The 56,739-nt window shown below is 72.4% G+C and carries 53 protein-coding genes and 1 riboswitch (2 of these 54 running past the window's edge); of the genes, 40 read left to right on the top strand and 13 right to left on the bottom strand.

The genetic code is table 11. From position 1 onward, the window contains the following. From carA to J0911_RS14155, 19 genes are all read left to right on the top strand, one after another. Positions 1 to 214, top strand: partial view of a glutamine-hydrolyzing carbamoyl-phosphate synthase small subunit gene (gene carA, locus J0911_RS14065; RefSeq protein WP_207276093.1) — the 3' portion only. The gene continues 1,151 nt to the left of window position 1, outside the view; the window shows 214 of its 1,365 coding nt (coding positions 1,152–1,365); the start codon falls outside the window, past its left edge; it ends in the stop codon at positions 212 to 214. Beyond that, positions 214 to 3,660, top strand: a complete 3,447-nt coding sequence (gene carB, locus J0911_RS14070; RefSeq protein WP_207276094.1) for a carbamoyl-phosphate synthase large subunit — start codon at positions 214 to 216, stop codon at positions 3,658 to 3,660. Before carA ends, carB begins: the two co-directional genes overlap by 1 nt. Continuing rightward, positions 3,657 to 4,592 (top strand): orotidine-5'-phosphate decarboxylase, encoded by a 936-nt coding sequence (gene pyrF, locus J0911_RS14075; RefSeq protein WP_207276095.1) that lies wholly within the window; start codon positions 3,657 to 3,659, stop codon positions 4,590 to 4,592. Before carB ends, pyrF begins: the two co-directional genes overlap by 4 nt. 363 nt (positions 4,593 to 4,955) lie before the next feature. Next, positions 4,956 to 5,267, top strand: a complete 312-nt coding sequence (gene mihF / locus J0911_RS14080; RefSeq protein ID WP_123814648.1) for an integration host factor, actinobacterial type — start codon at positions 4,956 to 4,958, stop codon at positions 5,265 to 5,267. 1 nt (position 5,268) lies between these two features. Continuing rightward, positions 5,269 to 5,940: a guanylate kinase gene (gene gmk, locus J0911_RS14085; RefSeq protein WP_207276817.1), complete on the top strand. Its 672-nt coding sequence runs from the start codon at positions 5,269 to 5,271 to the stop codon at positions 5,938 to 5,940. Positions 5,941 to 6,134: 194 nt separating this feature from the next. Then, the gene (rpoZ, locus tag J0911_RS14090; protein ID WP_123814646.1) at positions 6,135 to 6,464 is read left to right on the top strand and encodes a DNA-directed RNA polymerase subunit omega; all 330 of its coding nucleotides are present in this window, start codon (positions 6,135 to 6,137) and stop codon (positions 6,462 to 6,464) included. A gap of 53 nt (positions 6,465 to 6,517) precedes the next feature. After that, entirely contained in the window at positions 6,518 to 7,804 is a 1,287-nt protein-coding gene (gene coaBC, locus J0911_RS14095; RefSeq protein ID WP_207276096.1) for a bifunctional phosphopantothenoylcysteine decarboxylase/phosphopantothenate--cysteine ligase CoaBC, read from the top strand. A 121-nt stretch (positions 7,805 to 7,925) separates the two neighbouring features. Beyond that, positions 7,926 to 9,140 (top strand): methionine adenosyltransferase, encoded by a 1,215-nt coding sequence (metK, locus tag J0911_RS14100; protein WP_207276097.1) that lies wholly within the window; start codon positions 7,926 to 7,928, stop codon positions 9,138 to 9,140. A gap of 106 nt (positions 9,141 to 9,246) precedes the next feature. Continuing rightward, entirely contained in the window at positions 9,247 to 11,529 is a 2,283-nt protein-coding gene (locus J0911_RS14105; protein WP_372434883.1) for a primosomal protein N', read from the top strand. Continuing rightward, positions 11,526 to 12,221, top strand: coding sequence for an HAD family hydrolase (locus tag J0911_RS14110; protein WP_307865091.1), 696 nt, complete (start codon positions 11,526 to 11,528; stop codon positions 12,219 to 12,221). Before J0911_RS14105 ends, J0911_RS14110 begins: the two co-directional genes overlap by 4 nt. A 75-nt stretch (positions 12,222 to 12,296) precedes the next feature. After that, entirely contained in the window at positions 12,297 to 13,262 is a 966-nt protein-coding gene (gene fmt, locus J0911_RS14115) for a methionyl-tRNA formyltransferase (protein ID WP_207276098.1), read from the top strand. After that, positions 13,259 to 14,980, top strand: a complete 1,722-nt coding sequence (locus tag J0911_RS14120; protein ID WP_307865092.1) for an RsmB/NOP family class I SAM-dependent RNA methyltransferase — start codon at positions 13,259 to 13,261, stop codon at positions 14,978 to 14,980. Before fmt ends, J0911_RS14120 begins: the two co-directional genes overlap by 4 nt. A gap of 79 nt (positions 14,981 to 15,059) precedes the next feature. Next, positions 15,060 to 15,722, top strand: a complete 663-nt coding sequence (gene rpe / locus J0911_RS14125) for a ribulose-phosphate 3-epimerase (protein WP_207276099.1) — start codon at positions 15,060 to 15,062, stop codon at positions 15,720 to 15,722. Positions 15,723 to 15,807: 85 nt separating this feature from the next. Then, positions 15,808 to 15,943, top strand: a riboswitch (FMN riboswitch). Between the two features lie 146 nt (positions 15,944 to 16,089). Then, positions 16,090 to 16,863 carry a riboflavin synthase gene (locus J0911_RS14130; RefSeq protein ID WP_207276100.1) on the top strand — a complete coding sequence of 258 codons (774 nt, stop codon included), beginning with the start codon at positions 16,090 to 16,092 and terminating at the stop codon, positions 16,861 to 16,863. Continuing rightward, the gene (gene ribA, locus J0911_RS14135) at positions 16,860 to 18,308 is read left to right on the top strand and encodes a GTP cyclohydrolase II (protein WP_207276101.1); all 1,449 of its coding nucleotides are present in this window, start codon (positions 16,860 to 16,862) and stop codon (positions 18,306 to 18,308) included. Before J0911_RS14130 ends, ribA begins: the two co-directional genes overlap by 4 nt. Continuing rightward, the gene (ribH, locus tag J0911_RS14140) at positions 18,305 to 18,826 is read left to right on the top strand and encodes a 6,7-dimethyl-8-ribityllumazine synthase (RefSeq protein ID WP_207276102.1); all 522 of its coding nucleotides are present in this window, start codon (positions 18,305 to 18,307) and stop codon (positions 18,824 to 18,826) included. Before ribA ends, ribH begins: the two co-directional genes overlap by 4 nt. A gap of 16 nt (positions 18,827 to 18,842) precedes the next feature. After that, complete coding sequence (locus J0911_RS14145; protein WP_207276103.1) at positions 18,843 to 19,106, top strand: phosphoribosyl-ATP diphosphatase; 264 nt, start codon at positions 18,843 to 18,845, stop codon at positions 19,104 to 19,106. A gap of 98 nt (positions 19,107 to 19,204) precedes the next feature. After that, positions 19,205 to 20,053 carry an ATP phosphoribosyltransferase gene (gene hisG, locus J0911_RS14150; RefSeq protein ID WP_207276104.1) on the top strand — a complete coding sequence of 283 codons (849 nt, stop codon included), beginning with the start codon at positions 19,205 to 19,207 and terminating at the stop codon, positions 20,051 to 20,053. A gap of 11 nt (positions 20,054 to 20,064) precedes the next feature. Continuing rightward, a complete protein-coding gene (locus J0911_RS14155) occupies positions 20,065 to 20,607 on the top strand; it encodes a PH domain-containing protein (protein ID WP_307865093.1) in 543 nt (180 codons plus the stop codon). On the opposite strand, the gene J0911_RS14160 is transcribed toward J0911_RS14155, so the two are convergent. After that, positions 20,549 to 22,570: a DEAD/DEAH box helicase gene (locus tag J0911_RS14160; RefSeq protein ID WP_207276105.1), complete on the bottom strand. Its 2,022-nt coding sequence runs from the start codon at positions 22,568 to 22,570 to the stop codon at positions 20,549 to 20,551. The two genes, J0911_RS14155 and J0911_RS14160, sit on opposite strands and share 59 nt — an antisense overlap. Before the next feature lie 354 nt (positions 22,571 to 22,924). Between J0911_RS14160 and clsA the strand changes: the two genes are divergently transcribed. The 8 genes from clsA to J0911_RS14200 all read left to right on the top strand — a co-directional run bounded on the left by clsA (position 22,925) and on the right by J0911_RS14200 (position 28,698). Continuing rightward, positions 22,925 to 23,497 (top strand): cardiolipin synthase ClsA, encoded by a 573-nt coding sequence (gene clsA, locus J0911_RS14165; RefSeq protein WP_307865094.1) that lies wholly within the window; start codon positions 22,925 to 22,927, stop codon positions 23,495 to 23,497. Next, on the top strand, positions 23,494 to 24,384 hold the full coding sequence (locus J0911_RS14170) for a DUF881 domain-containing protein (RefSeq protein WP_207276107.1): 891 nt from the start codon (positions 23,494 to 23,496) through the stop codon (positions 24,382 to 24,384). The genes clsA and J0911_RS14170 overlap by 4 nt, the downstream gene beginning before the upstream one ends. Further along, the gene (locus J0911_RS14175; RefSeq protein ID WP_207276108.1) at positions 24,381 to 24,713 is read left to right on the top strand and encodes a small basic family protein; all 333 of its coding nucleotides are present in this window, start codon (positions 24,381 to 24,383) and stop codon (positions 24,711 to 24,713) included. The genes J0911_RS14170 and J0911_RS14175 overlap by 4 nt, the downstream gene beginning before the upstream one ends. A gap of 2 nt (positions 24,714 to 24,715) precedes the next feature. Further along, positions 24,716 to 26,062, top strand: coding sequence for a DUF881 domain-containing protein (locus tag J0911_RS14180; RefSeq protein ID WP_207276109.1), 1,347 nt, complete (start codon positions 24,716 to 24,718; stop codon positions 26,060 to 26,062). A gap of 132 nt (positions 26,063 to 26,194) precedes the next feature. Further along, positions 26,195 to 26,683 (top strand): FHA domain-containing protein, encoded by a 489-nt coding sequence (locus tag J0911_RS14185; RefSeq protein WP_207276110.1) that lies wholly within the window; start codon positions 26,195 to 26,197, stop codon positions 26,681 to 26,683. Then, on the top strand, positions 26,680 to 27,435 hold the full coding sequence (gene ftsR, locus J0911_RS14190; RefSeq protein WP_307865095.1) for a transcriptional regulator FtsR: 756 nt from the start codon (positions 26,680 to 26,682) through the stop codon (positions 27,433 to 27,435). The genes J0911_RS14185 and ftsR overlap by 4 nt, the downstream gene beginning before the upstream one ends. A gap of 39 nt (positions 27,436 to 27,474) precedes the next feature. Continuing rightward, entirely contained in the window at positions 27,475 to 27,954 is a 480-nt protein-coding gene (locus J0911_RS14195; RefSeq protein ID WP_207276823.1) for a bifunctional nuclease family protein, read from the top strand. Positions 27,955 to 28,074: 120 nt separating this feature from the next. Then, entirely contained in the window at positions 28,075 to 28,698 is a 624-nt protein-coding gene (locus J0911_RS14200; RefSeq protein WP_207276111.1) for a MerR family transcriptional regulator, read from the top strand. A 22-nt stretch (positions 28,699 to 28,720) separates the two neighbouring features. Here J0911_RS14200 and J0911_RS14205 read toward each other — a convergent pair whose 3' ends face one another. Beyond that, positions 28,721 to 30,001 carry a phospholipase D-like domain-containing protein gene (locus tag J0911_RS14205; protein ID WP_307865096.1) on the bottom strand — a complete coding sequence of 427 codons (1,281 nt, stop codon included), beginning with the start codon at positions 29,999 to 30,001 and terminating at the stop codon, positions 28,721 to 28,723. Positions 30,002 to 30,166: 165 nt separating this feature from the next. Further along, positions 30,167 to 31,195: a tyrosine-type recombinase/integrase gene (locus tag J0911_RS14210; protein WP_207276112.1), complete on the bottom strand. Its 1,029-nt coding sequence runs from the start codon at positions 31,193 to 31,195 to the stop codon at positions 30,167 to 30,169. A 191-nt stretch (positions 31,196 to 31,386) separates the two neighbouring features. Here J0911_RS14210 and J0911_RS14215 point away from each other — a divergent pair, with 191 nt between their 5' ends. Together J0911_RS14215 and J0911_RS14220 are read left to right on the top strand one after the other, a co-directional pair. Further along, entirely contained in the window at positions 31,387 to 32,499 is a 1,113-nt protein-coding gene (locus tag J0911_RS14215) for an alcohol dehydrogenase family protein (RefSeq protein ID WP_242636749.1), read from the top strand. After that, positions 32,486 to 33,619 carry a proline racemase family protein gene (locus J0911_RS14220; protein WP_207276113.1) on the top strand — a complete coding sequence of 378 codons (1,134 nt, stop codon included), beginning with the start codon at positions 32,486 to 32,488 and terminating at the stop codon, positions 33,617 to 33,619. The genes J0911_RS14215 and J0911_RS14220 overlap by 14 nt, the downstream gene beginning before the upstream one ends. A 538-nt stretch (positions 33,620 to 34,157) precedes the next feature. Here J0911_RS14220 and J0911_RS14225 read toward each other — a convergent pair. The 3 genes from J0911_RS14225 to J0911_RS14235 form a co-directional block, all read right to left on the bottom strand. Continuing rightward, positions 34,158 to 36,593: an ATP-binding cassette domain-containing protein gene (locus tag J0911_RS14225; protein WP_207276114.1), complete on the bottom strand. Its 2,436-nt coding sequence runs from the start codon at positions 36,591 to 36,593 to the stop codon at positions 34,158 to 34,160. Between the two features lie 77 nt (positions 36,594 to 36,670). Further along, positions 36,671 to 37,081: a VOC family protein gene (locus J0911_RS14230; protein ID WP_207276115.1), complete on the bottom strand. Its 411-nt coding sequence runs from the start codon at positions 37,079 to 37,081 to the stop codon at positions 36,671 to 36,673. Between the two features lie 10 nt (positions 37,082 to 37,091). Then, entirely contained in the window at positions 37,092 to 37,571 is a 480-nt protein-coding gene (locus tag J0911_RS14235; RefSeq protein WP_207276116.1) for a helix-turn-helix transcriptional regulator, read from the bottom strand. Between the two features lie 131 nt (positions 37,572 to 37,702). Here J0911_RS14235 and J0911_RS14240 point away from each other — a divergent pair, with 131 nt between their 5' ends. The 3 genes from J0911_RS14240 to J0911_RS14250 all read left to right on the top strand — a co-directional run bounded on the left by J0911_RS14240 (position 37,703) and on the right by J0911_RS14250 (position 40,231). Next, positions 37,703 to 38,362, top strand: a complete 660-nt coding sequence (locus J0911_RS14240) for an ABC transporter permease (RefSeq protein WP_207276117.1) — start codon at positions 37,703 to 37,705, stop codon at positions 38,360 to 38,362. Between the two features lie 19 nt (positions 38,363 to 38,381). Further along, entirely contained in the window at positions 38,382 to 39,407 is a 1,026-nt protein-coding gene (locus tag J0911_RS14245; protein ID WP_207276118.1) for an ABC transporter ATP-binding protein, read from the top strand. Positions 39,408 to 39,475: 68 nt separating this feature from the next. Further along, positions 39,476 to 40,231, top strand: coding sequence for an ABC transporter permease (locus J0911_RS14250; RefSeq protein ID WP_207276119.1), 756 nt, complete (start codon positions 39,476 to 39,478; stop codon positions 40,229 to 40,231). Positions 40,232 to 40,360: 129 nt separating this feature from the next. Here the strand turns inward: J0911_RS14250 and J0911_RS14255 are convergent, their stop codons facing one another. Continuing rightward, positions 40,361 to 41,308, bottom strand: a complete 948-nt coding sequence (locus tag J0911_RS14255; RefSeq protein WP_207276120.1) for a glycine betaine ABC transporter substrate-binding protein — start codon at positions 41,306 to 41,308, stop codon at positions 40,361 to 40,363. Positions 41,309 to 41,684: 376 nt separating this feature from the next. On the opposite strand from J0911_RS14255, the gene J0911_RS14260 reads away from it, so the two are divergent. Beyond that, complete coding sequence (locus J0911_RS14260) at positions 41,685 to 41,891, top strand: hypothetical protein (protein ID WP_207276121.1); 207 nt, start codon at positions 41,685 to 41,687, stop codon at positions 41,889 to 41,891. A 91-nt stretch (positions 41,892 to 41,982) separates the two neighbouring features. Here the strand turns inward: J0911_RS14260 and J0911_RS14265 are convergent, their stop codons facing one another. Beyond that, positions 41,983 to 42,348: a hypothetical protein gene (locus tag J0911_RS14265; RefSeq protein ID WP_207276122.1), complete on the bottom strand. Its 366-nt coding sequence runs from the start codon at positions 42,346 to 42,348 to the stop codon at positions 41,983 to 41,985. A 304-nt stretch (positions 42,349 to 42,652) separates the two neighbouring features. Between J0911_RS14265 and J0911_RS14270 the strand changes: the two genes are divergently transcribed. After that, a complete protein-coding gene (locus J0911_RS14270; RefSeq protein ID WP_207276123.1) occupies positions 42,653 to 43,822 on the top strand; it encodes an Lsr2 family protein in 1,170 nt (389 codons plus the stop codon). A gap of 10 nt (positions 43,823 to 43,832) precedes the next feature. Here J0911_RS14270 and galE read toward each other — a convergent pair whose 3' ends face one another. Continuing rightward, positions 43,833 to 44,855 carry a UDP-glucose 4-epimerase GalE gene (galE, locus tag J0911_RS14275; RefSeq protein ID WP_207276124.1) on the bottom strand — a complete coding sequence of 341 codons (1,023 nt, stop codon included), beginning with the start codon at positions 44,853 to 44,855 and terminating at the stop codon, positions 43,833 to 43,835. A 243-nt stretch (positions 44,856 to 45,098) separates the two neighbouring features. Here galE and J0911_RS14280 point away from each other — a divergent pair, with 243 nt between their 5' ends. Together J0911_RS14280 and J0911_RS20510 are read left to right on the top strand one after the other, a co-directional pair. Further along, entirely contained in the window at positions 45,099 to 46,481 is a 1,383-nt protein-coding gene (locus J0911_RS14280; protein WP_207276125.1) for an NAD-dependent malic enzyme, read from the top strand. A gap of 84 nt (positions 46,482 to 46,565) precedes the next feature. Then, complete coding sequence (locus tag J0911_RS20510; protein ID WP_242636750.1) at positions 46,566 to 48,131, top strand: tyrosine-type recombinase/integrase; 1,566 nt, start codon at positions 46,566 to 46,568, stop codon at positions 48,129 to 48,131. A gap of 178 nt (positions 48,132 to 48,309) precedes the next feature. Here the strand turns inward: J0911_RS20510 and J0911_RS14290 are convergent, their stop codons facing one another. Continuing rightward, positions 48,310 to 49,410: a ribonuclease Z gene (locus J0911_RS14290; RefSeq protein ID WP_207276827.1), complete on the bottom strand. Its 1,101-nt coding sequence runs from the start codon at positions 49,408 to 49,410 to the stop codon at positions 48,310 to 48,312. Between the two features lie 37 nt (positions 49,411 to 49,447). On the opposite strand from J0911_RS14290, the gene J0911_RS14295 reads away from it, so the two are divergent. The 3 genes from J0911_RS14295 to J0911_RS20515 all read left to right on the top strand — a co-directional run bounded on the left by J0911_RS14295 (position 49,448) and on the right by J0911_RS20515 (position 52,660). Beyond that, on the top strand, positions 49,448 to 50,128 hold the full coding sequence (locus J0911_RS14295; RefSeq protein WP_207276126.1) for a TOPRIM nucleotidyl transferase/hydrolase domain-containing protein: 681 nt from the start codon (positions 49,448 to 49,450) through the stop codon (positions 50,126 to 50,128). Between the two features lie 256 nt (positions 50,129 to 50,384). Beyond that, positions 50,385 to 51,410: a DNA-binding protein gene (locus J0911_RS14300; RefSeq protein ID WP_207276127.1), complete on the top strand. Its 1,026-nt coding sequence runs from the start codon at positions 50,385 to 50,387 to the stop codon at positions 51,408 to 51,410. 11 nt (positions 51,411 to 51,421) lie between these two features. Further along, complete coding sequence (locus J0911_RS20515) at positions 51,422 to 52,660, top strand: CehA/McbA family metallohydrolase (protein WP_207276128.1); 1,239 nt, start codon at positions 51,422 to 51,424, stop codon at positions 52,658 to 52,660. 25 nt (positions 52,661 to 52,685) lie between these two features. Here J0911_RS20515 and J0911_RS14310 read toward each other — a convergent pair whose 3' ends face one another. Further along, positions 52,686 to 53,324, bottom strand: a complete 639-nt coding sequence (locus J0911_RS14310) for an FMN reductase (RefSeq protein ID WP_207276129.1) — start codon at positions 53,322 to 53,324, stop codon at positions 52,686 to 52,688. After that, complete coding sequence (locus J0911_RS14315; RefSeq protein WP_207276130.1) at positions 53,321 to 54,478, bottom strand: LLM class flavin-dependent oxidoreductase; 1,158 nt, start codon at positions 54,476 to 54,478, stop codon at positions 53,321 to 53,323. The genes J0911_RS14310 and J0911_RS14315 overlap by 4 nt, the downstream gene beginning before the upstream one ends. 290 nt (positions 54,479 to 54,768) lie before the next feature. On the opposite strand from J0911_RS14315, the gene J0911_RS14320 reads away from it, so the two are divergent. After that, complete coding sequence (locus tag J0911_RS14320; RefSeq protein WP_123814580.1) at positions 54,769 to 55,113, top strand: RNA polymerase-binding protein RbpA; 345 nt, start codon at positions 54,769 to 54,771, stop codon at positions 55,111 to 55,113. A 143-nt stretch (positions 55,114 to 55,256) separates the two neighbouring features. On the opposite strand, the gene lnt is transcribed toward J0911_RS14320, so the two are convergent. Then, positions 55,257 to 56,739, bottom strand: partial view of an apolipoprotein N-acyltransferase gene (gene lnt / locus J0911_RS14325; RefSeq protein ID WP_207276131.1) — the 3' portion only. 227 nt of this gene lie beyond the right edge of the window; 1,483 of the gene's 1,710 nt are visible here — the last part of the coding sequence; its start codon lies beyond the right edge, outside the window — the gene reads right to left on this strand; the stop codon is at positions 55,257 to 55,259.

Raw genomic sequence — 56,739 nt, forward strand, 5'->3', positions numbered from 1 at the left:
CCTGCCGGCTTTCTCGGTGCAGTACCACCCGGAGGCGGCGGCGGGTCCGCATGACGCGGCGTACCTGTTCGATCGGTTCGTCGGGTTGCTGACGGATCCGGGGGCGTGGCCGCCACGGCTGGCCTCGCCCGGCGGGCCGGTGCCGGACGGTGGGGCCGTGCCGGTTGCCGCCGCTGATGAGACTGCTGCTGTCGAGACTGAGGAGAAGCACTGATGGCCCGCCGGAACGACATCTCTTCGGTCCTGGTGATCGGGTCGGGCCCGATCGTGATCGGTCAGGCGTGCGAGTTCGACTACTCGGGTACCCAGGCGTGCCGGGTGCTGAAGGAGGAGGGCCTGCGGGTCGTCCTGGTGAACTCGAACCCGGCCACGATCATGACGGACCCCGAGTTCGCGGACGCGACGTACGTGGAGCCGATCACGACGGAGGTACTGACCTCGATCATCGCGAAGGAGCGTCCCGACGCGCTGCTGCCGACGCTGGGCGGTCAGACGGCGCTGAACGCGGCCATCGCGCTCGACGAGGCCGGGGTGCTGGCGGAGTACGGCGTGGAGCTGATCGGCGCGAACATCGCCGCGATCCAGAAGGGTGAGGATCGGGAGCAGTTCAAGCGGGTCGTGGAGCGGTGCGGGGGTGAGTCCGCGCGCAGCGAGATCGTGCACTCGGTCGAGGAGGCGCTGCGGGCGGCCGACACGCTCGGGTACCCGATGGTGGTGCGTCCTTCGTTCACGATGGGTGGCCTGGGTTCCGGGCTGGCGTACGACGAGGAGGACCTGCGCCGGATCGTCGGGCAGGGGCTGCACTACTCGCCGACCACGGAGGTGCTCCTGGAGGAGTCGATCCTCGGGTGGAAGGAGTACGAGCTGGAGCTGATGCGCGACAAGGACGACAACGTCGTGGTGGTCTGCTCGATCGAGAACGTCGACGCCGTGGGTGTGCACACGGGTGACTCGGTGACGGTGGCGCCGGCGATGACGCTGACCGACCGGGAGTACCAGAAGCTGCGGGACATCGGTATCGCGGTGATCCGGGAGGTGGGGGTCGACACCGGCGGCTGCAACATCCAGTACGCCGTGGACCCGGCCACGGGGCGCGTGATCGTCATCGAGATGAACCCGCGCGTGTCGCGGTCCAGTGCGCTGGCGTCGAAGGCGACGGGGTTCCCGATCGCGAAGATCGCCGCGAAGCTCGCGGTGGGGTACACGCTGGACGAGATCCCGAACGACATCACGCGGGTCACGCCCGCGTCGTTCGAGCCGACGCTCGACTACGTGGTGGTCAAGGTGCCGCGGTTCGCGTTCGAGAAGTTCCCCGCCGCCGACGACACGCTGACCACGACCATGAAGTCGGTGGGCGAGGCGATGGCGCTGGGCCGCAACTTCACCGAGGCCCTCGGCAAGGCGTTGCGGTCGATCGACAAGGGCGGGGTGACGTTCCACTGGGACGGCGCCGCGCCGTCGGGCGCGCGGTTGGAGGCGCTGCTGAAGGAGATCGAGCGGCCCACGGAGTCGCGGCTCGTGCAGGTGCAGCAGGTGCTGCGCGCGGCGGCGGAGCCGGGCGGGACCGCGGCGGGTGACCTGATCGACCGGGTGCATGCCGCCAGCGGCATCGACCCCTGGTTCCTGGACCAGATCCTCCTGGTCAACGAGCAGGCCGCGGCCGTGGCCGCGAGCGCCACGCTGACGGCGGACGTGGTGCGGGAGGCGAAGCGGCACGGGTTGTCGGATGCCCAGATCGCGCGGCTGCGGAACATGGGGCCGGCTGGTGAGGCGACGGTGCGGGAGGTGCGGCACGCGCTGGGGGTGCGGCCGGTGTACAAGACGGTGGACACGTGCGCGGCGGAGTTCGCGGCGGCGACGCCGTACCACTACTCGTCCTACGACCAGGAGTCGGAGGTGGCGCCGCGGGAGCGGGAGGCGGTCATCATCCTGGGGTCGGGTCCGAACCGGATCGGGCAGGGGATCGAGTTCGACTACTCGTGCGTGCACGCGACGTTGGCGCTGGCCGAGGCGGGGTACGAGACGGTGATGGTGAACTGCAACCCGGAGACGGTGTCGACGGACTACGACACGTCGGACCGGTTGTACTTCGAGCCGCTGACGTTCGAGGACGTGCTGGAGGTGTATCAGGCGGAGGCCGCGGCGGGTCCGGTCAAGGGGATCATCGTGCAGCTGGGCGGGCAGACGCCGCTGGGTCTGGCGCAGCGGCTGGCCGATGCGGGGCTGCCGATCCTGGGTACGAGCCCGGAGGCGATCGACGCGGCCGAGGATCGTGGTGTGTTCGGGCAGGTGCTGCACGATGCGGGTCTGCCGGCACCGGCGTTCGGTACGGCGCGCACGCTGGGGCAGGCGCGGGAGGTCGCCGACCGGATCGGTTATCCGGTGCTCGTGCGTCCTTCCTACGTGCTGGGTGGGCGGGGCATGGAGATCGTGTACTCCGACGGTCAGCTGACCGAGTACGTGGAACGCGCGTTGGTGGAGGCGACCCGGGTGGGTGTGCCCGGTACGTTGCCGGCGCCGTTGCTGATCGACCGGTTCCTGGACGATGCGATGGAGATCGACGTCGACGCGCTGTACGACGGTGAGGAGTTGTTCCTCGGCGGGGTGATGGAGCACATCGAGGAGGCCGGGATCCATTCGGGTGACTCGGCGTGCGTGCTGCCGCCGGTGTCGCTGTCGGAGGTGGAGATCGAGCGGATCCGTCGTTCGACCGAGGCGATCGCCCGGGGTGTGGGCGTGCGCGGGCTGTTGAACGTGCAGTATGCGCTGGTGTCGGATGTGCTGTACGTGCTGGAGGCCAATCCGCGGGCGTCGCGCACGGTGCCGTTCGTGTCCAAGGCGACGGGTACCGCGCTGGCGAAGGCGGCCGCGCGGGTGATGGTGGGGGAGAGCATCGCGGGGCTGCGCGCGCAGGGGCTGCTGCCGGCCGAGGGCGATGGTGGCACGCTGGACCTGGAGGCGCCGCTGGCGGTGAAGGAGGCGGTGCTGCCGTTCAAGCGGTTCCGTACCGGTGCGGGGATCGTGGTGGACACGGTGCTGGGTCCGGAGATGCGTTCCACCGGTGAGGTGATGGGTTTCGACAAGGACTTCCCGCACGCGTTCGCGAAGTCCCAGGCGGCTGCCTACGGGGGGTTGCCGACGTCGGGCACCGTGTTCGTGTCGGTGGCCGACCGGGACAAGCGGCACGTGGTGTTCCCGGTCAAGAGGTTGGCCGAGATCGGGTTCACGGTGCTGGCCACGGCGGGTACCGCGACGGTGCTGCGGCGTAACGGTATCGAGGCGCAGGTGGTGCGCAAGTACTCGGCGGGGAAGGGGCCGCAGGGGGAGCCGACGATCGTGGACCTCATTCTCGACGGGCAGGTCGACCTGGTGGTCAACTCACCGTCCGGGCAGGGTGCGCGCGCGGACGGCTACGAGATCCGTGCGGCCACGACGGCGGCCGACCGGCCCATCGTCACGACGGTGGACCAGCTGGCCGCGGCGGTCCAGGGCATCGAGGCGGTGCGTGGTGGCCCGTTCGCGGTCGGCAGCCTGCAGGAGCACACCGCCGCGACGCTCGCCCGGCGGGCGCGTGCCGGCTCGGGCGGTGCGGACGGTTCGGGCGATCCCGTCGGCTCGGGTGAGCCGGGTGGTGGTGCGGTGCGGGAGGTGCTGGTATGAGCCCGGTCCCGCCGGGCGCGCCGTCGTCGGGCCCTGCCGTGCGGGGTGGGCGGGACGGCGCGGCGACGGTGCCGTTCGGTGCACGGCTGGCCGGGGCGATGGACGAGCACGGGCCGTTGTGCGTGGGCATCGACCCGCACGGGACGCTGCTGGACGGGTGGGGGCTGGCGGACACCGCCTCCGGTGTGCGGGACTTCTCGCTGCGGGTGGTGGAGGCGCTGGCCGGGCAGGTGGCGGTGGTCAAGCCGCAAGCCGCGTTCTACGAGCGGCACGGGTCGGCGGGGCTGGCGGCGCTGGAGGAGACTCTCGCCGCCGCCCGCGCGGCCGGGCTGCTGACGATCGTGGACGCGAAGCGTGGGGACATCGGCTCCACGATGTCGGCGTACGCCGACGCGTTCCTGCGGGACGGCTCGCCGCTGGCCGGTGACGCCCTGACCGTCTCGCCCTACCTCGGTTTCGGTTCTCTCCGCCCCGCGGTGGACCTGGCCGCCGCTACCGGCCGCGGGCTGTTCGTGCTGTGCCTGACCTCGAACCCCGAGGGCCCTCAGGTGCAGCACGCCCGCTCGAACGCGGGTCCGGGCGGCACCGGGCCGGGGCCTTCCGTGGCCGCGCTCATGGCAGCGCACGCGGCCGCGCTCAACGCCGGGGCCGCGCCGATGGGGTCGGTGGGCCTGGTCGTGGGTGCGACCATCGGTGACGCCGTCGTGGCCACCGGCGTCGACCTCGCGGCGGTGAACGGGCCCCTGCTCGCCCCGGGTGTGGGAGCGCAGGGCGCGGGGGAGAAGGAGCTCGCGACGACGTTCGGGGCCGCGCGCGGGCAGGTGCTCGCGTCCTCCTCCCGCGCCATCCTGCGGGCGGGCCCCGCGCCGGGGGACCTGCGGGCGGCGGCCCGGCGTGCCGCCGGGGAGGCGACCCGCGCGCTGCGCGGCTGACGCACCGCTCCGGCGGCTCGGCGGGGCGAGGAACCGTCGCGCCGCCGGGCCCGGATCGGGGAGCTGATCAGCGCTCCCGCGATCCCACGGTGCGGGAGAACCCGTAGTGCGTGACGGACGTCACACTGTTCTCCGTGCCTGAGGGTTGACACGGCGTCGACCAGGACTTTTGGCGCATTCTGCATACCCTTTACGGTGAAATGCTCTTGATGGGATGTCCGGCAGACGTGAAGGGTTGCGGAAATGTGCGCCACGCGGGGGGTTCTGGATTGCCGACCAGGGAAGTCATGACTACTTTCGAGGCAGCAGTCTCGAAAGACCCACGGACGGGCCAACCGTCCACAACCTGAGTAGGTGACTTGCGTGGCACTCCCTCCCCTCACCCCTGAGCAGCGTGCAGCCGCACTCGAGAAGGCGGCCGAAGCCCGTCGCGTGCGCGCCGAGATCAAGAACAAGCTGAAGTACTCACAGGGCTCCCTCAAGGAGGTCATCGAGAAGGGGCGCACGGACGACGTCGTCGGCAAGCTCAAGGTCGTCTCCCTGCTGGAGTCCATGCCCGGAGTGGGTAAGGTGAAGGCGAAGGCGATCATGGAGGAGATCGGGATCGCCGAGACGCGCCGCGTGCGCGGCCTGGGGCCGCACCAGTCCGCGGCCCTGATCGAGAGGTTCGGCTGAAATTTCCACCACAACCCCCGCCCGGCTGACTGTCCTGGCCGGGCCGACGGCAGTCGGCAAGGGGACCGTGTCCGCGGACGTGCGCGAACGGTACCCGCAGGTGTGGCTCTCGGTGTCGGCGACCACGCGGCCGCCGCGCCCCGGAGAAGTGGACGGGGTCCACTACCGGTTCGTGAGCCACGAGGAGTTCGACCGCCTGGTCGAGGCCGGCGAGATGCTCGAATGGGCCGTCGTCCACGGCAGGAACCGGTACGGCACACCACGCGGACCCGTCGAGGAGAAGCTCAGGGCAGGTGTGCCGGTGCTCCTGGAGATCGACCTCCAGGGCGCCCGGCAGGTGCGCGAGGCCGTCCGGACGATGGACGGCCTCGACGCATGCTTCGTGTTCCTCGCCCCGCCCAGCTTCGCCGAACTCGAGCGCAGGCTCGTCGGGCGCGGCACCGAGGACGCCGAGGAACGTGCGCGCCGGCTGCGCACCGCGCACGTCGAACTCGCCGCCGAGCGCGAGTTCGACGTCACGATCGTCAACGACGAGGTGCATCGCGCCACCGACGAGCTCATGTCCGTGGTCTCCGCGCACTGCACGCCCGGGCAGGAGCACGATCCGCCGGCCGCCGGCGCCGTTCGCCCCCGGCACGCCGTCGCCGGCCGGCCCGCCGCGAGCGAACGGTGAACCCTCTCGTACGTCGCGCCGCCGGCGGACCGGCGCCGCGACCCGTGCCCGGGGCCGCCGCGCACCGGGCACGAGCCCGGGAGCTGTGCCGGTATCACCGCTGAGGCGGCCCCGGCCCGTCCGGCCGCCCCGCGGGCAGGTAGACTGTCCTGCGGACTTTTCCCGCAACCCCCGACTTCTTTTGGAGCTGCATCATGGCTGGATCCGTCGCACGGCCCGAGGGCATCACCGACCCGCCGATCGACGAGCTGCTCGCCCACACCGAGTCGAAGTACGGCCTCGTGCTGTACGCCTCGAAGCGGGCGCGCCAGATCAACGCGTACTACTCCCAGCTCAACGAGGGCCTGCTGGAGAACGTCGGCCCCCTCGTGGAGGCCCGCAACCAGGAGAAGCCCCTGTCGATCGCCATGCGTGAGATCAACCAGGGCCTGCTGACCATCGAGGAGATCGACCCGGCCGAGGTGGAGGCGCGCAAGCAGGCCGAGGCCGAGGCCGCCCAGGCCCTGCCCGAGTTCCCCGGCTGAGGCCGGCGGCAGGCCACCCACCCCATACGCTGCCCGACCACCCGAGGCCACCCATGCGGATCCTGCTCGGCGTCAGCGGCGGCATCGCCGCCTACAAGGCCGTCCTCCTGCTGCGCCTGCTGCGCGAACAAGGGCACGCGGTCCGCGTGATCCCCACCGAGGCGGCGCTACGGTTCGTCGGCGCCCCGACCTTCGAGGCGTTGTCCGGCGAGCCCGTGACCACCGAGGTGTTCGACGACGTCCCCGGCGTGCAGCACGTCGCCCTCGGGCAGGGTGCCGACCTGGTCGTCGTCGCACCCGCCACCGCCGACCTGCTCTCACGGGCCGCGGCCGGCCGCGCCGACGACCTGCTCACCACCACCCTGCTCGCCGCCCGCTGCCCCGTGGTCATGGCACCGGCCATGCACACCGAGATGTGGGAGCACCCCGCCACCCGCGCCAACGTCGCCGTCCTGCGCGAACGCGGCGTGCACGTGATCGAGCCCGCCAGCGGGCGCCTCACCGGCAAGGACACCGGGCCCGGACGGCTGCCCGAACCCGAGGACATCGCGCGCGAGGCCCTGGCCGTCGCCGTCGCCGCGCCACCGGGCGAGCCTGCGGGGCCGGGCGACCTGAGCGGCAAGCACGTCGTCGTCTCCGCCGGGGGCACGCGCGAGCCCATCGACCCCGTACGGTTCATCGGCAACCGGTCCAGCGGCAGACAGGGCGTGGCACTGGCCGCCGCGGCCGCGGACCGCGGCGCGCACGTCACCCTCGTGGCAGCCAACGTCGAGGACTCGGTCCTGGACGCGGCCGGAGCCGGACCCGGCGGCGGCCGGGACGCGGCGAGCGCGGCCGGTCCCGGCCGCGCGGGAGGCGTCACCGTCGTGCACGTGGGCTCCACGGCGGAACTGGCCGACGCCGTGCACGCGGCCGCCGCCACGGCCGACGTCGTGGTGATGGCCGCCGCCGTCGCCGACTTCCGGCCCGAGAACACCCCGGACGCGAAGATCAAGAAGGTGCCGGGCGAGGCACCCGCGCCGATCCGGCTCGTCGAGAACCCCGACATCCTCGCGGGCCTGGCCCGCGAGCGCCGCCGGGCGGGGCAGGTCGTGGTCGGCTTCGCGGCGGAGACCGGTGATGCGGCCGGGGGCGTGCTGGAGCACGGCCGGCAGAAGGCGCGGCGCAAGGGCGCGGATCTCCTGGCGGTGAACGCGGTGGGTGCGGGGCTGGGGTTCGGTACGGCGTCGAACGAGGTGACCGTGCTGGACGGGGCGGGTGAGGTGGTGGCGCGGGCCGCTGGGTCGAAGCGTGCGGTGGCCGATGCCGTGTGGGACGCGGTGGTGAAGGTGTGGTCGTGAGGTGCGGCGGGGTGGACCGTGCCGGTGGGTGCGGGGTTCACGCAGCCGGTGGGTCGTGGGTGAGCGGCGTCTCAGCTGGCGGATGTCGGCATTCGCGGGTTGAGACCGTAGTCTGGTGTCCATGAGTGATCTGCGTCTGTTCACCTCGGAGTCCGTGACCGAGGGGCATCCGGACAAGGTGTGCGATCAGATCTCCGACGCCATCCTGGACGCCATGCTCGAGCAGGACCCGGCATCCCGGGTCGCGGTGGAGACGATGGTGACGACCGGGCTGGTGCACGTGGCGGGTGAGGTGACCACGGAGGCGTACGTGGAGATCCCGCAGATCGTGCGGGACGTGGTCCGGGGTATCGGGTACACGTCCAGTGCGATCGGGTTCGACGCGGACTCGTGCGGCGTGTCGGTGTCGATCGGTCAGCAGAGTCCGGACATCGCGCAGGGTGTGGACAAGTCGCTGGAGGGCCGTGACGACGCCTCGGTCGCGGGAGGCGCGGGTGACCCCCTGGACGCGCAGGGCGCGGGGGACCAGGGGCTGATGTTCGGTTACGCGTCCGACGAGACGCCGTCGCTGATGCCGTTGCCCGTGTGGCTGGCGCATCGGCTCTCGGAACGGCTGGCGGCGGTGCGCAAGTCGGGTGAGCTGCTGGGGTTGCGACCCGACGGCAAGACGCAGGTGACGATCGGGTACGACGGCGACCGTGCGGTGGCGGTGGACACGGTGGTCCTGTCGACGCAGCACGATCCGGACGTGGTCCAGGAGAAGCTCACGCGTGAGGTCGCGGAGCAGGTGATCGGTCCGGTGCTGTCGCACGCGGCCGAGGAGTCCGGTCTGGTGGTGGCCGACGCGCGTCTGATCGTGAATCCGACGGGTAAGTTCGTCGTGGGTGGTCCCCAGGGTGACGCGGGGCTGACGGGGCGCAAGATCATCGTGGACACGTACGGCGGCATGGCGCGGCACGGGGGCGGGGCGTTCTCGGGCAAGGACCCGTCGAAGGTGGACCGTTCGGCGGCCTACGCGATGCGCTGGGTGGCGAAGAACGTGGTCGCCGCGGGGCTGGCGCGACGGTGCGAGGTGCAGGTGGCGTACGCGATCGGCAAGGCGCACCCGGTGGGGCTGTACGTGGAGACGTTCGGTACCGAGACGGTGCCTCCGGCGCGGATCGAGGCGGCGATCCGGGAGGTGTTCGACCTGCGGCCGGCCGCGATCACGCGGGACCTGGACCTGTTGCGTCCTGTCTACCGTCGTACCGCGGCCTACGGGCACTTCGGCCGTGACCTGCCGGGCTTCACGTGGGAGCGGACCGACCGGGTGGAGGCGCTGCGCGCGGCGGTGTGACCGGGGTCGTCGTCCGGCGGTGCCGTCCGGGGTGGGGCGCGTTCCGGTTCCGTTCGCGCCGTCGGGGTTGTCGTCCGTGTCGGTCAGTCGTGGTGGGATAGCACTCGTGGATCAGGACGTGCTTCCCGGGCTCGACGGGGCCGCGGTGCCGGGCGCGGGCGCGCGGTCCGGCGGGAAGGCTTCGGGAGCGAAGGCGTCGGGTGGGCGAGCGGCCGGGACGGGCGCGGGGGAGACCGGCGGGGTGCCGGTCGCGCGGACGCTGCCGGTGGCGCGAGTGGCCCTGGACCTGCAGCCCGCACATCTCGACCAGCCGTACGACTACCTCGTCCCGGCGTCGATGGACGACGACGCGCAGCCGGGTGTGCGCGTCAAGGTGCGGTTCGGGCGTCAGGAGGTGGGCGGGTTCGTCCTGTCCCGTCTCGCCGAGAGCGACCACGAGGGGCGGCTCGTGCCCCTGAAGCGTGTCGTGTCCGCCGAGCGGGTGCTGACGGCGCAGGTGCTGGAGCTGTGCCGGGCGGTGGCGGCCCGGTACGGCGGGACGCTCGCCGATGTGCTACGGCTGGCCGTGCCACCCCGGCACGCCCGTGTGGAGCAGGAGACGGTGCCGCCGCCGGGGCGTGCCGGGGAGGACGGCGGCGAGGGGGCGGACGGGCCGGCGGGGGACTGGTCGACCGACCCCGGTGGCACGGGCACCTCCGCGTGGGCTCCCTACCAGGGTGGGCAGGCGTTCCTGCGGCGTGTGCTGGGTGGTGACGCGCCGCGTGCCGTGTGGTCCGCGCTGCCCGGCGTCGACGACACCCGTCCCGCCGGGGCGGGCACCGCCGAGACGGCGGGCACGCCCGTTCCGCGCTGGGCGACGGCGGTCGGGGCCGCCGTCGCCGCGTGCGTCGCCGGCGGCAGGGGGGCTCTTGTCGTCGTGCCCGACGCGCGCGACGTCGTCCGGGTCCGCGCGGCCCTGGACGCGGCCGGGATCCCGGCCGGGCCGGGCGGGCACGTGCGCCTGATCGCCGACGACGGCCCGGCGCCGCGCTATCGCGCCTATCTCGCCGTGCTGCGCGGCCACGCACCCGTGGTGGTCGGCACCCGGGCGGCCATGTTCGCGCCGGTGCGGGATCTCGGGCTGGTGGTGCTGTGGGGCGACGGCGAGGAGACGCTCGCCGAGCCGCACGCGCCCTACCCGCACGCGCGGGACGTGCTCGCGCTCCGTGCCGCGCAGGCAGGCGCCGCGTTCCTGCTCGGCGCACCCGGCCGCACCGTCCAGGCGCAGGCGCTGCTGGCGTCCGGCTGGGCACGCGAGCTCGCTCCCGCCCGCGACACGCTGCGCGCCCGGACGCCCCGCGTGCGGGCACTGACCTCGGTCGAGCTGGCCCGCGAGGGTGCCGCTGCCGCCGCCCGCCTGCCGTCCGTGGCCTGGCGCGCCGCACGTGAGGCGCTCGGGCACGGCCCGGTGCTCGTCCAGGTTCCTCGCGGTGGCTACCTGCCCGTGGTGGCGTGCGCCCGGTGCCGTACCGCGGCCCGCTGCGAGGCGTGCCACGGTCCGCTCGGGCTGCCTCGCGCCGACGCGTCCCCGCAGTGCACCTGGTGCGGCAGGATGGCCGGCGGCTGGTCGTGCGCCGGGTGCGGGTGGACCGGGCTGCGGTCCGTACGCGTCGGTTCGGCACGCACCGCCGAGGAGCTCGGCCGAGCGTTCCCCGGCGTCCCCGTACGGCTCTCGGCGGCCTCCGCGCCGTCCGGCGTGCTCGACACCGTGCCGGGCGAGCCCGCGCTGGTCGTCGCCACCCCGGGCGCCGAACCCGTCGCCCGGGGCGGCTACACCGCCGTACTCCTGCTCGACGCCGCGGTCATGTCGGGCGGCACGCACCTGGCCGCCGGGACCGACGCCCTGGGACGCTGGCTCGCCGCCGCCGCACTGGCCCGGCCCGACGGCCAGGTACTGCTCGTCGGCGACGGCGCCCCCGGGCCCAGCCAGGCCCTCGTACGCTGGGATCCCGGCGGGTTCGCCGCCCGTGAGCTGGACGAACGCGCGGCGCTGCGCCTGCCGCCGGCCGTGCGGGTCGCGGCCGTGACCGGGGACCGGGACGCTGTCGCCGCCGTGGTCGAACGGGTCGGGCTGACGGGTGAGAACGTGCTGGGCCCCGTCGAGGTCGACGACCCCTCGCCCGCGCCGGCACGGCGCGGCGGCGCGACGACCCCCAAGGCGGACCGTGCCGCACCGGCCGCCGCGGCCGAAGCGCTCGACGTGGCCCGTCCCGTCCGGACCGTGCTGCGGGTGCCGCTCGACCAGGGCGACGAGCTCGCGCGCCGGCTGCGCGCGTCGATGGCCGTACGATCGGCGAGGCGAGAGCGCGGGACCGCCCGCGCCAGGATGGACCCCGAGGAGATGCTGTGAGTCACCACCGCACCGAGAACGCCGGCGCCGCACGAGAGGCCGTCGGTGCCGCCGCGCGGCAGTCCGCAGGCATCGAGACCGTCGTCCTCGACTTCGGCAACGTGCTGGTCGGCTGGGACCCGTACGCCGCCTACGCGCACCACACCGACGCGTCGGGCCGTGCCTGGACCACGGCCGACATCGACGCGTTCTTCGACGAGGTCGGTTTCGCCGCGCTCAACCACGAGGCCGACTCCGGGCGGCCGTTCGCGGACATCGTCGCCCAGCTCGAGCGCACCCACCCGCACCGGTCCGCCGACCTGGCCGTGTACGTCGACCGCTACGCCGAGACCCTGACCGGCCCGGTGCCCGGGTCGGAGGATCTCGTGAAGGACCTCGCCGGACTCGGCCTGCGCCTGTACGGGCTGACCAACTGGTCGGCCGAGACCTTCCGGCACGCCGAACCCGCCGCACCCGCCATCGGGCTGCTGCACGGCGTGCTCGTCTCCGGGCGCGTCGGCCTCGCCAAGCCCGACGTGCGGATCTACCAGCACCTCGCGGAGAGTTTCGACGTCGACCCGGCGCGGGCGGTGTTCGTCGACGACAAGCAGGAGAACGTGGACGCCGCCCGCGCGTGCGGCTTCCACGCGATCCGGTTCACGGACGTGGCCGCGGCGCGGCAGGAGCTGGTGCGCCTGGGCGTGGCCGTCTGACGGCGGCGTGCCGGACACGGCACCCGACCGTGGGGCGTGGCGGCGCCGGGCGTGGATCGCTCGTAGGATTGTGCGGTGCGTCTCCTGTTTGCCGGAACCCCCGAGCCCGCCGTCGCCTCGCTGGAGGCGCTGATCGCCTCCCGCCACGAGGTGGTGGCCGTGCTCACACGTGCCGACGCGCCCGCGGGCCGCGGCAGAAGGTTGACGCCCAGTCCGGTGCGGGTCCGCGCGGAGGAGTCCGGCGTTCCCGTGATCACCGACCGGCCGCGCGGTGAGGAGTTCCTCAGCACGCTGCGCGAGCTGGGTGTCGACGCCGCGCCCGTGGTCGCCTACGGACACATCCTGCGCCCCGAGGTCCTGGCCGTCCCGCGCCTGGGCTGGGTCAACCTGCACTTCTCCGTCCTGCCCGCCTGGCGCGGCGCCGCGCCCGTGCAGCACGCCGTCATCGCCGGGGACGAGGTGACCGGCGCCACCACCTTCCTGCTCGACGAGGGCATGGACACCGGGCCCGTCCTCGGTACCACCACCGAGTCGATCCGGCCCCGCGACACCTCCGGAGACCTGCTCGCGCGGCTCGCCGTGTCCGGTGCCGAACTTCTCGTGCGCACCCTCGACGCGCTGGAGGACGGCGCCCTGACGCCCCGCCCCCAGCCCGCCGACGGCGTGTCGGTCGCCCCCAAGCTCACGCCCGCGGACGCCGAGATCCGCTGGCACGTGCCCGCCACCGCGATCGACCGGAGGATCCGCGGCTGCACGCCCGCGCCCGGAGCGTGGACGACGCTGCCCGGCGAGGGGCCGGACGCCGCCCGGCTCGGACTGGGCCCGGTCACGCCCGTCCCGGACGTCACCGACCTGGCGCCCGGCCGGGTCCGCGCGGAGAAGAAACGCGTCCTGGCCGGCACCGCGACCCACGCCGTCGCGCTCGGCGACGTCAGACCGCCGGGCAAGAGACCCATGCCCGCGCCCGACTGGGCACGCGGCGCGGGACGCGCGCTGATCGACGCGGGCCTCGTGCTCGGCGGATCGGAGGTACGGGCGTGAACGCCGACCACTTCGAGCGCCGCGACGACCGTCCGGGCGGTGGCCGCCGGAACGGGCACGGCCGCAGTGGGTCCGGCCGCGACGACCACGGCGGCCGACGCCGCCCCGGCGGTCAGGACGACCGGCGCGACGCCCGCGGACGACAGCGGCCGGCCGCCCGCGTCCGCGGCGAGCGGTCGACCTCCCGGCAGGCACCCGGACAGCGTGCCAAGCGCACCGACCCGGCGCGCACCGCCGCGTTCGACGTGCTGCGCGAGGTCGACGAGTCGGACGCGTACGCCAACCTCGTCCTGCCGCCCCTGCTCGCGGACCGTCGCATCCGCGGCCGCGACGCCGGGTTCGCGACGGAGCTGACCTACGGCACCCTGCGGATGCGCGGTCGCTACGACGCCGTCCTGGCCGAGTGCGTGGACCGGCCGCTGGACGACCTCGACGCGGGCGTGCTCGACGTCCTGCGCCTGGGCGCGCACCAGCTGCTGGGCATGCGGGTACCGTCTCACGCCGCGGTGTCCGAGACGGTGGCGCTGGCACGGACCAACGTCGGCGCCGGCCCGGCGCAGTTCGTCAACGCCGTGCTGCGCCGCGTCTCGGAGGTGAGCCTGCCCGAGTGGCTGGAGCGGATCGAGGCCGGCGCCCCGGACCGCCTCACCGGACTCGCGACGGTGCAGTCCCACCCCCTGTGGGTGGTGCGTTCGCTGCGCGAGGCGCTGGCCGGTCACGGCCGGGACCCGGGCGAGATCGGTGACCTCCTGGCGGCCGACAACGAGCCACCACGCGTCACCCTCGTCGCGCGGCCGGGCCTGGTCGACGTGTCCGACGACGACGCCTGGCACGACGCCGACCTCGTTCCCGGTCGCTGGGCGCCCACCGCGCTCGTCCTGGACGGCAGCGACCCCGGCGTGGTCCCGGCGGTGCGCGACGGCCGGGCGGGCGTGCAGGACGAGGGATCCCAGCTGGTCACTCTCGCTCTCGCGGCCGTTCCCCTCGACGGTAGGGGAGCGGGCGGCCCGGCACGGAACGAGGCGCCGCAGGCGCGGGCGACCGACTCCGGCGGACCGGTCTCCGAACCCGAGCCCTCCACCAGCGGCCCCGAGCGCTGGCTCGACCTGTGCGCCGGACCGGGCGGGAAGGCCGCACTGCTGGCCGCACTGGCCGCGCAGCGGGGTGCGACACTCGTCGCCAACGAGGTGCAGCCGCACCGGGCGCGGCTCGTGCGGCGGGCGCTGGACGCCGTTCCCGACGGCGTCGTGGAGGAGGTGCGCACCGGCGACGGCCGGGAGACGGGCACCGACGAACCCGGCGCCTACGACCGCGTGCTCGTCGACGCGCCCTGCACGGGCCTGGGCGCGTTGCGCCGCCGCCCCGAGTCGCGCTGGCGCCGTACGCCGGCGGACCTCGCGACCCTCACCGGCCTGCAGCGCGAACTGCTCGCCTCGGCCCTGGACGCGGTCCGTCCCGGCGGCGTGGTCGCCTACGTGACCTGTTCTCCGGTCCTGGCCGAGACACAGCTCGTGGTGACGGACGTGCTGCGCAGGCGGGACGACGTCGAACGGCTGGACACCCCCGCCGTCGTGCGGTCCGTGCTGCGGACCGAGCCCGACGGCACCCGGCCCGACCTCCCGCTGACCGGCGGCGCAGGCGCCCGTGACGACGTCCAGCTGTGGCCCCACGTGCACGGCACCGACGCGATGCACCTGACCCTGCTGCGCAAGCACTGAGGCGTCCCACCGGGCACACGCTCGTCCCGCCGTCCCGCCGGGTCATCGGTCGCACGGCACCCGCCCTAGGCTTGGCCGCATGAGCGCCCTCATCGCACCGAGCATCCTGTCGGCCGACTTCATGAACCTGGAGAGCGAGCTGCAGCGCATCGCCGACGCCGACCTCGCGCACGTGGACGTCATGGACAACCACTTCGTGCCGAACCTGACCCTGGGCCTGCCCGTGTTCGAACGGCTCACCAAGGTGTCGCCGGTGCCCGTGGACGCACACCTGATGATCGAGGACCCGGACCGCTGGGCGCCCGCCTACGCCGAGGCCGGCGCGGCGTCGGTGACGTTCCACGCCGAGGCGGCGCGGGCGCCCGTGCGCCTCGCCCGGGAACTACGGCGCCTCGGCTCCCGTGCGGGTGTGGCGCTGCGGCCGGCGACACCCGTGGAGCCGTTCCTGGACCTGCTGTCCGAGGTGGACATGATCCTCGTCATGACCGTGGAGCCAGGGTTCGGGGGCCAGTCGTTCATCGAGGGGACACTGCCCAAGATCCGGCGCGCACGCCAGGCCATCGGCGAGTCCGGCCTGGACGTGTGGGTACAGGTCGACGGAGGCGTCTCACGCGACACCATCGACCGCGCCGCCGACGCGGGCGCGAACGTGTTCGTCGCCGGCTCGGCCGTCTACGGCGCCGAGGACGTCGCGGGCGAGATCGCGGCCCTGCGCGACCTGGCCTCGGCGCACTGCCACTGACCGGCCGGCGCGGAGCACGTGGTGAGACGAACGACACTCCCGGGGCCCGGGGCACGTGTGGCATGCTTGCTGGTGCAAACGCAATCGACGTGCTCCGGGGTCGGTGTAATTCCGAACCGGCGGTGACAGCCCGCGACCCGCGCTCTGCCTCACGGCAGGCCGGTTGACCTGGTGGAATTCCAGGGCCGACGGTGAAAGTCCGGATGGGAGGAAGCACGTACGGTCGCGACGCGGGCACACCTGACGGGTGAGCCCACCGCCGCGACCGGCGCCGTCGTCGGTGCGCCGTCCGGGAGGTCCCGGTCCGGCGGACAGGCGGCCTCTCGGCGAACCCCGGAGCACCGACGCTCTGGGAGGGAAACCGCAGATGTTCACCGGCATCGTCGAGGAGACCGGCACGGTCCGTTCCCTCGTCCATCCCGACGAGGCGGGCACCGACGCGGTACTCACCGTCGTCGCACCTCTGGCCGCCTCCGACGCGCGGCTCGGCGACTCCGTCGCCGTCGACGGCGTCTGCCTCACCGTCACCGCCGTGTCCGACGACGACGGCGGCACCGCCGAGCCCACCATCACCTTCGAGGTCATGCCCGAGACCCTGCGCCGCAGCACCCTGGGCGCCCTGACGCCGGCCGCACGCGTCAACCTCGAGCGCGCACTGCCCGCCGACGGGCGCCTCGGCGGACACGTCGTCCAGGGACACGTGGACGGCACCGCCACCCTCCTGCGGCGCGAGCCCGGGCCGCGCTGGGACGAGCTCACGTTCGCGGGGCGACCCGGGCTGCTGCGCTACGTCGCCGAGAAGGGCTCCATCGCGCTCAACGGCGTGTCCCTGACGGTCACGCACGTCTCCGACCTCCCGGACCGCGCCGGACCGGACGGCGCCGCCGGCTCCGGGCAGGGCACGTTCGGCGTCTCCCTCGTCCCCACCACGCTCCAGGCCACCAACCTCGGCGAACTGGCACCCGGGTCTCTCGTCAACGTCGAGGTGGACGTCCTGGCGAAGTACACCGAACGGCTCCTGACCGGCCCCGGCGCACCTGCGCGCGCGCACGTGACCGCCCTGGACGACCACCCCCGCGTCGCCCCGCCGGGCACCCCCGAGCCGGCCGTTCCCGCGTCGAGCCCGGAGGTGCCCGCATGACCGCCGTCGTCCCCGACCGCACGAAGCGCACCGAGCCGCCGGAGCGGACCACGCCGCCACGCCGGGCCGGGGAGGCGGGGCCCGTCGAGCACACCGTTCCCGCCGCGCTGCGCGCGTTGCGCGCCGGGCGCCCGGTCCTGGTCGCGGACGACGCGTCCCGCGAGAACGAGGTCGACGTCGTCCTGCCCGCCGTCCACGCGACCACCGAGTGGGTCGCCTGGACGGTGCGGCACTCGTCCGGCTACCTGTGCGCGCCCCTGCCCGCCGAGCGCGCCGGCGCACTCGGCCTGCCGCTGATGTGGGAGAACAGCGAGGACGAGCGCCGCACCGCGTACACCGTCTCGGTGGACGCGCGCGGTGTGGGCACAGGGATCAGCGCGGCCGACCGCGCCCTGACCCTCCGCACGCTCGCCGACCCGGCGACCACGTCCGCCGACCTGATCCGCCCCGGCCACGTGCTCCCGCTCCGTGCCCGCCCCGGCGGTGTCGCCGAACGCCGCGGCCACACGGAGGCCGCCGTGGAGCTCGTCCGGCTCGCCGGCCTCGACGGCGGGACCGGCGCCGTCGCGGGTATCGCCGAGCTCGTCGCCGACGACGGCGAGATGCTGCGCCACGACGACGCCCGCCGGCTTGCCGACACCGAGGGACTGGTGCTGGTCACCGTGTCCGACATCGTCGAGCACCTGGAGCGTGCCGAGGACCGGGACGCCGAGGAGGAGCGGGAACACGACGTCGCGGCGCCCGCCGCGGAACCGGGTGCACACGCCGCACCCCACCGACCCTCGGCGGATGCCGCGACCTCGGGGCAGCAGCAGCGCGCCGCCCGGGTCGCCGAGGCCTTCCTGCCCACGACCCACGGCATGTTCCGCGTCACGTCCTACCGCGACACGGGCACGCGCGCCGAGCACCTCGCGCTCGTGCCCGATGCGGCCCCACCGGCGGGCTCCGGAGCGGATGCCGAGGCCCCGGCGCTGGTGCGGGTGCATTCGGAGTGCCTGACGGGTGATGCGCTGGGTTCGCTGCGGTGCGACTGCGGTCCGCAGCTGAAGGCGTCTCTGGAGGCGGTGGCGGCGGCCGCCGCCGAGGGGCGGCGGGGCGCGGTGGTGTATCTGCGCGGGCACGAGGGCCGCGGGATCGGGCTGGCCGACAAGATCGCGGCGTACGCGTTGCAGGACGAGGGGCTGGACACGGTGGATGCGAACGCGTCTCTGGGGTTGCCGGTGGATGCGCGCGAGTACGGCGCGGCGGCGGCGATCCTGGGTGAGCTCGGGATCGGCCGGGTGGAGCTGCTGACGAACAACCCGGCCAAGACGTCGGGGCTGCGGGCCGCCGGCGTGGAGGTCGTGGGGGAGCGGGCGCTGCGGGTCGGCGCCGGGCCGCACAACGCGGCGTATCTGAGCACGAAGCGGGACCGGATGGGACACATGCTGGAGGTCGCACGATGAGCGGAGCGGGAGCACCGGCGCTGACGGTGGACGGTCGGGGGCTGTACGTGGTGGTGATCGCCGCGAGCTGGCACACGCAGGTGATGGACGGGTTGCTGGAGGGGGCGCGGCGGGCGCTGCGCGAGTCCGGGGCGGCGTGGAGCGAGGTGCGGGTGCCGGGGTCGTTCGAGCTGCCGGTGGCGGCCGCGCGGGTCGCCGGACTGTCGGGCGCCGCGTCGGCCGTCGCATCCGTCGCGGCGCCGGGGGCGGATGACGCGGTCCCGCGGCGGCCGGATGCGGTGGTGGCGCTCGGCGTGGTGATCCGTGGTGGTACCCCTCACTTCGACTACGTGTGCTCGGCGGCGACCACGGGTCTCGTGGACGTGAGCGTGCGGACGGGCATTCCGGTGGGTTTCGGGGTGCTGACGTGCGACGACGAGGCGCAGGCGCTCGACCGGGCGGGGCTGCCCGGCAGCCGGGAGGACAAGGGGCAGGAGGCTGTCCAGGCTGCGGTCGCCACGGCCGTGGCCCTGCGGTAGCGACTAGGCTCGGGCCGTGAAGACCTTCGAGTCCTTGTTCGCCGAGCTCTCCGAGAAGGCCGCGGCCCGTCCGTCCGGTTCGGGCACCGTGGCGCAGCTGGACGCGGGCGTGCATGCCATCGGCAAGAAGGTCGTGGAGGAGGCGGCCGAGGTGTGGATGGCCGCCGAGTACGAGTCGGACGCCGCCACGGCCGAGGAGATCTCCCAGCTGCTGTACCACCTGCAGGTGCTGATGCTGGCGAAGGGACTCACGCTCGAGGACGTGTACGCGCATCTGTAGCGGGCGGTCCCGGTGGGTCCGGCCGCCTCTGGCCGGACCCACCGGGAACATCAGCCCGCTCGCCGTCCCCGCCGTACGTCCGACAAGGAAAGACTTCCATGCTGCGAATCGCCGTCCCCAACAAGGGCTCCCTGTCCGAGCCCGCGTCCGAGATGCTGCGCGAGGCCGGGTACCGGCAGCGCCGCTCGAGCCGTGAGCTGGTGCTCGCGGATCCCGAGAACGGGTGTGAGTTCTTCTTCCTGCGTCCGCGGGACGTGGCCGTCTATGTCGGCGCCGGGACCGTGCACGCCGGGATCACCGGCCGGGACCTGCTGCTGGACTCGGGTGCGAACGCGGTCGAGCACCTGGCTCTCGGGTTCGCGCGGTCCACGTTCCGGTTCGCGGCGCCGGTCGGGACGATGCGCGAGGTGGGCGACATCGCCGGGCGTCGTGTCGCGTCGTCGTACACGACGCTCGTGGCGGGCCACCTGGTGAAGCAGGGCGTCGAGCCTGCCGAGGTGGTCCACCTGGACGGCGCCGTCGAGAGCTCGGTCGGGCTCGGGGTGGCGGACCTCATCGCCGATGTCGTGGAGACCGGCAGCACGCTCAAGGCCGCGGGCCTGGAGGTGTTCGGCGACCCGATCCTGACCAGTGAGGCCGTGCTGATCCGGCAGGCCGACGCCGCCGCGCCGCCCGGGGTGCGCACCTTGACGCGACGTCTCGAGGGTGTCATCACGGCCCGCTCGTACGTCCTGATGGACTACGTGGTGCCGAACGAGCTGCTGGAGCAGGCCGTGCGGATCACGCCCGGCTTCGAGTCGCCGACGGTCTCTCCGCAGCACCACCGCGACGCGTCCGCGGTCCGGGTCATGGTGCCGCGGGGCGACACCAACCGGGTGATGGACGCCCTGCACGATGTCGGCGCGCGCGCGATCATCGTGACATCGATCCACGCCAGCCGTATGTAAGGAGACCACACGTGGGCACCCCCGGCGACAACGGCGACCACCAGCGCGAACACGACGACGACCGGGAAGGACCACGGCAGTCCGACCCTGCCCCGGACCGCTACCGCACGTTCCGGGGCAGGTTCACCACCCCCACGGCGTGGTCCATGGGCGCCGCACTCGCGATCGGCTGCGTCTTCGTGGCGCTGGTCGCGGAAGGCCCGGGCGCGGGTACCACGCTGAACCGGGTCTCGACCATCGTGGTGGGGCTGTTCTTCGCCCTGCTCACCGTGCGGTTCGCCGCCGTACGTGCCGAACCCGACCGGTCAGGGCTGACGGTCGTGAACTACGTGCGACGCCGGCGCCTGGACTGGGCCGAGATCGTCGCCGTGCGGTTCGGGTCCGGGGACCCGTGGGTCCACCTCGACCTGGCCGACGGGTCCGTGCTCGCCGTCATGGCCGTCCAACGGGCCGACGGCGAGCACGGCATGAACGAGGCGCGACGCCTCGTCGGGCTCATCGCCGAGCACGGTGAGGCCGCTGACCCCGGTCCCGACCACCCTCACGAGGGCTGAAGCCGCCCCGGCGGTCGTCGTCGAAGCCCCGGCGGGCCGGCGCGCCACGGTCGACCTGGATGCGCAGCGCCCGGCCCGCGACGCGGGCCCGGCCCAGCCGGTCCATGGTCGGCTCGTCGAGCGGGGCGCTGATGTCCACCAGGGAGAACGAGCCGAAGATGTCGATCTTGCCGACGTCCGAGCCGGTCAGCCCGCCCTCGTTGGTCAGTGCGCCCACGATGCCGCCCGGGTTGACCCCGTGCGTGTGGCCGACGGCGAGCCGGTAGCGGGTGCCCGGACGGCCGTGCTCGCGCGGCCCGCGCCCCGGACGGTCCCGGTGGCCGGTGCGTTCACCGGAGCGGTCGTGCCGCTCGGCGTCGTGCGTGGTCCGCCGCGTCGCGGCGGACCTCGCCTTCGCCTGCTCACGCTCGTACTCCTCCTGCTCGGCACGCAGGCGGGGACCGTCGTCACCGACTGCCATCGCCGCGAGCGCCGCGGCGATCTGGACGAGTTCCTCGTCCGCGGCCGTGCGGGACGGTGCGGGCTGGGCGATGGCCGGTGCCGCGGTGGTGTCCGTGGCGTCGGCCGTTGCGGGATCGGCCTCGGGGGCGGGTGCGGCGGGTTCGCCGGTGGGGCGGGTGAGATAGGCGCGCAGCATGTCGGCGTACAGGTCGAGGCGGCCGGCGTCGCGGCGGGCGGGGACCTGCTTCAGCAGCGTGGCGAACTTGTGCGCGGACACGTCGCGGGGGGAGGGGATGTCCGCCTCCTCGAGGCGGGTGCGGACGGTGCGTTCGATGCGGCGCAGCAGTCCGCGTTCCTGCGGGGTGACGAAGGTGAGGGCCTCGCCGGTGCGGCCGGCGCGGCCGGTACGGCCGATGCGGTGCACGTAGGCCTCGGGTTCGCGCGGCAGGTCGAAGTTGACGACGAGGCCGATGCGGTCGACGTCGAGGCCGCGGGCGGCGACGTCGGTGGCGACCAGGACGTCCAGGGCGCCGGAGCGCAGTCGCTCGACGATCTTCTCGCGGTCCTTCTGTGCGACGTCGCCGGAGATGGTCGCGGCGGAGATGCCGCGCTCCAGGAGCGCGGAGCCCACGTCCTCGGCGGCGCCGCGGGTGCGGGTGAACACGATCGCGGCCTCGGCGTCGGAGGTGGCCAGGACCCGCACGAGCGATCCGGTCTTGTGCCGGAAGGGGACGACGGCGTACGTCTGGCGCACGGACGTCACGGTGGAGGACTGCCGGGTCACGGCGATCTCGACCGGGTCGGTCAGGTGCTGGTCGGCGACCTTGCGGATGGCCGGGGGCATGGTGGCGGAGAACAGGGCGACCTGCCGCTGTGCGGGGGCCGTGGAGAAGATCTGCTCGACGTCCTCCGCGAAACCCATGCGCAGCATCTCGTCGGCCTCGTCCAGGACGAGGAACTTCACGCCGTCGAGCACGAGCGACCCGCGCTCCATGTGGTCCATGACGCGGCCGGGGGTGCCGACCACGACGTGCACGCCGTCGCGCAGGGCGCGCTGCTGAGGCATGTAGGGGGCGCCGCCGTAGACCGGCAGCACGCGGACGCCGGGCAGGTGCGTGGCGAAGGACTCGATCGCGTCGGCGACCTGCATGGCCAGTTCACGGGTGGGGGCGAGCACGAGCGCCTGCACGTGTCCGCGGGCCACGTCGGCCTGCGGGTCGACGGCGGCCAGGAGCGGCAGGCCGAAGGCGGCGGTCTTCCCGGTGCCCGTCTGGGCGACGCCGGTGATGTCGCGGCCCTCGAGCAGCGGCGGGATCGCCGCGGCCTGGATGTCCGACGGGGTCGAGAAGCCGAGGTCGCGGGTCGCGTCGAGGAGCGCGGCGGGCAGGGGCAGGTCGTCGAACCGCTGCTCCGGTTCGGCGGGTGCGGACGTCGCAGGCTCCGCCGTCGCGCGGGTGGTGGGGTCGGCCGCCTGCTCGGCCGGGGACTCGGGGGCAGGCGTGGTCAGGGCAGCAACGGGCATGGGGGTATCAAACCGTTCGTCGTCGAGAGGGAGTCCGGACCTCGTGGCGCTCTCGGCGCCCGGCCCCGGGCCGCTCACTCGGCGAACACACACTCGCTCCGGCGACTCACGCCGACACGCGCAGAAGGCGACCAACTCCAGGGGGATCAGTGGCCATCCTACGCGCTGGGGCCGGGACCGGGCCAGACGGGCCCGGGGTGACGTGCGGCACCACCTCTGCCGGAGCGGCCTCTGCCGGAGCGGCGTCGTCGCGCCGCGGCGCCGGAGACGCGCCCGGCGCGCCCCTGTGCGGATCCGCAACACTCGGCCCGTAGTATGGCGCACGGGAAGGAACGGCACGGTGAGGCGGTGTATGTGTCCAGGGGACAAGAGATCAGCTCCCGGGTTCTCACGGTGCCCAACGCGATCAGCATGGTCCGGCTGGCGCTCGTTCCCGTCTTCGCGGTCCTGATCGTCGCGCACCAGGACGCTCTCGCGCTGGTGGTGCTGGCGGTCTCGGGCGTCACCGACTGGCTCGACGGAGTACTCGCCCGGTCGCTGCACCAGGTCAGCAGGCTCGGGCAGATGCTCGACCCGCTTGCCGACCGCCTCTTCATCTTCGCCACCCTGCTCGGCCTCGCCTGGCGTGAGGTCGTGCCGCTGTGGCTGGTGGCCGCGATCCTCGCGCGTGACCTCGTGCTGGCGCTCATGGTTCCCGTCCTCGCCCGCCTCGGCTACGGCACGCTCAACGTCAGCCAGGCGGGGAAGGTCGCGACCTTCGCCCTCCTGTACGCGTTCCCGCTGCTGCTCCTCGCGGAGGCCGGTGGCGCCGTGGGCACCACGGCACACGTCGTGGGCTGGGCCTTCACCTGGTGGGGCGTCGCCCTGTACTGGTTCGCCGGGCTGCAGTACGTGGCGCAGGTGCGGCAGCTGGCGGCTCGCGGATGAACGACGGCACGCGCGACCCCGCGCCTGGCTCCCGGCGTCGTCCCGACGCCTCGATGACACTCCTCAACGAGGTCATGAAGCGTCCTCTCGACCCCGGGTACGCGGCCGCGGCGGCACGCCGCGCGGAGCGTGCCGCGGCCGGGGAGGACACCGAGCCGCGTGTCCCCGCGCTCGTGGTGGCCATGTTCGTCGCCGTCGGTCTCGGCCTGGTCGTCACCGTCGCGGTCGTCCACCTGCGCGCCCCGCAGCCCGCCGCCACCCAGGCGCGCTCCGTGCTGGCCGACCAGGTCGCCGAGCGCAGCCTGCAGGTCGAGAGCCTCACGGACCGGTCCGTCGCCCTCGCCGCCGAGGTCGACGAGCTCGAGAACGCCGGCACCCTGCCCAGCGCGCTGCGGGAGACCAACGACCTCGACAAACTGGCGAACGGGACCACCGCCGTCAGCGGTCCCGGCCTGGTCGTCACCCTCACGGACGGCGGGCTCGCGGACGACGAGAGCGGGCAGCGCGTGTGGGACACCGACCTGCAGTACGTGGTGAACGCGCTGTGGGCCTCGGGCGCCGAGGCGATCGCGGTCGGCGGCGAGCGCCTCACCGCCGTCAGCGCCATCCGGAGTGCCGGCGACGCGATCCTGGTGGACCTCCAGCCTCTCAACGGGCCCTCCTACCGCGTGGAGGCGATCGGGGACCCGGAGAAGCTCGAGGTCGAGTTCGCCCGCTCCACAGGCCCGCCCTTCCTCCAGGTGCTCGGCACCCAGGGCATCGAGTCGAGCGTGCAGAGCGCGGAGGAACTGCGGCTCCCCGCCGGCCGGCCGCAGACGCTGCGCTGGGCCGAGGCGCCCGGGACGGACCAGAACGACCAGGACGACACAGCGAAGGACGGAGCATGATCCCAGTCATCGGCCTCGTGGTCGGCGTCGTCGCCGGCCTCATCCTGCAACCCACCGTGCCGGTGGCGCTGCAGCCCTACCTGCCGATCGCCGTCGTCGCCGCGCTCGACGCCCTGGCGGGCGGCCTGCGCGCCGCCCTGGAGGGCATGTTCGACGACCGGGTGTTCCTCACCTCGTTCCTGTTCAACATCCTCATCGCCGCGTTCATCGTGTTCCTCGGTGACCAGCTCGGCGTAGGATCGCAGCTCTCCACCGCGGTCGTGGTGGTGCTCGGCATCCGGATCTTCTCCAACGCCGCGTCCATCCGCCGCACCATCTTCAAGGCCTGAGCATGAGCGACGAGCAGCACGACGGCCCGGCTCCCGAGCCGGGCGACGCCTCGGACACCGAACCGGGCGAGCACGCCGGAGCCGGCGGCCCCGAGCCCGGAGACGCGCGGCCGCGGCCCCTGGGATCCGGGACGGCCGACGAACCGGGGCCCGGGAGCAGCGGTGAACGACCGGGAGCCGACGACGGCGCTGCTCCGCGGCCGGAGGACGCCGAAGCGGGCGACCATCCAGAGCTCGGCGCACCGGAGGGTCCGCGCGACGCCGTGGTCACCGATATCCCGGAGGACGGCGAGGCGGGCGAGGCGACGCCCGGGCCCGAATCGTCGGAACCGGAAGTGTCGGCGCCGGAATCCCCGCAACCGGAATCAGCGGGACCGGAATCAGCGGGGCCGGAATCAGCGGGGCCGGGTTCTCCGGAGCTGGCGGAACCAGCTCCGGGGAACGGACGGGGCGAGGACGTCGCGCGGCCACCCGGGAGCGACGACCCCGCACCGGTCACACCGGGGACCGAGGATGTCGTGGTTGCGGGTGGGTCCCCGGACGCCGCTCCGGCCGCCGGCAGTGAGGAGGGCGGCGACGCCGGGCACGACGCTCCCGCCGCCCCGCCCGCGCCGGCCGCCCCGCCCGCCGGCGGGACCCGGCGGCTGTGGGAGCTGTTCCGGCCGCGCAACCGGCGCGCCGAGTACATCACCGCCGCACTGTGCATCGCGTTCGGCTTCGCCCTGGCCGTCCAGGTGGCGCAGTCCACCGGTGACCAGCTGGCCTCCCTGCGGCAGGACGAGCTCGTGCGCCTGCTCGACGAGGTCACCCAGCGTGGCGAGCAGCTCGACGAGGAGGTCGCCAACCTCACCGAGGCACGCGACGACCTGCTCTCGGCCGACGGCCAGGACCGCGCGGCACGCGAGCTGGCCGAGCAACGCGCCGCCTACGAGGGCATCCTGTCCGGCCGCCTGCCCGCCGAGGGCCCCGGTGTCGTCGTCGAGATCCATGCCGGGCCGGGGACGGTCACGGCCGCGAACATGTTCAACATGCTCGAGGAGCTGCGCAACGCCGGCGTCGAGGCCCAGCAGGTCAACGACGTGAGGATCGTCACCAGCAGCCACTTCGAGGAGACGGTCGACGACCAGCCACGCATCCTCCTGGACGGGCGGCTGCTGGAGCCGCCGTACACCTGGGTGGCGATCGGGGACCCGGAGACGGTGGACCGCGCCCTGGAGATACCGGGTGGGGCACTGCCCACGCTGCGCGACGCCGGCGCGACCGCGGAGGTGACGCGCCAGGAACACGTCGTCGTCGACGCGACACGCATGCCGGCGGACCCCGAGCACGCCGAACCGAGCGAAGAGTAGCCGACTCCCGCTGGTGCCATGTAGGTTGGTTCGGACCGGGCTACCCGTGAACCCGCACGTGACAGCACCCGTGCCGCCGCCCGGCGCCACACCGGCGAGACGTCCGAACCGTTCCCACACCGAGGAGACCCGATGACCGACCCCAGTGGCCAGCCTCATCCGGGCCCCGACCCCACGGCGACCACGGCCAACCTCGGCCGTATCGTCTTCCCGACCGGGGACGACGCCGCCGCGGGACGGACGGCCCTCAGCCCCGAGGAGGCCGCGGCCGTCGCCGCGCTGCCTCGGCACTCGGCTCTGCTCGTGGTGCAGCGCGGCCCGGGTTTCGGCGCCCGCTTCCTCCTGGACACCGACCGCTGCGTGGCGGGCCGGAGCGAGCAGGCGGACATCTTCCTCGACGACGTCACCGTCTCGCGCAAGCACGCGGAGTTCGTGCGCGACGGCGACACGTTCAGCGTGCGCGACATCGGCTCCCTGAACGGCACGTACGTGAACCGCGAGCGGATCGACGGCGCCGTGCTCTCCACGGGCGACGAGGTGCAGATCGGCAAGTTCCGCCTCACCTTCCACGCCAGCCCGCAGGCCTCGGCGCAGTCCTTCCCGGGGGTGCCGCAGCGGTGAGGCCGGGGGCCGCCCGCCGAGCCGCGGACGACCCGCGGCCGGTCGAGCGAGCCACCGGGCAGGACATCGAGCCGTGGCCGCGGGGCATCTCGCGTCAGGCGACGATGCGCATCAGCGACGTGCTGCGGGCACTCGCGCCCGAGTTCGGTGACGTCTCGCACTCCAAGCTGCGCTTCCTGGAGGAACAGGGGCTGATCACGCCCGTCCGGACGCCGTCGGGCTACCGCCAGTACAGCCAGGCCGACGTCGAACGGCTGCGGTACGTCCTGACCGAGCAGCGTGACTCGTACCTGCCCCTGAAGGTCATCAAGGACCGGCTGGCCGCGATGGACGCGGGCGACGACGAGGCCCGGCCCGCGCCGCGCCTCGCGCCCGCCGAGTCGTCGGCCCGCCGCCGCTGGACACCCGAACAGGTCGCCGAGGCGGCCGGTGCCTCACCGGAACTGGTCGAAGAGCTCGTCCGGGTCGGTGCCGTCGAGCGGAGCGGCCACGGCACGCTGGGCGCGGGCTCGGTCGACGTCGTCCGCATCGCCGTGGCCCTGTCGGAGCACGGCATCGAGCCTCGCCACCTGCGCACGCTGCGCAGCGCGGCCGACCGCCAGGTCGCCCTCGCCGACCAGGTCGTCGCACCGTGGCGAGGCCGCCAGTCGCAGAGCGCGCACGGTGAGGCGGCCGCCATGGCGGCCGAGATCGGCGAACTCCTGACCCGGTTGCACGCGATCTGGGTGCGCCAGGGTGTGGCGGATCTCTGACGCGCGGCATACCGTGAAACGGTGACGTCCGACGTGCCGATGGTCCCCATGGAGATCCTCGGCGTCCGCCAGCAGCAGCGCGACCAGGAGATCGTGGTCCTGCTGCTGGACAGCGCTGCCGATCTCGCCGTCCCGATCGTCATCGGGCCGCGCGAGGCCAGCGCCATCGCCATGGCGCAAGCAGGCCTCGCCACGCCCCGCCCCATGACCCACGACCTGCTGCGCGACGTGCTCGCCGCAGTGGGCGTCGAACTCGAACGGGTCGAGATCGTCGCCCTGGAGGGCGGCATCTACTTCGCCGAGCTGGTCCTGTCGGGCGGAGCCCGGCTCGACTCGCGAGCGTCGGACGCGATCGCTCTCGCCGTGCGCACCGGCAGCCCCGTCCTGTGCTCCGCCGAGATCGTGGCGCTGGCGGGTGTCGAGATCGTGGACGTGGAACAGCGGGAGGAGATGGAGAAGTTCCGCGCCTTCCTGGACCACGTCAGCCCCGACGACTTCTCCGGTCCACCGGGCCAGTGAACCGGTCGCCCCGGCCCGTCCGCGCCGTCGGGCGACCGCACGCCGCGACACGCCGGGCGGGTTCGCCCCGGAACGTGCCGGACGGCCCTAGCGTGGTCACGAGACTTTCCAGGAGGCACAGTGAACACCCATGGTGAGGTCAGAGCCGCCGGCGAACCGATCCCGTACGGCGCTCAGGGTCTCCTCTTCGGTGAGGACCTGACCGAGCAGGATGCGTCCACGGGCTACCGCGGGACGACGGCGTGCAGTGTCGCCGGGATCACGTACCGGCAGCTGGACTACTGGGCACGCACGGGCCTCGTCGAGCCGAGCATCAAGCCGGCCACCGGCTCCGGGACGCACAGGCTGTACAGCTTCCGCGACATCCTCGTGCTCAAGGTGGTCAAGCGGCTCCTCGACACGGGCGTCTCGCTGCAGCAGATCCGCACCGCGGTCACCCACCTGCGGGAGCGTGGCGTCGAGGACCTCGCGCAGATCACGCTCATGTCCGACGGCGCGTCGGTGTACGAGTGCATGTCCGCCGATGAGGTGGTCGACCTCGTCCAGGGCGGCCAGGGCGTGTTCGGCATCGCCGTGGGGCGGGTCTGGCGCGAGATCGAGGGCACGCTCGCCGAGCTGCCCACCGAGACGTTCGGGCCCGACGCCGGAGCGGACGAGCCGGGAGCACCCACCGGGTCCCTCGCGAGTGACGACGAGTTCACCCGCCGCCGCCTGCGCCGCGACCAGACCCGCAACGCGGGCTGACACCGCTGCCGCGCCGCCGCCGCTAGAGCAGCGGCCGTAGCGGTGAGAGCAGGGCCTCGCCGACCTTGGCGAGGCCCGAGCGTCGCTCCCACTGCTCGATGGTGAGCTCACGTGCGTTCGTCAGGTCCAGCCGGAACACGTCCTCCATCCGGGCCGCGAGCGCCGGGTCGACGATCTCGAGGTTGACCTCGTAGTTTCCGGTGAGGCTGAGCCGGTCGATGTTCGCGGTGCCGATGGTCGTCCAGCGGCCGTCGACGGTGGCGGTCTTGGCATGCACCATCGCGTCCTGGTAGAGGAAGATACGCACGCCGCCCCGCAGCAGTGAGGTGTACAGGCCGCGGGCCAGCCAGTCGGCGACGACGTGGTTCGAGCGGTGGGGGACCAGTACGCGGACGTCGACGCCGCGGGTGGCTGCGGCCAGGAGGGCGTCGTGGATGTCGTGGTCCGGGATGAAGTAGGCCTGGGTGATGTAGACGTGGCTGGTGGCGCGGTCGATCGCGTCGAGGTAGATGCCGCGGATGGGGAAGACGAGCTCGGAAGGCGCGTTGCGTGCGGCTCGCAGGTGGGGGAGCCAGGTGTCGGAGCCGACGTCGGTCAGCTGCGGCAGGCGGCCGGTGCGCTGCCGGTTCCAGAAGTCGACGAACGCGTTGCGCAGCTCCCACACGGCGGGGCCCTCGAGCCGGATGTGGGTGTCGCGCCACTGCGTGGCGTACATGGAGCCGATGTTGTAGCCGCCGACGAAGCCGACGCGGTCGTCGACGACGAGGATCTTGCGGTGGTCACGGCCGGACTTGCGGACGTTGAGCGCGAGCATCCCGGGACGGAACACGGGGAAGCGCAGCACGTGCACGTCGGGCGGGAAGTTGAAAAAGCTGCGCGGGACCACCAGGTTGGCGAACCCGTCGACCACGACGTAGACCTTGACGCCCCGGGCGGCGGCGTCGATGAGGGTCTGCTTGAACTGTCGGCCGACGGTGTCGTCCTTCCAGATGTACGTCTCGAGCATGACGGTGTGCCGGGCGCCGCGGATGGCTTCCAGCATGGCGTCGTACAGGTCCGCGCCGTAGGTGTAGATCGTGGTGGTGGTGTCCTCGACGTGTTCGGTGAGGGGCTTCTCCGTGGGGAACGTCGCCGTGAGCGGGTGCATGCGCCGGCGGACGGCGTCGGTGACCGTCATGGCGGCGGCCACGGCGACAGGGGCGGCCGCCGCGAGGAGCCCGGCGCGCAGGGCGAACTTCCGCGCCCGGCGCAGGAGGTCGGGCGCGACGTCGATGGTGAGACCGGAGATGTTGCGAGACGGCACGAAGCTCACGGTACCGGGAGCCCGGCAACGGCGCGGGACTTTTGTGCGTCGGCGGACCGTCCGCGAGTGAACCGCGGAACGGGGAATCGGGGATTCTTCCCGTGCTCTTTGCTTTCGGATTCCCACGTTCGAGGGCGATCCCGCGTGGCGCGCGATCCAGCCGGCTCACTCGATGGCGGCCGCCAGAGGGTGGGACCGGATCGCCGCCGCGAGCTCGCCGTCGACCCGGTCGAGGTAGACACCGGTGGTGGCGATGGAGGCGTGCCCCAGCAGCTCGGCGACGACCTTGACGTCCCACCCCTCCGCCACCAGCAAGGTCGCGGTGGTGTGCCGCAGCGCGTGCGGCGTCGCCTCACGCCGCACGCCGTCGGGCATCCGGTTCACGGCACGGCGCAGCAGGCCCCGCACGGCCTGGGTGTCGATGCGGCGCCCGCGCCAGGACAGCAGGAGGGCGCGCTGCGCGTCGGCGTCGTCGGGGCGGCGTGCGGCCAGGCGCGGCCGCAGGCCCGTCAGGTAGGACTCCAACGCCGCGGCCAGCGGCGGGCTGAGCGCGACGGTGCGCGTGTGGCCGCCCTTGCCGCGGATGCGCCAGGTGGTGCGGACGTCCTCGCGGGTGAGGTCCGCGACGTCGGCGCGGGCGAGTTCGGACACGCGCGGACCGAGGACCAGGAGGAGCGCCAGGACGAGGCGGTCGCGGGCGGCCAGATCCTGGTCGGCACGGGCCGGTGTGGCGTCGTCGGCCGCCAGCAGGGAACGGGCAGCACCCGCGGACAGCGCCGTCCGTGCGGCGCGCAGCGGTTCACGGCTCCGGGCCGGCGGCGAGGCCCACTGCATCGGGTCGGCCTGGACCCAGCACTCGCGGGCCGCGTAGGAGAAGAACCGTGAGACCGACTGGCGGAACCGGTTGACCGTGGACGTGGACCGGCCCGGGCCGGCCTTGGCGCCCGGGTCGGTGAACCGGGCGTCGGGTGCGGCCTGGTAGCGCACGAGGATGGAGTCCACGTCGGAACCGCTGATGTCGTCGAGCACCGTGGTGGGGCCGGCCAGACGGGCGAACTCGGTGACGTCACGCGTGTAGCTGCGTGCGGTGGCGGGGGAGAGCACGTCGCGCACGGTCTCGACCTCGACGGCGGCGAGGTAGCGGCGGACGGCTTCGTCCACAGTGAGGCGTTCCAGGCGTGGTGGTGCAACCATGCAGGTCAGACTATGTGGAGACACTGACATGGGAAGTCCGCGCGGTGATCCTCGCGTCGTCTGCCTCCGCCTCCACGACGTCCGTGAGGCACGCGTCAGGGCCGAGGGCACGGACGAACGCGTCCTCGAGGTCGGGTGGCGGGTGAAGGCACGGTCGCCACCGGCCCGGATGTGCCCCTATGCTCGCATCGATGACACCGATTCCAGCGGTGATGAAGGCGGTGCGGCTCCTCGGGCACGGCGGCATGGACCAGCTCGTGCACAGCGACGACGTGCCGGTGCCCGAGCCGGGGCCGGGCGAGGTCCTGATCGACGTCCACGCCTGCGGGATGAACAACACCGACGTGTGGGTCCGCGAGGGCGCCTACGGCAGCGAGACCGACCCTGGTTCGGTGTCCACGTGGCGGCGAGGCCGCTCGACACTGACGTTTCCCCGCATCCAGGGCACCGACACCGTCGGTGAGATCGTCGCGGTCGGCGACGGTGTGCCCGGTGCGCGGATCGGGGAGCGGGTCATGGTGGACTTCAGTATCTACAACCGGCCCGAGGGAGACGACAGCCTCGCCGACATCGACTACATCGGCCACGGACGCGACGGGGGATATGCCGAGTATGTCGCCGTCCCGGCGGAGAACGCCTACGAGGTGACCTCCCGCATCAGCGACGCGGAGCTGGCCACGTTCTGCTGCGCCTACCTGACCGCCGAGCAGATGCTCGACCGGGCACGCCTGGAGGCGGGGGAGCGGGTCCTGGTGACGGGGGCGTCGGGCGGGGTCGGTTCGGCGGTCATCCAGCTGGCGCGCGTACGCGGCGCGATCCCGTACGCCGTCTCCAGCGCCGGCAAGGAGCACGCGCTCCGGGAGATCGGCGCCGAGGACGTCGTCCTGCGCGACGTACCCGATCTGGTGGGAGCCGTGGGGCGCATGGTGGACGGACCGGTCGACGTCGTCGCCGACCTGGTCGCGGGCCCGTTGTTCAACGACCTGCTGCGCATCCTGCGACCCGAGGGCCGGTACACGACGGCCGGCGCGATCGGCGGACCCGTGGTCGGCCTCGACCTGCGGACCATGTACCTGAAGCAGCTGGAGCTGCACGGGTCCTCGCAGGGAACGCGGACGGCGTTCCGACGGCTGGTGCGGTACATCGAGGACGGCCGGATCCGGCCGCTGCTCGACCGCACCTTCCGGCTGTCCGACTTCCACGAGGCGCAGCGCACCTTCATGAGCAAGACCTACGTCGGCAAGCTCGTCGTGGTGCCCGACCGGCACTGGGCCACGGTGGGAGCGCCGTATGCGGCATCGTGAGCGAACTCTCGAGCTCCTGGACACACAGTCCGGGGGAGACGTGAGCCGGATCGTCGTGGCCGGGGTGGGGCCGCTTCCCGGGGACACGGTACTCGCCAAGGCCCGCTACCTGCAGAGCGACGGCGACGGTCTGCGGCGGTTGCTGCTGTCCGAGCCCTACGGCGACCCCGCCATGTCCGTGGACCTGATCGTCGAGCCCTCGCATCCCGAGGCCCAGGCCGGCTACATCATCATGGAGGCGATGGGCTACCCGCTGTACTCGGGTTCCAACACGATCTGCACCGCCACGGCACTCCTGCAGAGCGGCCGGATCCCGATGCGCGAGGGCCTGCAGAGCGTCGTCCTGGAGTCGCCCGCGGGCCTGGCGCGGATCAGCGCGCGCGTCCTGGACGGGCGGGTCGTGTCGATCACCACTCAGGGCGAGCCCGCGTACGTGGCGGCCGAAGGTCTGGCCGTGGAGGTGCCGCACTACGGCGAGGTGCGGTTCGACCTGGTGTGGAGCGGCGCGTACTACGCGATGATCGACGCCGCGCGTCACGGGTTCACCCTCGCGGCTGCCGAGCAGATCGCACTCACCGCGTTCGGTGACGCGTTCGTGCGCGCGGCGCGGCCGGGCCTCCTTCAGGAGCATCCGGAGCTGGGCGACGTCGGCCCGTTGCCGTTCGCGCACTTCATGGGGCCCGTACGAGAAGCCGGCGGTACCGCCGACGGGCACGTGAGGTACGAGTCGCCGTCGGCGACCTACGTCCACCCCGGCGTGCTCTGCCGTAGCCCGACCGGCACGGGGACCTCGGCACGACTCGCGCTCATGGCTCGTCGCGGCGAGATCCGCGAGGGCGACGAGCTGGAGACCATCTCACCGCGCGGGAGCCGGTTCATCGGCACCGTGCGAGAGAACGCCCAGGTGGGCGACTATCCCGCGCTGCACTCGACGATCACCGGCAGCGCGCGCCTCATGGCGCACTCGCACATCACCGTGGACCTGGACGACCCGCTCGTGGACGACTCCGACCTGGAGCACGTGCTCTCACCGCTGGACGCCGGGAACGTCGCCCACGACGGTGAGGCGCCACCGGGCGACGCACGGGCGCACGGCTGGCCCCGGCACGTGATCCGATAATGCACATTATGTCATTTCGAAGGGAAGGACGCCCCCCTTCCGGTGCGATGTCCGGTGCTCGTGCGGGCCGGCGGCTGACGGTCCGGGCACCGCCGGCCCGGTGCTCGCGCCCATGCCCTCTGGTGATGTCCTCTGGTGACCTCCGGTGCCCGGCTTCTGACGCCCGAGCCACGTGGCGCGTCCGCCGGCCCGAGGGCTGATCTTGCAGGGTGTCCGGTACGTCCGATGTCTGGGCCCGGCCCTGCCTGGCGCCGGTGGCGGTGCGTGGGCGGCCGTGGGTCGACGGCCCGCTTCAGGTGCTAGACAATGGTGTATAGCGCAACACAACGGTCTTACCAGGATGACCAGTGCGTCACTGGATGATCTCGTCACCTTCGCGGGGCGCCGCCTTCGGCCACCAGGAGCTGTCCGGGAACGGGTGCTTCGAGCGGTGTCCGCGGTGGCGGAGCGGCGCGCGGAGGCGTGTCACGCTTTCGCGCCGCTCCACCACCGCTCCCCCGCTGCCTCCTGCGTCACATCCCCCTGATCCACGTCCCCGCTACTGCCCCACGTACTCCGCGAGGTGCTGCCCGGTCAGGGTCGACGCGTCCGCGACCAGGTCCGCCGGTGTCCCTTCGAAGACCACGTGCCCGCCGTCGTGCCCGGCGCCGGGACCGAGATCGATGATCCAGTCGGCATGCGCCATCACGGCCTGGTGGTGTTCGATGACGATGACGGACTTCCCGGCGTCCACGAGCCGGTCCAGGAGGCCGAGCAGGTTCTCCACGTCGGCGAGGTGCAAGCCCGTGGTGGGCTCGTCCAGGAGGTAGACGCCGCCCTTCTCCCCCATGTGCATGGCAAGCTTGAGACGCTGCCGTTCACCACCCGAGAGCGTGTTGAGCGGCTGCCCGAGCTTCAGGTAGCCGAGCCCGACGTCGCGCAGGTGCCCCAGTGTCTTGCGCGCCGCGGGCACCTTGGAGTCCGCGGCGCCGAAGTACTCGTACGCCTGGCTCACCGACAGGTCCAGGACCTCGGCGATGTTCAGTTCGCCGAGCCGGTGCTCCAGCACGGCCGCCTGGAACCGCCGCCCACCGCAGTCCTCACAGGGCGTCGCGACCGTCTCCATGAAACCGAGTTCGGTGTAGATCATGCCGTTGCCCTTGCAGGTGGGGCAGGCGCCCTCCGAGTTCGCGCTGAACAGCGCCGGCTTGACCCCGTTCGCCTTCGCGAACGCCTTGCGGATGGCGTCCAGCATCCCGGTGTAGGTGGCCGGGTTGGAGCGGCGTGACCCCTTGATCGCGCCCTGGTCCACGACGACGACGCCGTCCCGCCCGGCGAGGTTTCCGTGCACCAGCGAGCTCTTGCCGGAGCCCGCCACGCCCGTGACAACCGTCAGTACGCCGGTGGGCACGTCGACGTCGACCTGGCGCAGGTTGTTCTGGTCCGCTCCCCGGATCTCCAGGGCACCGTCCGCCGGGCGCACCGACTCCTTGAGCCGTGCGCGGTAGCCCAGGTGCCTGCCCGTCAGCGTGTCGGCCGCCGCGAGCCCGTCGACGGTGCCCTCGTAGCAGATCGTGCCACCGTCGGTGCCGGCGCCGGGGCCCAGGTCGATCACGTGGTCCGCGATCGCGATCGTCTCGGGCTTGTGCTCCACCACGAGCACCGTGTTGCCCTTGTCCCGCAGGCTGAGCAGGAGGCTGTTCATCCGCTGGATGTCGTGCGGGTGCAAGCCGATGGTCGGCTCGTCGAAGACGTACGTGACATCCGTGAGCGCCGACCCCAGGTGCCGGATCATCTTGGTGCGCTGCGCCTCGCCCCCGGACAGCGTGCCCGCGGGACGGTCCAGTGACAGATAGCCCAGGCCGATGTCGGTGAACGAGTCGAACAGGTGCAGCAGACTCCCGACGAGCGGCGCGACGGCCGGGTCGTCCACACCTCGCGCCCATTCGGCGGCGTCGGTGATCTGCATCGCGCAGACGTCGGCGATGTTCTTGCCCCTGATCCTCGCGGACCGCGCCGACTCGTTGAGCCGCGTGCCCTCGCAGGCCGGACACGGCCCGAACACCGCCGCGGCCTCCACGAACCGCCGCAGGTGCGGCTGCAGCGACTCCGGGTCCTTGCTGAACATCGACGCGCGGATCTTCGGGATGAGCCCCTCGTAGGTGTAGTTCATCCCCATGGCCTTGACCTTGGTCTTCTCCTTGTACAGGAGGTCCTCGCGCTCCTGCGGGGAGTAGTCCTTGATCGCCTTGTCCGGGTCCACGAACCCCGACTCGGAGAATCCTCGCACCATCCAGCCGTCCGCCGTGTATCCGGGCACCAGGATCGCGCCCTCGGACAGCGACCGGTCCTCGTCGACGATCACGGACAGGTCCAGGTCCGAGACACTTCCCCGGCCCTCGCACTCCGGGCACATTCCCCCGAGGTACACCTGCTCGCGCACCACGGCCTTGTCCACCTTGCCGCCGGCCTTCTCGGTGCTCATCACGCCACTGGCCTTGCTGGTGGGGATGTTGAAGGAGAACGCCGGCGGCGGCCCCACGTACGGCTCCCCGATCCGGCTGAACAGGTTACGCAGCATCGCGTTCGCGTCCGTCACCGTGCCGACCGTCGAGCGGACGTTCGCACCGAGACGCTCCTGGTCCACCAGGATCGCCGTCGTGATGCCCTCGAGCCGGTCGACGTCGGGCCGTGGCAGGGACGGCATGAATCCCTGTACGAACGTCGAGTACGTCTCGTCGATGAGTCGGCGCGACTCCGCGGCGACCGTGCCGAACACGAGTGAGCTCTTGCCCGAACCCGACACGCCCGTGAACACCGTCAGCCGCCGCTTCGGGATCTCGACGTCGACGTCTCTCAGGTTGTTCTCCCGGGCCCCGGTCACCCGGATCAGATCGTGCCGGTCCGCGGGATGGGCCGGCGACGGCGTGCCGTCACCGCTCACCCGGTCGGCATTCCTCACGGCGGACCCGGCCGTCCTGACACTCGTGTTCATGGTCTCGCTCTCCGCAGCGGTGGTCGTGAATCTGGCGATGGTTCCCGCACAGTACTGCGGGACACCGACACGGCCCGTCAGCCGGTCTGGTTGAACCGGATGTGGTTGCCGGCAGGGTCGCGGAACGCGCAGTCCCGGACCCCGTAGGGCTGGTCGACCGGTTCCTGGACCACCTCTGCTCCGGCGGCCTGGATCCTGTCGAACGTCCTGTCGATGTCGGGCGTGGCCAGGACGAGGGTCGCGTAGGTGCCCTTGGCCATCATCTCGGCGATGGTCCGGCGCTCGTCCTCGGTGATGCCCGGGTCCGCCGCCGGCGGCGTCAGCACCACCGACGTGTCCGACCCTGGCGGCGCCACGGTGATCCAGCGCATCGCGCCGCCGCCCACATCCTGGCGCACCTCGAAACCGAGGACGTCACGGTAGAACGCCAGCGACTCCTCCGGATCCGTGTGCGGGAGGAACGTGTGGTGAATCCTGATCGTGTCCATACCCGTGACGCTAGGCGTGCGCGGGCGACGGCGCTTCTCGATTCCTGACCGGCCGTACGGCAGCGCCACCCGAACCGTTGCGCACCGGCCGCGTCACCTGCTTGGCGATGCACGGCGGCATCCCCGACGTGTCCTGGGCGCCCTCGATCCGGTAGACGCTGGGCGGCACGCCCACCAGCTCCGCGAACCGCGTGCTGAACGTGCCCAGCGACGAGCAGCCCACCGCGAAACACACCTCCGTGACGCTCATGTCACCACGGCGCAGCAGCGCCATCGCCCGTTCGATCCGCCTCGTCATCAGGTACGAGTACGGTGACTCGCCGTAGGCCCGCTTGAACTCCCGGCTCAGGTGCCCGGCCGACATGTGCACGCCACGTGCCAGCGCCTCCACGTCCAGCGGCTGCGCGTACTCCCGGTCGATCCGGTCGCGTACCCGGCGCAGCAACCTGAGACTGCGCAGGCGCTCGCGATCGGTTGGTGATGTACCCATTCGTCGATGATCTCAGGACGCCACGGCGAGTTTTATGTTGCCGCGTCGTTGCCGGTGTTTTACATAAGCCGTGCCACGCTTGTGTATGGTGATGCACCCGTAAGGCTGGCGCTCTTGTGGGGAAGGTGTGCGTGGACGGACTGCATAGCTGGTGGGAGTACGTCGTCGGACACGGTGACGACGTCCTGGAGGCCACGCTGGAGCATGCCCAGATCACGGTGGTGGTCGTCATCCTGGCGACGGTTTTCTCCGTAGCGCTCGGGGTCTGTGTGCAATCACGGCCCACCAGCAAGGCGATAGCCCTCGCGATCGCGAGCATCTTCCTGACGATCCCGGCGCTTGCTCTCTTCGCACTTTTCATCCCGTTGGTCGGACCGGGCGACAACCCGGCGATGATGGCGCTTTTCCTCTACGCGATCCTGCCGATCCTGCGCAACACCGTGACCGGTCTCGACGAGGTCAGCCCAGCAGTTGTCGAGTCCGCCCGCGGGATGGGCATGAGTTCCGCGCAGCGGCTCTGGCGGGTACGGCTCCCGTTGGCCTGGCCACTGATCATGACCGGCGTGCGCATCTCGACGCTGCTGACGGTCGGCATCGCGGCGATCGCCATCCTGGTGGGGGGCGGTGGCCTGGGAACGTTCATTCAGGGCGGCCTCACGCGCCTGGGCCTGCCCAACAGCGTGGAGTCGGTGTGGGTCGGGACCGTTTTCACCGTCCTGCTCGGCCTCGCACTCGATGTCGTCCTGTCCCTGGTCCAGCGCTTGACCAGCTCCCGCGGCCTCCGGGCCTGAAACGAAGGTAAGGAACCTCATGGCAGGCGAACCGAAGATCCGACTCGACCACGTGAGCAAGATCTACCAGGGGGCCGAAGGCCCGGCGGTCGCAGAACTCACCCTGGACATCGATCCTGGAGAGATCCTTGTCCTGGTCGGCCCCTCCGGTTGCGGCAAGAGCACCACCCTTCGCCTCATCAACCGGATGATCGAGCCCACGAGCGGACGAATCTATCTCGACGGGGACGACGTCACGGACGTCAACCCGGACCAGCTGCGCCGACGGATCGGCTACGTGATCCAGCAGATCGGCCTTTTCCCGCACCAGACCATTGCCGAGAACGTGGCCACGGTGCCGAAGATGCTCCGGTGGGACAGGAAGAGGATCTCCACACGGGTCGACGAACTGCTCGAGCTGGTGGGGCTCGACCCGCGCGTGTACCGGGACCGCTACCCCAAGGAGTTGTCCGGCGGCCAGGCGCAGCGCGTCGGCGTCGCGCGGGCGCTCGGCGCCGACCCCTCCATCATGCTGATGGACGAGCCGTTCGGCGCCATCGACCCGATCACGCGCGAGAGCCTGCAGAACGAGTTCCTGCGCCTGCAGGAGGAACTGCGCAAGACGATCGTGTTCGTCACGCACGACATCGACGAAGCGATCAAGATGGGTGACCGGATCGCGATCCTGGGTGAGCAGAGTGTGGTTCATCAGGCCGATACGCCTGAGCGCATCCTCGCCTATCCGGTGGACGACTTCGTGCGGAGCTTCATCGGAGCCGGCACCGCGATGAAGGGTCTCGCGTTCGAGCGCGTCGGGGACCTGGACCTGGCACCGTTCGACGAGGGCAGGAACGGGGACGGGAAGCCTGTGGGAACGATCACCGCGGACGCGACGCTCTTCGAGGCGCTCGAGGAGATGCTGCGCACCGCGGACGGGAAGACGGTGGTGGTAGATGAGTCGGGCCGGCCCGCCGGGGTGGTGGAGCTGAGCCATCTCAGCGACGCGTTGCGGACAGCCCAGGACGAGGCGCGTCGACACTACGACGAGCTCGGGGCCGCCTCGTGAGCGAGGCGGTCACTCCCCTCACCGCCAGGTGGCGACACGGGCGGAAACATTCTGTCTCGACCGTCGCGATGCCGACCGGAGCCCAGCTCTGGCACCGATATTCGCTGGTCCTGGCGCCCGCCTTCATCGCCGGGCTGGGGCTCGTGCTCTGGTACTACTACAACAGCCTCGGCGTCGGGACCATCGCGCAGATTCAGGTATCTTCCGCGCTCGACTGGGAAACCAAGCTGAAGCCGCAGCTGATCCAGCACCTGACGATCGCGGCCTGGTCCACTCTGCTGGTGATTCTTGTCGCAGTGCCGCTAGGGGTCCTGCTGACCCGCGGCGGCCCGCGCAGGATCGCGCCGGCAGTCCTGGCTGTCGCGAACTCGGGACAGGCGCTGCCGGCGTACGGTCTGCTGATCATCTTCCTCGCAGCGATGGGGCAAGGCGGCCGCACCGTGGTCGTGGCCCTGGTGGTCTACGCGATCCTCCCCGTACTGCGGAACACGATGGTGGGCCTCGACGGTGTCGACCGCAGCATGCTCGAGGCCGGCCGCGGGATGGGTATGACCCGCATGCAGACCCTGCTGCGGATCGAGCTTCCGCTCGCGGTTCCCGTGATCGTGGCGGGCATCCGTACCGCGATGGTCCTCAACATCGGCATGGCCACGCTTGCGTTCCTGATCGGCGGCGGCGGTCTCGGGATCACGATCAGCTCGGGACTGAAGCTCAACCAGGACGCGGTGCTGCTCGTCGGTGCCATCACGGTCGCGCTCGTCGCGCTCACCTTTGACTGGTTCGGCGCCTTGGCCGAGCGATTCTTGCACCCGCGCGGTCTCTAGCCGCCGTCGCCCGGGAGATCCACCGGTGGCACGAACGGGCTGTTCACAGGAGAGCCGTGATCGGGCGGACCCGCCGTCTGGCGCGACGGCCGCTCGATCACGGCTCCTGTGAGTGCGAGCATCCTGGGCTCAGACGAGGCCCTGTTCTTCCAGGTACTCGGCGGCGACGTCGTCCGCGCTCTCCCCCTCGACGTCGACCTTCGCGTTCAGCTCGGCCATCGTGGCGTTGTCGAGCGGAGCGAAGATGGCTTCGACGAGCTCGTCGTAGACATCCGCGTGCTCCCCGTACACCGCGTTGTCGAACGTGTAGGACGCGTTGTAGATGATCATCACGCCCGGATCTTCGACGAGCTCGATGTTGAGCGCCTCGATACGGCCGTCGGTCGTGAAGATCTCACCGAAGTCGCAGTTCGCCGCGGCCGTCTCGGTATAGATCAGGCCTGTGTCGAGGATCTGGATCTGCTCCTGCGGCACCTCGTAGCCCGTGGCGTCCTCGAAGAGGATCAGCCCGTCGGGACGATCGGGAAACTCGGTCTCCATGCAGACGGTCGCGTCCGGGTTGGCCTCCAGGTAGTCAGCCATGCCCTGGAAGTCGAACCCGCCCTCGGCCGCCGCGAGGTCGCCGTTGGCCGCAAAGCCGTAGGTGTCGTTGAACGGGGAGGTCCCGACCCACTTGATGTCGTTCTGTTCGAGATCTTCCTGGGACGTGACCTGGAAGAGCTCTTCCGGGTCGCTGCTCGGGTCCTCATGGCCGAGGTGGACGGTCCAGCCTGTGCCGTTGTACTCGGGGTACACGTCGATCTCCTCGGCCAGGAGGGCGTCACGGGCGACCGAGGTGCCACCCAGGTTCGTCTGCGTGGTCACGTCCGCTCCCTCGGCCTCGAGCGTTTGGACCAGCAGTTCGCCGAGCAGGATGTTCTCCGTGAAGTCCTTGGATCCAACGGTGATGCTCACCCCGCTGAGCCGGCCGTCGCCTCCGCCGGACGAATCGGTCGTGCCGCAGGCGGTCAGGGTCAGGCTTGTGGCGAGACCGGCGGCGAGACCGGCCGCGACGTCGAGCTTTCCGCGGGTACGCATGGATCTACTCCCTGGTTGTCGTCGGTTCTGCCCTTTGCGAGACAGTTCGTCCCGCTTGGGGCACGCCCCAACGTAACCTGCCCTTGTTTCGGTGATTTGTCCGCAGGGTTCCCGGCCCTCGATCGAGGGGACAACGACCCACGCCCACGGCCGTCACGCAGACGCATCGAGAGCCCTTGGATGCTCCCCACCACCGGATTGCCCCGGGTAACAGTCCCTTGCCCGATTCGCTCCCCGCATCGTGATGGGACCGTAATCGGCTCCCCGGCAACGGCAGCCGGATCTCGTGCGTCCATGGAAGAGAGGCGTTCGGCAGGGAAACGCCGCGCATGGAGTCATCGACGGCAGTCACGATGACGGCGAGGGGACGTGAGCCATGACCAACATCACGATCGGCAGAGGGGACTTCTCCGACCCCGGTTTCGGCTCCGGCCACGGGCCGGGAGACGACCGCTACACCGCACCACGGGAGATCAGCGGCTGGATTCCGCTGCTGGCCTCGGGGATCGCGCTTCTCGCGATGGTCGTCGCGGGAAGCGTGCTGTTCGGGGAGGCGGTCAAGTCCGCCCTCGGCGCGCTGTGAGGCGACGGCCGAACGAGGCGGGCACGGATACGCCGTGGCGCGTCACCGTCCCGGCGGACCGGCCCCCGGCGCACCGCCGCCGGGGGCCGGCTCACGCGGCGTAGTAGTCGGTACCCACGGTCCAGGCCGCGAACGCGAATGCCGCGAACAGGCCGAGCGCCACGACGAGGTTGACCACCGGGTAACGCCGCTCGCCCGGCTCGCGGATCACGGGCTCCATGGCCAGGCCCGCACCGCCGAGCAGCAGCACCAGGGCGACGAACCAGATCGGGAACGTCAGTTCCCCGCTGCGCATCACTCCCTGGACGGCGTCGGACCACCAGTCCACCCAGTGCGGGACGCTCTCCGTCAGGCCGGTCCCGGTCGCCCGGGCCTCCGCGAGCCAGAGAGCCGCGTACGGAATCCCGAGACCGAGCGCGGCCAGCGCGCGCCAGTCGATGACCGTCAGCTTCGCCATGCCTGATCTCGCTCTCTGTCGTTCACCGGCGACACGGCCGGACCGCAATTCCTTGTCCAACTTGTGATAATCCGCTGTCCATTGTGCATTCGCCCAGGCCAGAGCGCTACCAGGGAGAGCGATCCGGCCGGTCCGACGACTCCTCGCAGCGTGGAAGGACTCTCGGCGACGATTCGACTTTCGGAGCATTTGGCCTGGTGGCACTCTATGGCCGACGGTGGAACCGCGGTCGGCGCCACGCCTTGGGTGGCCCCGCGCCACACCGCCGGATCCAGGGTGAGGCTGCGAGGGAGCTGACGGGACGATGACACTTGCCAGGTCGGACACCGGCACGCCCGCGTACGCCGTCCTCGGCATGGCCACCAGCGGAATCGACCTGGACCGTGACACCGTCCGCGACCTGGCGGTCGTCCGCCTCGACGAGCAGGGCGGACTGGTCGACGAGTGGGCCACCACCCTCGACGAGGGCACGTTCGCCGACCAGGGCGCCCAGGTGCGCGAACTGCTCTCCCAGATGGCCGTCGTCACGCACAACGGACGCCTCGGCGTGGAGATGCTCCGCCGCGTCCTGACCCGCGCCGGATGGGACGTGCCCACCATCGCGCAGGCCACGACCCTCGAAGCCAGCTTCACCTACCTGCCGCGGCTGCTCCGCCGCCGGCTCGCCGACTGCTGCACCGCCGCCGGCGTCACCGGGCCCGACGGCCAGGCGTCCGGCGAGGCACGCGCCACCGCCGAGCTGCTCGTGCGATTCCTCGGCGGCGTCGCCGGCGTGCCACCCGCTCACGAGCTGACCGGCGTCACGCTGCGCGCCTGGGTCTACCCGTGGCCCGCGCACCCCACACGTGCCGCCGCGCCCCGTCCCCGGCCCTGGGTCCGTCCCGCGCCCCGGCCCTACGGCCTGGCACCCGCACCCCGGCACCTCAACGCACGCCAGCTCGCCGACGGCGCGGCAGGCACCCTGGGACACGAACACGCCTACCTCACCCTGCTCGCCGAGGAGGTCGCGCGGGGCCGGCTCCCCGAACCCGAGCCCGGCGCCCGTACCGGCCAGTCCGGCCTGACCGGGTTCACGGACCCGCCCGCGCTACGCCTGCTCGAGGAGGTCGCCACCGTCCTGCGCGTCGACGACCTCGCCGCCGCGCACCGGGACTTCGTCAACACGCTGATCGCCCAGGCGATCGAGGAGGACCGGTACGCCCAGGAGGAACGCCAGGAACTGTTCCGGCTCGCGTCGTTGCTCGGCGTGCCGTGGTCCGTGGTTCTGGAACCGATCGTGGAAGCCACCCCGCTCGACTTCCCCAAGGTCGTGGACAACACCGGCAGCAGCCGTCGCCCCGCCGCCGGCGGCGGGGCGGGGCCCAAGGCGATCCGCGCCTGGGCGGCGGCCAACGGCTACGTCATCGCCCCGGAGGAGAAGATCCCCTGGAACGTCGTCCGCGCCTTCGAGGAGGCGCAGGAGCAGCAGAACTGACGTCCGCCGCTCACGCGTCCGGGTAGCCCCGCGGGTTCGCGGACTGCCACCGCCACGTGTCCGCGCAGATCTCGTCGATCGTGCGCGTCGCACGCCAGCCCAGCTCCGTGTTCGCTCGCGCGGGGTCCGCCCAGAACGCGGCCAGGTCGCCCGGCCGCCGTGGCCCCACCTCGTACGGCAGCTCCCTGCCCGCCGCCCGCTCGAACGCGTGCACCATCTCCAGCACCGACGTGCCCCGGCCGGTACCGAGATTGAACGCCCGCACCGGCTCCGCGAGCTCCTCCAGGTGCTCCAGCGCCGCCACGTGCCCCTCGGCCAGGTCCATCACGTGGATGTAGTCCCGCTCGCACGTCCCGTCCGCGGTCGGGTAGTCGTCACCGAACACCGTGAGGCGCTCGCGACGGCCCACGGCCACCTGCGCGATGAACGGCATGAGGTTGTTCGGGATGCCCTGCGGGTCCTCGCCGATCCGCCCGGAGGGGTGGGCCCCCACGGGATTGAAGTACCGCAGCAGGGCGATCCGCCAGCCCTCGTGCACCGCGGCGACATCGGCCAGGACCCGTTCGATCACGACCTTCGTCTGCCCGTACGGGGAGGAGGCCGACAGGTGCTCGTACTCCTCCTGGTAGGGAACCGGGGCGTGCTCGCCGTACACGGTCGCCGAGGAGGAGAAGACGAACTTGGTGACCCCGGTGCGCTCCATGGCACGCAGCAGCGAGAACGTGGCGTCGAGGTTGTTCTGGTAGTAGCGCAGCGGCTCGGAGACCGACTCGCCCACCGCCTTGAACCCGGCGAAGTGCACGACGGCGTCGATCTGCTCGTGCGTGAACAGCTGCTCGGTCTTCTCGGTGTTCGTCAGGTCGAAGGCGTGGAACGGGACGTGCTTGCCGCTGAGCGCCTCCAGGCGCCCCTGCACCGTGGGCTTGCTGTTCGAGAAGTCGTCGACGACGACGACGTCGTGCCCCGCCTCGAGCAGGGACAGGACGGTGTGGGAGCCGATGTAGCCGGCTCCGCCGGAGACGAGGACGCGCATGGCGGTCAATCTACCCGCGCTCGCGTGGATCGCGGCGGGTGTTTCGCGCTTCGGCCGCGTGAATGTCATCCTTGACCCACAAGCCTCTCTCCGTGAGCCGTCCGCACACCCGCGACCCACGCCACGGATCTGCCTCTCTGTTCGCTTCATCGCACGACGGGCCCCGTTCGTACCGATTCGACCGCGCCGTCCCGGTGCCGGCCGGCGGTCACGCGCACCCGGGGACCACAGGAGGAAAGACCCTTGGCTCTGCCCAGCCCCAGCTACACGATCACCCTGCGCGTGGAGGTTCCCGCCTCGCAACGCGCCACCAGTACCGTGGTCGGCGCCGTCGCCGATGCGGGAGCCGCCGTGACCGGCGTCGACATCGCCCACTCCACGAACGAGGGTCTCGTCGTGGACGTGACGTGCGACGCCGTCGACGGCGACCACTCGGACCGCATCGTCGCGACCCTCGACGCGCTGCCGGGCGTGCGCGTGCTCAAGGTCAGCGACTCCACGTTCCTCATGCACCTGGGCGGGAAGATCGAGATCTCCACGAAGACGCCCATCAGGACCCGCCGGGACCTGTCCCGCGCCTACACGCCCGGGGTCGCCCGGGTGTGCGAGGCGATCGCTCGGCGTCCCGAGGACGCCCGCCACCTGACGATCAAGCGCAACACGGTCGCCGTCGTCACCGACGGCACGGCCGTGCTCGGGCTCGGGGACATCGGGCCCGCCGCCGCGTTGCCCGTCATGGAGGGCAAGGCCGCGCTGTTCAAGGAGTTCGGCGGTGTCGACGCCTGGCCCGTGTGCCTCGACACCACGGACACCGAGGAGATCATCCGCACCGTCAAGGCCCTCGCGCCCGTGTACGGCGGGGTGAACCTCGAGGACATCGCCGCACCGCGCTGCTTCGAGATCGAGGCACGACTGCGCGCCGAGCTGGACATCCCCGTCTTCCACGACGACCAGCACGGCACCGCCATCGTGGTGCTCGCCGCGCTGATCAACGCGCTGAAGGTGGTGGACAAGAAGCTGCCCGAGGTGCGCGTGGTCGTCTCGGGCGTCGGTGCGGCGGGGAACGCCATCATCCGTCTCCTCAAGGCGCAGGGCGCCCAGCACGTGGTCGCGTTCGGACGCTCCGGCGCGCTGCGCGCGGGCAGTCCCAGCGGCGACCCGCACCGCGACTGGATCGCGCAGAACACGAACGCGGAGGACTTCACCGGCACGCTCGCCGAAGGGCTGCGAGGCGCCGACGTCTTCATCGGGGTCTCGGCCGGCAACATCCTCACCGGCGCTGACGTCGCCACCATGGCCGAGGACGCCGTCGTGCTGGCCCTGGCCAACCCCACCCCCGAGGTCGACCCCACGGCCGCGAGCGAGACCGCGGCCGTCGTGGCGACCGGCCGCAGCGACTATCCCAACCAGATCAACAACGTGCTCGCCTTCCCCGGCCTGTTCCGCGGGCTCCTCGACACCGGCGCGTCGGAGATCACCACCGAGATGCTGCGCGTCGCGGCGGTCGCGATCGCGGGCGTCGTCGGCGAGGACGAGCTGAACAGCGCGTTCATCATCCCGGGCGTGTTCGACCACCGCGTCGCGGAGGCCGTGGCCGGCGCGGTGCGGAGCGTCAGCGAGAGGTAGCACGCGCGTCCGAGACACCCTGCCGGGCGCACGTCCGGCGCGTCATCGCCCGAGCTGTCGGCCCTGCCCGATTAGTCTTCCCGCATGGCCTACACCGAGACCCGGACGAACCGCGCCGGTCGCACCGTGCACGTGGGCCGGTACCGCGTGGACGGGCGCCTGCGCAGCACGCGCCAGATGTCCTCCAGGCGCGAGGCGCTCGCCACCGCGCGGCGCCTGGAGGAGGCCGGGAAGCGCGGCGAGTGGGTGGACCCGGCCGCGTCCCGCATCACCGTGGCCGCCTGGTTCGACACGTGGCAGGCCGGCCGCGCCGACCGCGCGCCCCGCACCCTGGAGGCCGAACGGGAACGGTTCCGCTCGCTGGTCGCGCCGCGCTTCGGCGACGTGCCGCTGCGGCAGGTCACCCACGAGGACGTGACCCGCTGGTCGGCCACGATGACCTCCCCCACCACCGGCGAGGCCGCCTCGCCGGCGCGCCGCCGCGATGCGATGCGCCTGCTCGTCGCGCTCCTGGACGCCGCCGTCGATGCCCGGAGGCTGCCCGCCAACCCTGCCCGGTCGGCGTCGGGCAAGGTCACCGCGCTCCCCCGCGCGCCGAAGACCAAGCCGCACCGCTACCTCGGCCACGAGCAGCTGCGCCGCGTCGCCGACGCCGCCGGGGCCCCCGGCACGCCGGCGCGCACCCTGATCCTGCTGACCGCCCTGACGGGCCTGCGCTGGGGCGAGGTCAGCGCTCTGACCGTGTCCGACGTCGACCCCCTGCGCGGCCGCCTCGCGGTCACCAAGGCATACACCCGCCTCGACGACGGATCGCTCCTGCTCGGCGACACCAAGACGCACGCCCGCCGCGAGGTGCCGCTGCCCGCCGCCGTGGCCGACGACGTCGCCGCGCTCATGGCGGGCCGCGCCCCGGGCGACCTCCTCTTCCCCGGCGCCACCGGTGCCCCCCTGCGCCGCGAGAGCTTCGACCGCTCCGCCTTCCGCCCGGCGGTGCGCGCTGCCGGCACGGCGGTGTCGATCGTCTCGGAGATCATCGACGCCGCAATGTCCGACGCCGCAATGTCCGACGCCGTGCCGACCGACGCGGTGCCGACCGACGGCACAGCAGGCCGCGTCCTCCCCGGTGTCGCGACGACATCCGCCGTGGTGGCGTCCAGCGCCCCTGCTCGCCTCCGCACCGCGGGCCGCATCGTGTACGACGACGTCCTGGCGGGGCGCGTCCTCCGGCTCCAGTCCCGGCACGGCTTGGAGCCCACCGGCACCTGCGGGCCGGAGACGTGGGCGGTGCTGGCGGAGCTCGACCGGACGCATCGCGACGGGCTGACCCGGGGGCAGAAGGTGAGCCGCACCCGGCTGCTCGCAGCACTCGCCCGCACCACGCTCGCGCCCGGTGCCAAGGACTTCGACACCCTCACCCTGCATGACCTGCGGCACACGGCCGCGTCCCTGGCGATCGCGGGCGGCGCGAGCGTCAAGGCGGTGCAGCGGCTGCTGGGCCACGAGTCCCCGATGCTCACCCTGTCCACCTACGCGGGCCTGTTCGAGGACGACCTGGACACGGTGGGCGAGGTCATGTCGGCGGGCTTCGCGGCCGCCGGGCCGGGCACTCCGGCCGGTGACCGGAGCGTGTTGCGGGCCGTGCCGTCCTGACCTGCGGCCCGCGGCCCGACGACACGACCGTGGTCGTCGGTCACAAGGCGCACCCGGTCGTGGGTGCCGACCGGGTGCGGCGGTCGCGCGAGAGGGCCGGGGCGCTTGGACCCATGCACATTCCGGCAGGGGTCACGAACGCCGGGCGGACGCCTCCACCGTTGACACGAGGCCTCCGTTACGGTCTGCGCGGGACGGGGATCTGGTCCAGGTCGTTCGCCACCGTCAGGTCGCCGTCGAACACCGCGCGGGCCTCACGTTCGAACTCCAGGGGGCCCGAGCCGTCGGCGGACTCGTACCGCTGGGAGAAGTGCGTGAGGACCAGGTGCCGCACGCCCGCCTCCGCCGCCACGCGCGCCGCCTGCAGCGCCGTGAGATGCCCGTGCTCGGCCGCGAGGGCGGCGTCGCGCTCCAGGTAGGTCGACTCGATGACCAGCAGGTCGACGCCGTCGGCCAGCTCGCCGACCGCGTCGCACAGCCGCGTGTCCATGACGAACGCGAACGACTGGCCGGGGCGCGGAACCGTCACCTCCTCACGCCGCACGACGACGCCATCGGGCAGCGTCAGCGAGCCGTCCCGCTGCAGGCATCCCACGTCGGGGCCCGCGATGCCGCGCGCCGCCAGCAGCTCGGGGTCGAACGACGTCGAGTCGGCCTCCTGAAGGCGATACCCGAACGCCTCGATCCCATGGTCAAGCCGCCGGGCGGTCAGCGTCACCGCCGCACGGGAGGGCCGCTCCCCCGGCACTCGCGGCACGACGACGGACCCGGCAACGGCATCCCCGCCCGCGACCCCGCGATCCGCGCCGTCACCGGCCGCCCCATCGCGGCCCGGCGCGCCGTCCGTGCGGCCGCTCGCCGGCACGCGTTCCGACGAGTTCGCGGTCAACGGCTGCAGGGCGACGCGTTCGCGGTGGTGGAACGCGGTCGCGTCGCACAGGTTGCGCACCCACGGCTCCCCGGAGGCGGGAAAGGTGATCGGGACGGTGTGCGCCACGCCGTCGAGGCTGATCCGCTGCACGACGCCGGCCAGCCCCAGGCTGTGGTCGCCGTGCAGGTGGGTCAGCGCGATCCGGGTCAGGTCCGACGCCGCGACGCCCGCGCGGGTCATCTGCCGCTGGGTGCCGTCGCCGGGGTCGAAGAGGATGGCCTGGTCGTCCCAGTACAGGACGTAGCCGTTGTGGTTGCGGGTGCGGGTGGGCACCTGGCTGGAGGTGCCGAGGACGACGAGCTCTCGGGCGGCGGTGCGGGTCACCGCCCGATCCTCCCCCGATTTCATCTTGTCGGTCGCCCGTGCGGCGGCGACGATCGTGTGCATGGTCACCACCGGGGATCCTGCCGCGCGGAGGACGAGCGCGCTGCCCGGCGGCGTCGTCGGCGGGTTCGGGGCCTCCGCGCGCGCCGCCGACGAGGCCCTCGCCCTGATACCCGGCGCGGCGACCGTGCTGCTCGTCGAGGGCATCACCGACCGTATCGCTCTGGAGACGTTCGCCGCGGCCGCCGGCCGGGACCTGGCGGCAGAAGGGGTGCTGGTCGCGCCGATCGGCGGCGCGCACGCCGTGCGCCGGGTGCTGGCGTCCATGTCCTGCGCCGCTGTGTCCGGGGTGCCGCGTCCCCGGCTCGGCGGCCTCTGCGACCGGCGCGAGGAGGGCGTGTTCCGGCGCGCCCTGACCGAGGCCGGGCCGGCCTCTCCCCGCAGCGGACTCGCGGATCTCGGGTTCTTCGTCTGCGTGGACGATCTCGAGGAGGAGCTGATCCGCGCCGTCGGGGTCTCCGGCGTGCTGGAGGTGTTCGAGGCGTCCGGTGACCTGCGGGCCTTCCACGTGTTCCAGCGGCAGCCCGCCTGGCGTGGCCGGCCCGTGGCGGCGCAGCTGTACCGCTTCGTGCGCAGCGTCTCGGAGCGCAACCTGGCGTACGCGGGTCTCCTGGCCGAGGCCGCGGCCCGGCGGGGTGTCGTGCCCGCCCCGCTCGCCGGCCTCTTGGAGCATGCGCGGTAGCGGCGTCACCTGCTCCCGCGCGCATCCGATGCTCATCATGTGCTCATGAGCGGGCTGGACGCTGCGCTCAACAGCCGCAGAAGCCTGCGATAAAGCCCCTTCTGGCTCATTCGACACCCGCTCTATGAAAGCGGGTGTCGTGTTTGTGAGAGCAGAAGTATTGGTAGTATTGCCATACTTCTAGTACTACTACCGGCCGCCGAAAACTGGGATCGTCCTGATCCTCCGCGGCGGCCCTGATCCGAGAGGAAACCGCGTGCGCGACAAGGACCGCGTCGTCGAGGCCATCGAGGCGCTGACCGCCGAGGGCGTCTCCCCCACCGTCACCACCGTGCGGGAGCGAGCGGGCTGCTCGAGTGCGGCGGCCACCCGCTTCCTGCGCGAGTGGCGGGAGGAACAGGCCGCACGGCGGGCCGAGGAGTCCGCGGCCGCCGCCCTGCCGGGTGCGGTCGAGCGGATCGCCCAGCGCGGGATCGCGACGCTGTGGCAGGAGGCCGTGCGCACGGCCCGCGCCCAGCACGAGACCGAACTGGCTCGTAGCCGCGACTCGCTGGAGCGCGCCGGCCACGAGGCCGACGAGCTCGCACGCACCGTCGACGCCCTGACAGGGGAGCTGGCCGAGGCGCGTGCCCTGGCCGACCGTCTCCGCGAGCAGCTGGACCAGGCAGAGGAGGCCCGGAGCGCCGCGGACCGGGAACGCGCGGACGCCCAGTCCGCCCGCGCCCGCGCGGAGGGCGAGTCGGCGGCCGCCCGGCGCGCCCTCGGTGAGGTGCGTGAGGAGCTGGCCCTGGCGCAGACGACCGTGACCGGCCTGGAGAAGGCACGGCACGACGCCGAGCGTGCGCAGGCCGCCGCGGACCGGGAGCGCGCCGCCGCGCAGGCCGCTCACGGCCAGGCCCAGGCCACGCTCGACGCGCTCCGGGAGAACCTCGACCAGGCTCGCGCGGCCGCGGCCGTGTCCCGGGAGGACGCCCAGGCGGCGCGGGACGACGCCAGGTCCGCCCGCGACGAGGCTCGCGCGGCCCGGGAAGCGCTGGAGGCCGCCCGTGACCGTGCGGGCCGGGACCTGCACGCCGCCCGCGAGGAACTCGCCGCCGAGCGCGAGGCGCGTGCCGCCGCGGACTCGGCCAGGGCCGCGGCGGAGGCCGAGCGGTCCGCCCAGGCCGTCGCCGCCGCCCGGCTCGAGGGTGAACTGGCCGCGGCGCAGGAGGCCCGTGCGGCCGCCCAGGAGAGCAGTCACGCACCTGCCGGAACGCAAGCAGGTGACGCCGGTTCCCGCTAGGCTCGATCCTCGTGACTCACCAGGTAGAACGCCTGCTACTGGGGATCGAGGAACAGATCGCGCACCGGTATCTCGAAGTGCCCTTCGACGTGTCCGGTGCCCACGCGATCGAGGTCCGCGTGTCGTACGACCGGCACGCGGCCTCGATCGAGGTCGGCTGCCGTGATCCGCAGCGTTGGCGGGGCTGGTCGGGCACCGCGCGTGACGGGTTCGTGATCCGGCCCACCCGTGCCACCCCCGGCTACGAGCCGGGTGCCCTGCCCGACGGGGGCTGGGCCGTGGTCCTGGGCCTGCACTCGGTGACGGCCGACCCGATCCCCGTCACCGTCACGGTCCTCGTGGACGACGAGGCCGCGGACGTCGCACCCGAGCCCGCGGCGCCTCCGGCACCCACGAACCCGCGCGCCTCCGAGCGTGGTCTTCCCGCGCCCGCGGGGCTGACCTGGTACGCCGGGGACCTCCACGCCCATTCCACGCATTCGGACGGCAGCCTCTCGCTGCACGAGCTCACGGCAGCGGCGGCGACCCGGGGCATGGACTTCCTCGCCGTCACCGACCACAACACGGTCTCCCACCATGCCCACCTGCCCGAGGTCGCGGCCCGCTACGACACGTGCCTGCTGCCGGGCCAGGAGATCACCACGGACGCCGGCCACGCGAACGCGTTCGGGGACGTCGGCTGGATCGACTTCCGCGCCCCGGCCGAGCAGTGGTCGCGGCAGGCCTCCGCGCGCGGCGGACTGCTGTCGGTCAACCACCCCGTCCAGGAGGACTGCGCCTGGCTGCACGAGCTGTCCGACGACGCCCGCGCGCGTACCGCGGTGGAGGTCTGGCACATCTCGTGGTTCCTCAATCTCGCGGCCAGTGCCCCGTGGGCGTTCCTGAGGGAGTGGTCCCGGGGCCGGGACGTCCCCGTGCTGCTGGGCGGGTCGGACTTCCACACGCCCGAGGCCGGCTTCCCGCCGGGCACGCCGACCACCTGGGTCGCGGCCGAGGAACGCACCCCCGAGGCGATCCTCGAGGCCGTGGCCGCGGGCCGTACGTCGATCGCCCGCTTCCCGGGCCCCGGCGAGCCGGTGCTGCTGCGCGCGGGGGGTGACCTGATAGCGGTCGACGCGGACGGCACGGTGCTGGTCGACGCCGAGGGTCGGCGTCGCCTGGTGCGCGGCGAACGCACGGTGTTCCGGCCGGGCACCGGCCCTCACTACCTCGAGGCGGTGGACCGCACCCTCCTGGCGATCAGCCCCTGACGGGGCCGCCACCCGCTCGTGGCGCTCACCTGTCGAGCAGGTCCAGGAAACTTGGCGTCGTGGCGAACGGGTCGGCCGGCCCGTCGTGGCGCCGTGCCGAGACCCGGTCGGCCAGGGCTCGCGCGGCCCGGTCGATGCGCTCCGGGAGCGGGTTGGCGTCACGGTCGGTGTCGTGGCCGGTGCTGCCGTCCTTGGCCCAGTCGTCGGTGGCGGCGAAGACCGCCGTCGGGACGACGTCCGCGCGCAGGTAGGTGAACAGGGGCCGCAGCGAGTAGTCGAGCGCCAGGGAGTGGCGCGGCGTGCCGCCGGTCGCCGCCAGCAGGACGGGCATGTTCGTGAGGGCGTCCTTGTCGAGGATGTCGACGAACGACTTGAACAGTCCTGAGTAGGTGGTGGTGAACAGCGGGGTGACGGCGATGACGCCGTCGGCGCGGGTGAGCCGGTCGATCGAGCGGGCCAGTTCACCCCCGGCGAAGCCGGTGAGCATGGCGTCCATGATCGCGTGCGCGTGCTCACGCAGTTCGACGACGTGGACGTCCACCCCGTGGCCGTCCCGTTCGAGCTCGCGGGCGGTGGCGGCGGCGAGCCGGTCGGCCAGCAGGCGGGTCTGGGACGGCTGGGACAGGCCTGCCGTCACGACGGCGACGGTACGTGCTTCGGTCACAGTGCTGCCTCCTCGGCGACGGTTCCGGTGTAGGGGTCGACGGCGTCGCCCACGTGGGTGGCGGTGGCCTCGCCCGCGGCCTGGGCGGCGGCGACGCGCTCGGCGTGGGTGGGCGGGTCGGCGGGGACGCCGTCAGGGCGCTTGGCCTCGACGATCTTGCGCAGCTCGGGCACGATCTCGCCCGCCAGGAGGTCGATCTGTTCCAGCACCGTCTTCAGGGGCAGGCCGGCGTGGTCGACGAGGAACAGCTGCCGCTGGTAGTAGCCGACCTCCTCGACGAACGCGCCGTAGCGGTCGATGACCTGCTGCGGCGAGCCCACGGTCAGCGGCGTGTCGCGGGTGAAGTCCTCCATGGAGGGGCCGTGCCCGTACACGGGAGCGACGTCGAAGTAGGGCCGGAACTCGTCCCACGCGTCCTGCGAGCGGGGCCGGACGAAGACCTGTCCGCCCAGGCCCACGATCGCCTGGTCGGCCCGGCCGTGGCCGTGGTGCTCGTAGCGCTGCCGGTAGAACCGCACCATCTGCCGGGTGTGGCTCATCGGCCAGAAGATGTTGTTGTGCAGGAAGCCGTCGCCGTAGTAGGCGGCCTGCTCGGCGATCTCCGGGGAACGGATGGAGCCGTGCCAGACGAACGGCGGCACGCCGTCGAGCGGACGCGGCGTGGAGGTGAAGCCCTGCAGCGGGGTGCGGAACTTGCCCTCCCAGTCCACGACGTCCTCGGTCCACAGGCGGCGCACCAGGGCGTAGTTCTCGATCGCCAGCGGGATGCCCTGGCGGATGTCCTGCCCGAACCACGGGTAGACCGGACCGGTGTTGCCGCGGCCCATCATCAGGTCCATGCGGCCGTCGGAGATCACCTGGAGCATCGCGTACTCCTCGGCGAGCCGCACCGGGTCGTTCGTGGTGATGAGGGTCGTGGCGGTGGACAGGGTGATGTTCTTCGTGACGCCCGCCAGGTAGCCGAGCATCGTCGTCGGGGACGAGGCGACGAACGGCGGGTTGTGGTGCTCGCCGGTGGCGAAGACGTCCAGGCCCGCCTCGTCGGCGTGCCGGGCGATGGTGAGCATGTTGCGGACGCGCTCGGTGTCGTCCGGGGTGTGGTCCGCGACCGGGTCGCGGGTGACGTCGCTGACGCTGAAGATGCCGAACTGCACGGCCGTCTCCTCTTCCTCGGTACTGCCGGGACCGGCGCGATCCCGCCGGTCCATGCTTTTGCATGCATGGGCGGAACGTGGTCCCGCGGTGGTTCATTCCGTGAGATCGCGCACAACTACCCCTAGTCTGCCGGGATCCCGCTTGCGTGCGCCCCCGCGGCCAGTAGCCTTGACAAATCATCGTTTCCGCCCGGGAAAACCTGGAACACGCCAGCGTGTCCGTGCGTTGAAACTTCGGAACTTCTTGAAGACCGTCTTCAGCCCCCATTCCCGAGACCCTGGAGGACGACATGGCTGACCGCTCCCTGCGCGGCATGAGCATCGGCTCGAAGAGCATGGAGTCCGACGAGGGCGTGGACTTCGCCCCGCGGTTCCAGGCCTATTACGACTGCCCCAACGGGCACACGATCATCCTTCCGTTCGCGACCGACGCCGAGGTCCCCGCCCTGTGGGAGTGCCGTTGCGGCGCCGAGGCTCTGCTGCGGGACGCCGAGCGTCCCGAGGCGAAGCCGGGCAAGCCACAGCGTACGCACTGGGACATGCTGCTCGAGCGTCGCACCGTCAAGGAGCTGGAGGAGCTTCTCGACGAGCGGCTCGAGCTCCTGCGCGCGGGCAAGCTCCGCCGTTCCGCGTGAGGCAGTGAGCCCGGCCGCGCCGAGCGCGGCGCCGGGCACCACCCGAGGATTGTCGGGGAAGGGCGCCGCCGGGAGATCCGGCGGCGCCCTTCCTGTGCCCACGGGCGGGTACCCCGCCGTCCCGGGCGGCCCCCGCCCGGGCGTCAGCCCACGAGCGCACCGCGCTCCCGGGTCGCATCCCGCCCCGGACCGGGCGGCGACGCGCGGCCGCGGTGCACCCGGGCGCTGACGCGGACGACGACGCCCGCCACGACCAGCAGGCCGGCGACGACGCCGGCGACCCACCCGGGCCAGTACCCCGCCGCGACGGCAGGGGTGATGGTGTGCCGCAGCGGCAGCGCGGCCGCGAGGGTGTCGTGGGTGAACAGTCCGGTCGAGGTGACGAGCGTGCCGTCGGGGGCGACGATCCCGGAGACGCCGACGGTGGACACCTGGACGGCGGCCCGGCCCGTGGTGATCGCCTGCATGCGCGTCATCGCGAGCTGCTGCGTCGACTCCTCGGTCCACCCGAACGCCGCGTTGTTCGTCGGTACGACCAGCACCTGGGCGCCCCGCCGGACGGCGTCGCGCACGATCTCGTCGTAGGCGACCTCGAAGCAGATGATCGTGGCGATGCGGACGTCGTCCCCACCCCCGCCCGCGGGGACGTCCATGACGGCTGGTTCGTCACCGGGCAGCATGTCGGTGGTGACACGGTCCACCTGGTCCGACAGGAGCCGCACGAGGGGCCGCAGCGGGATGTACTCACCGAACGGCGCCGGCCGCTGCTTCGCGTATCGCTCGGTCGCCCCCTGCCCGGCCTGCCACAGCAGGGACAGGTTGTAACGTCCTCCGTCGGCGGGATACTCCTGCGTACCCACGAGGATCGGGGCGTCGACGGCGACGGCCGCGGCGTCGAGTGCGGCGCTCGCCGCCGCGCTGGTACGGGGGTCGACGCCGGTCGAGTCCTCGGGCCACAGCACGATGTCGAGCTCACCGGCGAAGTCCTCGGCGAGTTCGTAGGTGCCCTCGAGGTGGTTGCCGAACAGTTCCGGACGTTGCGCGAACACGCCGAGATCCGGGTCGTCGACGTTGCCCTGCACGGCGCCGGCCCACAGGACGCCGTCCTCGGCGAGGTCGCTTCCGGCATCTCGCACGAGCGCGCCGTCGTCGTCGGTGACGGTACCGGCCTCGGAGGAGGCGGGCAGCGGCAGCGTCACGGGGACGACGACGATCGCGGCGGCGGCCGCGACCGCCGCGGCGGCGCGGCCGTAGGAGGCGGCGGCGCGGGGGCGGGCGACGACCGCCCGCGTGGCGGCGGCGAGCCCGACTCCGGCGAGACACACCGCAAAGGTGACCAGGACGGTGCCGCCGAGCCAGGCGGCGCGTCCGACAGGGGCGTCGACCATGGCCCAGGCCAGCCGTCCCCAGGGGAAGCCCCCGAAGGGGACCTCGCTGCGCCACTGCTCGACCGCGGTGAACACGACGGCGAACGCGACGGCCTGCCACACCACACCGCCTCGACGCAGGCCGCGGCCGCCCGGCGTGGCGCGCACGGCACGTCGTGCCCAGGTCCACAGGGCGCCGAACAGGGCGAAGAACAGCGCCTCGACGCAGGACATCGCGATCCATGGCGCGATCTCGGTG

The organism is Myceligenerans salitolerans (assembly GCF_017349295.1).
Taxonomy (GTDB): domain Bacteria; phylum Actinomycetota; class Actinomycetes; order Actinomycetales; family Cellulomonadaceae; genus Myceligenerans; species Myceligenerans salitolerans.

What these genes read in the sequence shown, in the direction of transcription:
- ribA (WP_207276101.1), top strand. Translation starts at nt 16,860, where the DNA reads ATGACCGCCGTCGTCCCCGACCGCACGAAGCGCACCGAGCCGCCGGAG.
- metK (WP_207276097.1), top strand. Translation starts at nt 7,926, where the DNA reads ATGAGTGATCTGCGTCTGTTCACCTCGGAGTCCGTGACCGAGGGGCAT.
- J0911_RS14245 (WP_207276118.1), top strand. Translation starts at nt 38,382, where the DNA reads ATGGCAGGCGAACCGAAGATCCGACTCGACCACGTGAGCAAGATCTAC.
- J0911_RS14220 (WP_207276113.1), top strand. Translation starts at nt 32,486, where the DNA reads ATGCGGCATCGTGAGCGAACTCTCGAGCTCCTGGACACACAGTCCGGG.
- hisG (WP_207276104.1), top strand. Translation starts at nt 19,205, where the DNA reads ATGCTGCGAATCGCCGTCCCCAACAAGGGCTCCCTGTCCGAGCCCGCG.
- J0911_RS14230 (WP_207276115.1), bottom strand. Translation starts at nt 37,081, where the DNA reads ATGGACACGATCAGGATTCACCACACGTTCCTCCCGCACACGGATCCG.
- coaBC (WP_207276096.1), top strand. Translation starts at nt 6,518, where the DNA reads ATGCGGATCCTGCTCGGCGTCAGCGGCGGCATCGCCGCCTACAAGGCC.
- J0911_RS14250 (WP_207276119.1), top strand. Translation starts at nt 39,476, where the DNA reads ATGCCGACCGGAGCCCAGCTCTGGCACCGATATTCGCTGGTCCTGGCG.
- J0911_RS14160 (WP_207276105.1), bottom strand. Translation starts at nt 22,570, where the DNA reads ATGCCCGTTGCTGCCCTGACCACGCCTGCCCCCGAGTCCCCGGCCGAG.
- J0911_RS20510 (WP_242636750.1), top strand. Translation starts at nt 46,566, where the DNA reads ATGGCCTACACCGAGACCCGGACGAACCGCGCCGGTCGCACCGTGCAC.
- rpoZ (WP_123814646.1), top strand. Translation starts at nt 6,135, where the DNA reads ATGGCTGGATCCGTCGCACGGCCCGAGGGCATCACCGACCCGCCGATC.
- J0911_RS14265 (WP_207276122.1), bottom strand. Translation starts at nt 42,348, where the DNA reads ATGGCGAAGCTGACGGTCATCGACTGGCGCGCGCTGGCCGCGCTCGGT.
- carB (WP_207276094.1), top strand. Translation starts at nt 214, where the DNA reads ATGGCCCGCCGGAACGACATCTCTTCGGTCCTGGTGATCGGGTCGGGC.
- J0911_RS14180 (WP_207276109.1), top strand. Translation starts at nt 24,716, where the DNA reads ATGAGCGACGAGCAGCACGACGGCCCGGCTCCCGAGCCGGGCGACGCC.
- J0911_RS14210 (WP_207276112.1), bottom strand. Translation starts at nt 31,195, where the DNA reads ATGGTTGCACCACCACGCCTGGAACGCCTCACTGTGGACGAAGCCGTC.
- J0911_RS14215 (WP_242636749.1), top strand. Translation starts at nt 31,387, where the DNA reads ATGACACCGATTCCAGCGGTGATGAAGGCGGTGCGGCTCCTCGGGCAC.
- J0911_RS14320 (WP_123814580.1), top strand. Translation starts at nt 54,769, where the DNA reads ATGGCTGACCGCTCCCTGCGCGGCATGAGCATCGGCTCGAAGAGCATG.
- J0911_RS14185 (WP_207276110.1), top strand. Translation starts at nt 26,195, where the DNA reads ATGACCGACCCCAGTGGCCAGCCTCATCCGGGCCCCGACCCCACGGCG.
- J0911_RS14225 (WP_207276114.1), bottom strand. Translation starts at nt 36,593, where the DNA reads ATGAACACGAGTGTCAGGACGGCCGGGTCCGCCGTGAGGAATGCCGAC.
- J0911_RS14260 (WP_207276121.1), top strand. Translation starts at nt 41,685, where the DNA reads ATGACCAACATCACGATCGGCAGAGGGGACTTCTCCGACCCCGGTTTC.
- rpe (WP_207276099.1), top strand. Translation starts at nt 15,060, where the DNA reads ATGAGCGCCCTCATCGCACCGAGCATCCTGTCGGCCGACTTCATGAAC.
- ribH (WP_207276102.1), top strand. Translation starts at nt 18,305, where the DNA reads ATGAGCGGAGCGGGAGCACCGGCGCTGACGGTGGACGGTCGGGGGCTG.
- J0911_RS14170 (WP_207276107.1), top strand. Translation starts at nt 23,494, where the DNA reads ATGAACGACGGCACGCGCGACCCCGCGCCTGGCTCCCGGCGTCGTCCC.
- J0911_RS14290 (WP_207276827.1), bottom strand. Translation starts at nt 49,410, where the DNA reads ATGAAATCGGGGGAGGATCGGGCGGTGACCCGCACCGCCGCCCGAGAG.
- J0911_RS14255 (WP_207276120.1), bottom strand. Translation starts at nt 41,308, where the DNA reads ATGCGTACCCGCGGAAAGCTCGACGTCGCGGCCGGTCTCGCCGCCGGT.
- J0911_RS14175 (WP_207276108.1), top strand. Translation starts at nt 24,381, where the DNA reads ATGATCCCAGTCATCGGCCTCGTGGTCGGCGTCGTCGCCGGCCTCATC.
- J0911_RS14295 (WP_207276126.1), top strand. Translation starts at nt 49,448, where the DNA reads ATGGTCACCACCGGGGATCCTGCCGCGCGGAGGACGAGCGCGCTGCCC.
- galE (WP_207276124.1), bottom strand. Translation starts at nt 44,855, where the DNA reads ATGCGCGTCCTCGTCTCCGGCGGAGCCGGCTACATCGGCTCCCACACC.
- J0911_RS14195 (WP_207276823.1), top strand. Translation starts at nt 27,475, where the DNA reads ATGGTCCCCATGGAGATCCTCGGCGTCCGCCAGCAGCAGCGCGACCAG.
- J0911_RS14235 (WP_207276116.1), bottom strand. Translation starts at nt 37,571, where the DNA reads ATGGGTACATCACCAACCGATCGCGAGCGCCTGCGCAGTCTCAGGTTG.
- pyrF (WP_207276095.1), top strand. Translation starts at nt 3,657, where the DNA reads ATGAGCCCGGTCCCGCCGGGCGCGCCGTCGTCGGGCCCTGCCGTGCGG.
- J0911_RS14270 (WP_207276123.1), top strand. Translation starts at nt 42,653, where the DNA reads ATGACACTTGCCAGGTCGGACACCGGCACGCCCGCGTACGCCGTCCTC.
- J0911_RS14130 (WP_207276100.1), top strand. Translation starts at nt 16,090, where the DNA reads ATGTTCACCGGCATCGTCGAGGAGACCGGCACGGTCCGTTCCCTCGTC.